Origin of the sequence: Hyphomonas sp. BRH_c22, assembly GCF_000961795.1 — a bacterium.
GTDB lineage: Bacteria > Pseudomonadota > Alphaproteobacteria > Caulobacterales > Hyphomonadaceae > Hyphomonas.
This window is the reverse complement of sequence record NZ_LADU01000031.1, coordinates 1-43,655: the sequence shown is the minus strand read 5'-3', so window position 1 is coordinate 43,655 and position 43,655 is coordinate 1. Positions and strand designations below refer to the sequence as shown.

Here is a 43,655-nt window from a genome sequence, read left to right as displayed (position 1 = left end):
AAGGAGAGGCCCGATGGGCAAGGCAAAGTTTGAACGCAACAAGCCGCACGTGAACATCGGCACGATTGGACACGTTGACCACGGCAAGACGACGCTGACGGCGGCGATTTCGATGGTTCTTGCGGAAGCAAGCGGCGGCGAAGCGAAGTCCTATGCGGACATCGACTCTGCGCCGGAAGAAAAGGCGCGCGGCATCACGATCAACACGGCGCACGTCGAGTATGAGACGGCCAACCGCCACTATGCGCACGTCGACTGCCCCGGCCACGCTGACTATGTGAAGAACATGATCACCGGTGCGGCGCAGATGGACGGCGCGATCCTGGTTGTGAACGCCGCTGACGGCCCGATGCCGCAGACGCGCGAGCACATCCTGCTGGCCAAGCAGGTTGGCGTTCCGGCCATGGTTGTCTTCCTGAACAAGGTTGACCAGGTCGATGATGCCGAGCTTCTGGAACTGGTCGAGATGGAAGTGCGTGAACTTCTGTCCTCGTACGACTTCCCGGGCGACGAGATTCCGATCATCGCGGGCTCCGCGCTGGCCGCTGTCGAGGGCCGTAATCCTGAAATCGGCAAGGACAAGGTGCTCGAGCTGATGCAGGCTGTGGATGACTATATCCCGACGCCTGAGCGTCCGCTGGACAAGCCCTTCCTGATGCCGGTCGAAGACGTGTTCTCGATCTCGGGCCGCGGCACGGTTGTGACCGGCCGTATCGAGCAGGGCATCATCAAGGTGGGTGAGGAAATCGAGATTGTCGGCATCCGTCCGACCGTCAAGACGACCTGTACCGGCGTTGAAATGTTCCGCAAGCTGCTCGACCAGGGCCAGGCTGGCGACAATATCGGTGCGCTGCTTCGCGGTGTTGACCGTGAAGGCGTCGAGCGCGGCCAGGTTCTCTGCAAGCCGGGTTCGATCACGCCGCACACGACGTTCGAAGCCGAAGCCTACATCCTGACCAAGGAAGAGGGTGGCCGTCACACGCCGTTCTTCACCAATTACCGTCCGCAGTTCTACTTCCGCACGACCGACGTGACGGGTGTTGTGACCCTGCCGGCCGACAAGGAAATGGTCCTTCCGGGCGACAATGTGAAAATGGATGTCGAGCTGATCCAGCCGATCGCCATGGACCAGGGCCTGCGCTTCGCCATCCGTGAAGGCGGCCGCACCGTCGGCGCCGGCGTCGTCTCGTCCATCAAGAAGTAGGCTGGACACAGCAACACAAAGACAAAGGCCGCTTCCGGAAGGAAGCGGCCTTTTCCGTTGGGGGCGGACGCGAGGGTACAGCCTTGTGACTTCGAAAAGATCTGAGGCGGCAGTTTCGTGCGCGCGTTTCAGACCGTGTCGTCCACGCCTGCCGATTGTCGTGCCGTTTCGCCGCGCCTGCGTTCTGCGAGCTGCAGGAGATTGTCCTCATGGTCGCCACGATCAATGCGGTAGTATCCGACTGCGATGATCATGCACGTCCACAATAGAAGCAGTGTCGGCGCATAATACGCGCCCAGTTGCCAAAGTGTCTCCGGCGAGACTTCGTCCACCGTAGCGCCTTGCGGAAACGAGACGAAAGACAGGATGAGGCCTGCGGAAAATGCGCCGAGGCCCTGGGTCGCCTTGCGGGTGAAGGTAACCGCAGCGAAGAATACGCCTTCTGACCGGCGACCCGTCCGCAGCTCGCTTTGCTCCACGAGGTCTGCGATCATCGAGTACAGCACCGCCTGGAGCGCGATTATCAGGGCGACGTCGATTGTGTTGATCGTGGCGACGATGGGGTAGAGCAGCGGGTCGCCATTCTCCGGCATAAGGCCGAACAGGCGCAGGATGATCGGGGCAGGGGCCATCGTGAAAGCAACGACGCCGAGCCAGATGACGCCTCGCTTCTTGCCGAACCGCTTCACGATCATGGGCGCAATCAGCAGGCCGATCAGTGCCGATATGAAAACCAGCAAGGTCCACAGGAATATCTGCGAGCCGGAAAAGCCCCAGAAATAGGTCAGCATGAGGAAGGCGAGCGCAGCGGAGAGGCCGGACGCCACGGCACCGAACAGCGTGGCGACAAACAAGGCAAAGAAGGACCGGTCACCCAGCGTCTCGAACACTTCCCTGAAGATCGTGCCCAGACCGATCTTTCGCTTCGGGGGAGGCGCGTGGAAGTGCTTTATCTGCGAATGCGTGCCGAGCGCGGAAATCATGATGGCGAGGAAGATCAGGATGGATGAGATGATGCCATAGGTCGCGTAGCCGTCGCGGTTGAGGGTGCCGACCGGGTACTTGTCGGTCGCGACCAGCAGGACTCCGAACATCAGCACACTCATGAGGTTGCCGCCGGTCCAGCCAAAATAGAGCCGCCAGGCTTGCAGCTTTGTGCGCTCGTCATAGTCCTGCGAAAGTTCCGGCATCAGCGAGGAGCTGGGCGTTTCGTAGAATGTGATGAATGTGCGGATCAGAATGGCCAGCAACAGCAGGTACCAGAACATCTGGCCGTCGCTCAGTTCGGGCGGATTCCAGAGCAGGAAATAGCTGATCGATACCGGGATGGCGGAGGCATACATAAAGGGATGCCGCCGCCCCCATCGTGACCGCCAATTGTCCGAGAGGTAACCGACGACCGGGTCGCTGATCGCGTCCACCACCAGCGCAATGAAGATGGCGAGGCCGACAAGGCCCGGCTCAACCCCCACAACCGTGCCGTAGAAGAGGAGCAGGAAATAGCCGAAACCGGCATCCTTTACGCCATAGGCGACTGAGCCAAAGCCATAGGCGATCCGGGTTGGCAGGGATGTGCGGTGCGGCGTTGCAGGGTCCATCGTGGCAATACTGTAACCCGCCCGGTACGGGAGTCACGCGCAATCGGACCGGCTTGTCGCAACGTAAATCTGGCTATTCCAGCGGCTGTCTGGCCGCTTCGGCAAGACGCCGCTGGGTGGCGAGACTGGCGCTCGGGCCCGGTTTGGTGAGGATGTCTGCGCGTGAAAGCGGTGAGCCATTGCTGCCGATAGGTGCCAGGGGCTTCAGCGGCAGGCCGGTTGCCTTTTCCACCAGAAGCACCGGTTCATTACCGGGACCGTAGACGTGGGTATTGCCCCATTGGTGGAGTGCGAGGAGGACGGGGTAAAGGGTCTCGCCCTTGTCAGTGAGGACATAGGCATAGCGGGTGCCGTTAGCGCCGACATCTTCGCGCATGAGGATCCCTTCCTCAAGCAGACGTTCCAGCCGCTCGCTCAGCACATTCCGGGCGATGCCGGTATTGCGCATGATCTCGCTGAATCGGGTTGCGCCATAGAAGGCCTCGCGAATGATCAGCCAGGTCCAGTTGTCACCGAAAATGTTGAGAACGCCCGCGATCGGGCAGGTATGCGTGTGCCGTTTGGCCATGTCCGTTCTCCTGTCCGCGGCAGAATATTTAGGTTGCGTTTCGAAACCATTACGATATTGGTAGTTTATTGCAACCAATATGCGCAGTGAGGAATATGCCATGGCGCCCAAGCAGGCCTGCCTCGTGATTGGCGCCGGGGATGACACGGGCGGGGCCATCGGCCGCGCCTTTGCGCGTGAGGGCATGGTCTCATGCCTGGTGCGCCGGTCAACGCATGCCGACGCGCTGGAAGCGTTGGCGCAAAGCATTCGTAATGAGGGGAACGCAGCGGTGGCGCTTCCGGCGGATGCGCGGGACGAGGACGCGATGATAGCGCTGATCGACAGAATCGAATCGGAGATCGCGCCAATCGAGGTCGCCGTGTTCAATATTGGCGCCAACGTCCAGTTCCCGATCACCGAGACCACGGCGCGGGTGTATCGCAAAGTGTGGGAGATGGCCTGTTTCGCCGGATTCCTGATGGGGCGCGAAGTCGCAAAGCGCATGCTGGAGCGCGGTCACGGGACAATCATCTTCACGGGCGCGACGGCGAGCACGCGCGGACGTGAGCGTCTGGCCGCCTTCGCAGGTGCCAAGCACGCTCTCAGGGCATTGGCCCAGTCAATGGCCCGCGAGCTGGGGCCGCAGAATATCCACGTCGCGCACACGATTATCGATGGCGCGATCGATTCGAACTTCATTCGCGAAATGGTGCCGGACGTGGACGCGAAACGCGACGCAGACGCCATCCTCAATCCCGACCATATCGCACAGAATTATGTGATGCTGCACAAACAGCCGCGCACCGCCTGGACGCATGAACTGGACCTGCGCCCATGGAAGGAAACCTGGTAGGAGCCTTAACCATGACAAAGACCATCGATTTCATATTCGACTTCGGCAGTCCCAATGCGTATCTCTCGCACCAGCTGCTGCCGGGCATTGCGGCCCGAACGGGCGCAACCGTGAACTACATTCCCTGCCTGCTGGGGGGCATATTCAAGGCCACGGGCAACCAGGCGCCCATGGTCGCCTTCGGCAACGTGAAGGGAAAGCTGGCCTATGAGCAGCTGGAAATGGCGCGTTTCATAAAGCAGCACAAGGCGGACCGGTTCCGGCTCAATCCGCATTTTCCCGTCAATACGCTGATCCTGATGCGGGGGGCGGTCGCCGCGGAGATGAACGGCCAGTTGGTCGCCTATACCGCGGCGGGCCTGAAGCATATGTGGGAAGACGGCCTGAAGATGGATGATCCGGCCGTCTTTGCTGCGGCAATGACCGATTCCGGCTTCGATGGGGCCGCCCTGCTGGCGCAAACGCAGGATCCGGCGGTCAAAGAGCGGCTCGTCGCGAATACGAATGCCGCTGTTGCGCGGGGTGCATTCGGTATTCCGACCTTCTTTGTGGGCGATGAAATGTTCTTTGGTAAAGACAGGCTTATGCAGGTCGAAGCAGAAGTGCTTGCACAAACCTGAATGGGGCACGATTGACCCGCGAAACCGCCGGTCTAAACACGCCCATGCGCGGGGGGATTTCTGCGCGCAGGGCGGCGGGCCAAACCGACGCAGCCATTGTCTGCAAATTCCCCGTTTCACCTGTTGACGCCGGTGATTCCTTCCCATAGAAGCACCACTTCGCCGGGATGGCCGCGCTTGGATTAGCGAACGCTCCCTCGAAACTGACAATTTAACCCCACCCAACCCGGGCGCTCGATGCTGACGAGCCATCGCCCTGGGCTTAAGTGTTTTGTGCGGACGGACGAGAACGATGGAACGACAAAATATCCGGATCAGGCTGAAAGCCTTCGATCACCGCGCCCTCGACATGTCGGCGAAAGAGATCGTGAACACAGCAAAGCGCACGGGCGCTGAAGTCAAGGGGCCCATCCCGCTTCCAACCCGTATCGAGCGTTTCACCGTGAACCGCTCTCCGCACGTCGACAAGAAATCGCGCGAGCAATTCGAGATCCGTACGCACAAGCGTATCCTCGACATCGTGGATCCGACCCCGCAAACGGTCGATGCCCTGATGAAACTCGACCTGTCGTCGGGCGTTGGCATTGAAATCAAGCTTGAGGGAGCGCGCTAATGGCTCTTCCAGCCCCCCGTTCCGGCGTGCTGGCCCGCAAGCTGGGCATGACACGTGTCTTTGACGAAGACGGCCGCCACATTCCCGTGACGGTTCTGTCGCTTGACGGCTGCCAGGTCGTTGGCGTGCGCACCGAAGACGAGCGCTCTGTCACAACCAAGAAGGGTGGCGAAGTCACCCGCACTGACGGCTACAAGGCTGTCATCCTTGGTGCTGGCGAAAAGAAAGCCAAGCGCACGAACAAGGCCCTGCGCGGCCAGTTCGCGAAAGCCGGCGTGGCGCCGAAAGCCAAGCTGAAGGAATTCCGCGTTTCGGGCGATCTGCCTGAGGTTGGCGCTGAAGTTCTGGCTGACCACTTCGTGCCAGGCCAGAAGGTCGACGTTGCCAGCTACGCAATTGGTAAAGGTTTCGCCGGTGCGATGAAGCGCTGGAACTTCGGCGGCATGCGCGCCACTCATGGTGTGTCGATCTCTCACCGCGCCCATGGTTCGACAGGTATGAACCAGGATCCGGGCCGCGTGTTCAAGAACAAGAAAATGGCCGGCCACCTCGGTACCGACCGTATCACCACCCAGAACCTGACGGTTGTGCGCACCGATGTTGAGCGCGGCCTGATCCTCGTGAAGGGCGCCGTGTCCGGTCATGATGGTTCGTTCGTGGAAATCCGCGATGCCGTGAAGAAAGCCCTGCCGGCCGATGCGCCGAAGGCTGGCTCCTTCAAGTCGGCTAACGCTCCTGCCCAGACAGAGGGTGCTGAATAATGGAACTCGCCGTCAAAACCCTCGCTGGCAAAGCTGCCGGCAATATTACGCTCGATGACGCGATCTTCGGGATCGAGGACATCCGCAAGGACCTCCTTCACCGCACGGTCCGCTGGCAGCTCGCCAAGCGTCAGGCCGGCACGCACAAGACCCAGTCGCGGTCCGAAGTGTCCGTTACGACCAAGAAATTCATCCGCCAGAAAGGTTCGGGCGGCGCTCGCCACGGTTCGCGAAACGCCCCGATCTTTGTCGGTGGTGGCGTCGCACACGGCCCACGCGTTCGCAGCCATGCGCATGATCTTCCCAAGAAGGTTCGCAAGCTGGCTCTTGCGCACGCGCTGTCGTCCAAAATCGTGGCCAACTCCTTCATGGTGATTGACGCGGCGACGCTGAAAGAAGCCAAGACGAAGGACCTGGCCGCCCATTTCGCTGGTCTCGGCATCGAGAATGCCCTGATCATCTCGGGCATCACGGTTGACGAGAACTTCGCCAAGGCCGCGCGCAACATCCCGAACGTGGATGTGCTCCCGGTCGCCGGCCTGAACGTGTATGACATCTTGCGCCGCAAGACGCTGGTCATCACGAAGGAAGCAGCTGAAGGCATTCAGGCTCGCTTTGACGGCACGCTGGCTCAACCCGCAATCGCAGCAGAGGCTGAATAGTCATGGCTGATCCGAAGCAACATCACTACGATATCATCCGTCGTCCGATCATCACCGAGAAATCGACGCTGGTCGCTGAAGAGAACAAGATCGTCTTCGAGGTGTCCATGGACTCCGACAAGAAGTCGATCAAAGAGGCTGTCGAGGCCCTGTTCAAGGTTGAGGTCACCAAGGTCAACACGCTGCTCCAGAAGGGCAAAACAAAGCGCTTCAAGGGCCATCTTGGTCGTCGCAATGACATCAAGAAGGCCATTGTCACGCTCGCCGAAGGCCAATCTGTCGACATTTCGACAGGCCTGTAGGGGAAGGACGTAGAAAATGGCACTCAAGACATTCAATCCAACTTCCCCAGGCCGTCGCCAGCTCGTTCTGGTTGATCGCTCGGACCTGCACAAGGGCAAGCCCGTCAAGGCGCTGACCGAAGGCCTGTCCAAGAAGGGTGGTCGCAACAACCGCGGTCGTATCACGGCCCGCCGTATCGGTGGTGGCGCCAAGAAGCTTTACCGCAAGGTCGACTTCAAGCGTACCCGCTGGGACATGCCGGCTGTTGTCGAGCGCCTCGAGTATGACCCGAACCGCACGGCATTCATCGCGCTGATCAAGTATGAAGACGGCCTCCTGTCCTACATCATCGCGCCACAGCGCCTTGAAGTCGGTGACACGGTCGTGACGTCGGCAACGGCTGACATCAAGCCGGGCAACACGCTGCCGCTGAAGAACATCCCGGTCGGTACGATCATCCACAATATCGAACTGAAGCCTCAAAAAGGCGCTCAGATGATCCGTTCGGCTGGCACATATGCCCAGCTGGTTGGCCGTGACGGTGGTTATGCCCAGATCAAGCTGACGTCTGGCGAGCTTCGCATGGTGCTCGACACCTGCCTTGCAACAATCGGTGCGGTTTCGAACCCGGACAACATGAACCAGGTTCTCTCGAAGGCCGGCCGCAAGCGCCACATGGGCAAGCGCCCGTCTGTCCGCGGCGTGGTCATGAACCCGGTCGACCACCCGCACGGTGGTGGTGAAGGCAAGTCGTCCGGCGGTCGTCACCCAGTGACGCCATGGGGCAAGAAAACCCGCGGTCCGAAGACCCGTTCAAACAAAGCGACGGATCGCCTGATCATCCGCCGCCGTAACGCGAAACGCTAGAGGAGCCGCGAGACATGTCACGTTCTGTCTGGAAAGGCCCATTTGTCGACGGCTATCTGCTGAAGAAAGCCGAAGAGGCTCGCGCCTCCGAGAAGCGCTCGGTCATCAAGACCTGGTCGCGTCGTTCGACAATCCTGCCAAATTTCATCGGCCTGAATTTCCAGGTCCACAATGGCAACAAGTTCATTCCGGTCACTGTCTCTGAAGAGATGGTCGGCCACAAGTTTGGCGAGTTCGCTCCGACCCGTACGTATCACGGCCACGGCGCTGACAAGAAAGCGAAGCGGAAGTAGTCATGGGAAAGACCAAGAATCCTCCGAAGCAGGCCAGCAACGAGTCGCGCGCCGTTTTGCGCATGTACCGTTCGAGCCCGCAGAAGCTGAACCTGCTCGCGCAGCAGATCCGCGGCATGCCGGTCGAGCGCGCGCTTGCTGAACTGCAGTTTTCGCCAAAGCGCCCTGCCAAGGATGTTCGCAAGCTGCTGCAGAGCGCGATCGCCAATGCTGAGAACAATCACGGTCTCGACATCGACAGCCTTGTCGTTGCCGAAGCTCACGTCGGCAAGAACATGGTGATGAAGCGCATCCGGGCCCGCGCCCGCGGCCGCGCCGCACGCGTGCTCAAGCCGTTTGCGCAAGTTACCATTGTCCTTCGTGACACAAGCATGGAAGCGGAGGCCGCCTGATGGGTCAGAAAGTCAATCCAATCGGTTTTCGTCTGGGTATCAACCGGACAGCTGACAGCCGCTGGTATGCAGACAGCGCCGATTTCGGCCGCCTGCTGCACGAGGACCTTGCGATCCGCAAGTCGATCCGCGCCAAGCTGAAACAAGCCGGCATTTCGAAGATCATCATCGAGCGTCCGCACAAGAAGTGCCTGATCACCATCCACACGGCCCGTCCGGGCCTGGTGATCGGCAAGAAGGGCGGCGACATCGAAGTCCTGCGCAAGGAACTTGCGAAGATGACGACGGATGAAGTCCGCGTGAACCTCGTCGAGATCCGCAAGCCGGAAATCGATGCCACGCTGATCGCTGACGATATCGCACGCCAGCTCGAGCGCCGGGCATCGTTCCGCCGCACGATGAAGCGTTCGATCCAGTCCGCTATGCGCCTTGGCGCTGAAGGTATCCGCATCATGGTTTCGGGCCGCCTCGGCGGCGCAGAGATCGCGCGGACCGAGCAGTATGCAGAAGGCTCCGTGCCGCTGCACACGCTGCGCGCCGATATCGATTACGGCACAGCTGAAGCCCTGACTACCTACGGCATCATCGGCATCAAGGTCTGGGTCTACAAGGGTGAGATCATGGAACATGATCCGATGGCCCAGGACAAGCGCCTTGAGTCTTCGGGCCAGTCACGTGCCCGTGCCAACGCCAACCAACGCGGACCGGCCACCGGTGCGCAAGCCGCCGGAGCGTAAGAGATGCGTCAGCCGAAGCGAACCAAATTCAGGAAGGCCTTCAAGGGCCGGATCAATGGCACTGCCAAGGGCGGCTTTACGCTGGCCTTCGGTCAGTTCGGCCTCAAGGCGCTTGAGCCTGAGCGCGTCACGGCGCGCCAGATCGAAGCCACACGTCGTGCCGTCACGCGCTACATGAAGCGCCAGGGCAAGGTATGGATCCGCGTATTCCCGGATGTGCCTGTGTCGGCAAAGCCGATCGAGGTCCGGATGGGTAAAGGCAAGGGCTCGGTCGACCGTTGGGTCGCCCGCGTCTCGCCAGGCCGCATCATGTTCGAGATCGACGGTGTGCCGGAAGATGTTGCCCGCGAAGCCCTGCGCCTTGGCGCAGCCAAGCTTCCGATCAAGACCAAAGTCGTCAAGCGGATTGAGGGGATCTGATCATGAAAGCCTCTGATGTGAGAAACAAAAGCGCCGACCAGCTCAAGGACGAGTTGATCAAGCTGAAGAAAGAACAGTTCAACCTGCGTTTCCAGTCGGCCACCGGCCAGCTGGAGAAAACAGCCCGAGCCAAGGAAGTTCGCCGCGATATCGCTCGCGTCAAAACGATCCTTCGCGAAAAGGCTGTGGCAGGTCAGGCCTAGGAGAGAGAACATGCCTAAACGTATTATGGAAGGTGTCGTTGTCTCGACGAAGCAGGACAAGACAGCCATCGTTCGCGTCGAACGTACCTTCACCCACCCGGTGATGAAGAAGATCGTTCGCCGTTCGAAGAAGTACCACGCCCACGACGAAGCCAATGTGGCTGTCGAGGGACAGACCGTAACCATCCAGGAATGCCCACCGCATTCCAAGCTGAAGCGTTGGGAACTCGTTTCCGGCGAAGGGAGTGACGCATGATCCAGATGCAATCAAATCTCCGCGTCGCCGATAATTCCGGCGCTCGCCGGGTCCAGTGCATCAAGGTGCTGGGCGGTGCCGGTCGCCGTTACGCTTCCGTGGGCGACGTCATTGTCGTGTCCATCAAGGAAGCGATCCCGACTGGCCGCGTGAAGAAGGGTGACGTCCGCAAGGCTGTCGTCGTTCGCGTCGCGAAAGACATCAATCGCGCAGACGGTTCGACCATCCGGTTCGACTCCAATGCTGCCGTGCTCATCAACAATAATGGTGAGCCAATCGGAACCCGCGTTTTTGGCCCGGTCCCGCGTGAACTTCGCGGCAAGAACCAGGTCAAGATCGCCAATATGGCGCCGGAGGTTTTGTAGTCATGGCTGCGAAGATCAAAAAGGGCGACACCGTCATCGTGATCGCAGGACGCGACAAGGGTACGAAAGGCGAAGTGCTTAAAGTGCTTGTCGACGAAAACCGTGTTGTCGTCCGCGGCGTGAATGTCGTGAAGCGCCACCAGAAGCCAACACAGATGGACCCCGGCGGCATCAAGAATTTTGAAGCCCCGATTCAGGTCTCCAATGTTGCACACGTTGACCCGCGCGACGGCAAGGCCGTTCGCGTCGGCTTCAAGACAGACGAGCATGGCCGCAAAACGCGGTTTGCCAAGCGTTCAGGGGAATCCATCGATGTCTAAGGCATACGAACCCCGTCTCAAGACGAAGTACCGCGATGAGATCCGGGGCAAACTGCAGGAGCAGTTCAACTATACGAACCCAATGCAGGTTCCGAAACTCGACAAGGTCGTGATCAATATGGGTGTGGGCGAAGCCGTCTCCGACTCCAAGAAGATCAAGGCGGCCCTGGCCGAACTCGAAGCCATTGCGGGTCAGAAGCCTGTTGCCACGAAAGCGCGCAAGTCGATTGCCGGTTTCAAGCTTCGTGAAGGCATGCTGATCGGCTGCAAGGTTACGCTTCGCCGTGACCGGATGTTCGAATTCCTTGACCGCCTGACCAACATTGCGCTTCCGCGCGTGAAGGACTTCCGCGGCCTCAACGGCAAGAGCTTCGATGGCATGGGCAACTACGCCATGGGCCTCAAAGAACACATCGTTTTCCCGGAGATCGCTTACGATCAGGTGGAAGAGATTCGCGGTATGGACATCATCGTCTGCACCACCGCCTCAACCAACGAAGAAGCCAAGGCACTCCTCGCCGAGTGTGGCTTCCCGTTCCGGAACTAGCGCCAGGAGATCTGCTGATATGGCAAAGAAGAGCGCAATCGAGAAGAACAAGCGGCGCCAAAAGCTTGTCGCACGCTATGCGGACAAGCGCGCCGAACTGAAGGCTATCGCGATGGACGAGAACCTGTCGCTTGAGGAGCGTTTCAAAGCACGCCTCAAGCTGGCTGAGCTTCCTCGGAACTCTGCGCCAAGCCGCGTTCGCAATCGCTGCGAGGTCACCGGGCGTCCGCGCGGTTACTATCGCAAACTGAAAATGTCGCGGATCGCGCTCAGGGACCTCGGTTCCACAGGCATGATCCCCGGTCTCGTGAAATCCAGCTGGTAAGGAGGGAGAGCAAATGAACCTGTCTGATCCCCTCGGTGATATGCTGACACGCATCCGGAACGCCCAGATGCGCGGCATGTCGAAAGTTGTCACCCCGGCGTCGAAGATCCGCGCCCGCGTCCTGGATGTCCTCATTGATGAGGGTTACATCCGTGGTTACGTGGAAGTGGAGAAAGACGGCCACAAGAACCTTGAAGTCGAGCTAAAGTATTACGAAGGCCAGCCGGTCATTTCGGAGATCAAGCGTATCTCCAAGCCGGGTCGCCGCGTGTACTCTTCGGTCTCTGACATTCCGCTCGTGCGCAATGGTCTGGGCATTTCCATCCTGTCTACTTCGCAGGGTGTGATGTCGGACAATGCCGCACGGACGAAGAATGTCGGTGGCGAAGTGCTCTGTCGGGTATTCTAGGAGAGCGCTGATGTCACGTATTGGAAAACTCGCAATCCCGGTCCCGAATGGCACGACGGTTTCCGTCAATGGCCAGACGATCACGGCAAAAGGCCCCAAGGGCGAAATGTCTTTCACCGTTGCGGAAGTCATCACACCGAAGTTCGAGAACAACGAGCTTTCCGTGATGCCTCGCGCAGATCTGGTGAAGGCTGCAGAAGACAGGATCGCTGCCGAAAAGGCACGGGGTCGTCGTCTGCCGACATTCGCCGAGGCGCTCGACTCGACGGCCCGCACCCAGTGGGGCACCGCTCGCGCGCGCGCTTCGAACATGGTGCAAGGCGTGTCGGAAGGCTTCACGAAGTCGCTCGAACTCGTCGGCGTTGGTTATCGTGCCCAGATGCAGGGCAGCGACCTCAAGCTCGCACTCGGCTTCTCGCATGATGTGATCTACAAGGCGCCACACGGCATCTCGCTCGCTTCCTCGAAGCCGACCGAGGTGGTTATCACGGGCGCTGACAAACAGGCCGTTGGCCAGGTTGCAGCTGAAATCCGCAAGTATCGTCCGCCTGAGCCGTACAAGGGCAAGGGTATCCGCTACGTTGGCGAATATGTCCGCCGCAAGGAAGGCAAGAAGAAGTAAGCCGATGAAAAGTTCACGCGAAAAAATGCAGCGCCGCGCCCAGCGCGTCCGTGCCAAGCTCCGGAAGGTCGCCGAAGGGCGTCCACGCCTGTCGGTTGCCCGCAGCCACAAGAACATTTCTGCCCAGATAATCGACGACGAAAAAGGCGTTACGCTCGCTTCGGCATCGACCCTGGAAAAGGATGTCCTGGGCAAGGCCAAGACCGGCGCAGATTCTGCTGCGGCGGCTCTGGTTGGCAAGACGCTCGCCGAGCGCGCCAAGCAGGCCGGTATCGAGGACGTCGTGTTTGACCGCGGCGGCTACATGTTCCACGGCCGGGTGAAAGCCCTGGCAGACGCCGCCCGTGAGGGCGGCCTCAAATTCTAAGGAGACGCCGTCATGGCTGAAGAAAGAGGAAGAGGCCGCCGTCGCGATCGTGAGGAAGAAGTTTCCGAGATCGTCGACAAGCTGGTCGGCATCAACCGCGTCGCCAAGACGGTGAAGGGCGGCAAGAACTTCGGTTTTGCTGCACTCGTCGTCGTAGGCGATCAGAAGGGCCGCGCAGGCTTCGGCAAGGGCAAGGCCCGCGAAGTGCCGGAAGCGATCCGCAAGGCAACCGAAGAAGCCAAGCGCAACATGGTGCGCGTGCCGCTTCGTGAGGGCCGCACGCTTCATCACGATGGCAAGGGCCGTCATGGCGCTGGCAAGGTCGTGCTGCGCGCAGCGCCTCCCGGAACGGGCGTCATCGCCGGTGGTCCGATGCGCGCCGTGATGGAAGTGCTCGGCGTCCAGGACGTTGTCGGCAAGTCGATCGGTTCGTCGAACCCTTACAACATGGTTCGCGCCACGTTTGACGCACTCAAAGAACAAGCCAGCCCACGCTCCGTCGCTTCCAAGCGCGGTCTCAAGGTTCAGGATGTTGTCGGTCGCCGTACCGATGGCGCGTCCGAAGCCGGCATGGCTGATATCGTAAGCTAGAAGGACAGGCGACATGGCGAAGAAAATGCTCACCGTCCGTCAAACGGGCAGCCCGATCGGCCGCGATCCCAGCCAGCGCCAGACGCTGATGGGTCTCGGCCTGAACAAGGTTGGCCGCACGAAGGAACTCGAAGATACTGCGCCTGTGCGTGGTATGATCCGCAAAGTGGCCCACTTGGTCGAGGTGGTTGGCGAGTAACGCGATTGTCGCGCACTGGCAGCTCTCTCACAGAATAGAATATCGGAAGATAAAGCGATGAAACTCAACGATTTGTCCCCAGCAGAGGGCTCGACAAAGAACCGCATGCGCGTTGGTCGCGGCGTGGGTTCGGGCAAGGGCAAGACAGCCGGCCGCGGTGTCAAGGGCCAGAAGGCACGTTCCGGCGTCGCCGTGAACGGCTTCGAAGGCGGCCAGATGCCGATCTACATGCGCTTGCCAAAGCGCGGCTTCACGGCTCGCAATTCCAAGTCGCATGCCTGGGTCAACCTGGGCCGCCTTGGCAAAGCCATCGAAGACGGCAAGCTCGACGCCAAGAACGTCACAGAGGAATCGCTGGTTGCAGCGGGCCTCGTGAACAAGCTTGGCGACGGTGTGCGCCTGCTCGCCAAGGGCGATGCGCCGAAAAAGGTCAACATTACAGTGACGGGTGCTTCCAAAGCTGCGATTGAAGCGATCGAAAAAGCCGGCGGCACAGTGACGGTGACCGGAACCAGGAAAGACACAGCTGAAGTTTAATCGGCGGTTTTTTCCGGATACCCCTTCACAAACACAGTTTCGCCGCCGATTTTGGCGGCGAACGCTTTTTCAGGGAGGCTGAACGGCCGATGGCGAACGCTGCAGAACAAATGGCCCGCAATGTGAACTTTGCGAGCTTCGCGAAGGCCAAGGATCTCCAGAGCCGAATCCTGTTTACGCTGGCGATTCTTGTCCTCTATCGCCTCGGCACGTTCATTCCGATTCCCGGTCTCGATCCGTCCCAATACGCCAGCCTGTTTGCCAGCCAGTCGAGCGGCATTCTCGGTTCGATGAACCTGTTTGCCGGCGGCGCCGTTGAGCGGATGGGCATCTTCGCGCTGAACGTGATGCCTTACATCACCGCTTCGATCATCATCCAGATGATGACGTCGGCGTCGCCCACGCTTGAGAAACTCAAGAAAGAGGGCGAATCGGGCCGCAAGCAGATCAACCAGTATACCCGTTACCTCACCCTTGCCTTTGCGCTTGTGCAATCCTTCGCGATTGCGGGTGGCCTCTCTGCCGTGCGGATCGAGGGTATCGCGCCCTGGTTCTTCATCCTGACCGGCGTTGTGACGCTGACAGGCGGCACCATGCTGCTGATGTGGATGGGTGAGCAGATCACGGCGCGCGGTATCGGTAACGGCATCTCGCTGATCATTTTTGCAGGCATCGTGGCCGAACTCCCGCGGGCGATTTTCAACCTCATCACGCAGGCGCGCACGACATCGGTCAACATCGTCTTCGTTGTCGCGATTGCGGCCATGGTCATCGCGCTCGTCATGTTCATTGTGTTCATGGAGCGCTCCCAGCGGCGGTTGCTGATCCAGTATCCCAAGCGACAGCAGGCCCATGGCTTTGCCCAGGGCCAACGCAGCTTCCTGCCGCTGAAGATCAACACATCCGGCGTTATTCCGCCGATCTTCGCCTCCGCCCTGCTGATGCTGCCAATGACGGCCATTGGCTTCCTGGGTGGAAATGCGGCTGATGCGGGCGGCAGCGGGCTTCTCGGTATCCTGGCGACCCACTTCTCGCCCGGCTCGTGGACCTACATCATCACGCAAGCCGTGCTGATTGCCTTTTTCTGCTTCTTCTACACGTCGATCATGTTCAATCCGGACGAAACCGCAGACAACCTGCGCAAGTATGGCGGGTTCATCCCGGGCATTCGTCCAGGCTCGAACACGGCGGCCTATATCGACTATGTCCTGACGCGCCTGACCACGATTGGCGCCCTGTACCTCGTCTTCGTCTGTATTCTTCCCGAGCTCCTGCGTCGTTATTTCCCAGAAATTCCGTTCTATATCGGTGGCACCTCGCTTCTGATCGTGGTTTCTGTAACCATGGATACAGTTACGCAAATACAGTCACATTTGATCGCCCACCAGTACGAGGGCATGATCAAGAAGTCGAAGCTCGGGGGCCGGAAGAAATGAATTTGATACTGTTCGGGCCGCCAGCGGCCGGGAAGGGTACGCAAGCCAAACGTCTGGTGGAGGAGCGCGGCTTCGTGCAGTTTTCCACGGGCGACATGCTTCGCGCAGCGCGGGCCTCGGGTTCGGAACTGGGCCAGCAGGTTGCCAAGATCATGGACGAGGGAAGCCTTGTCTCCGACGAGATCGTGATTGCGCTGATTGACGAGCAGCTGGAAGTGCAGGCCGGTGCGCCGGGCTTCATCTTTGACGGCTTCCCCCGCACGGTGGGCCAGGCGGAAGCGCTCGATCAACTGCTTGAATCCCGCGGCACTGCCGTGGATATCGTGATCCGCATGCTGGTTGACGACGACAAGCTGCTCAGCCGGGTCACCAAACGGTTCGAAGAGCAGGGGCGCAAGGACGACAATCCGGAGACGTTTGCCCGTCGGCTCGAGAAATATTACGAAGATACAGCGCCATTGCTGCCGATTTATGCCGAACGGGGCATTCTGGTTGAGATCGACGGAATGGGCGCCATTGACACGGTCGCGTCAGAAATAGACGCGGCCCTGAAACAGACCGCCTAAAGCTGGGATTCCGCTGTTGACGCGGGAATTTGCGGGGTTATAAGCCTCTTCTCTTAGCTTAAGGCTTAATCGCCAGTGCGCGACGGGGCGAAATCCGCCCCCTTGCGCTCTTTATGTTTGAAACAGTCGCTTCAGGAGTAACGGCTTTGGCCCGTATTGCAGGCGTTAACATCCCGACCAACAAGCGCGTTGAAATCGCGCTCCGTTACATTCACGGTATTGGTCCGGCGATGGCACGCGAAATCATCGAAAAAGTAGGCGTCGAGCCTGCACGCCGCGTCGCAGACCTGTCGGACGCTGAAGTCATCCGCATCCGCGAAACCATTGACGCCGACTATATGGTCGAAGGCGACCTTCGCCGCGACACGTCGATGAATATCAAGCGCCTGATGGATCTTGGTTGCTACCGTGGCCTGCGTCACCGCCGCAAGCTGCCGGTTCGCGGCCAGCGGACCCACACCAATGCGCGTACCCGCAAGGGTCCAGCCAAGCCGATCGCCGGCAAGAAGAAATAATAGGATCAGACCAAGATGGCCCGCGATACAACCACACGAGTCCGCCGCAGAGAGCGCAAGAACATCACGTCGGGTGTTGTTCACGTGAACTCGAGCTTCAACAATACGATGGTCACGATCACCGACGCGCAGGGAAATGCAATTTCCTGGTCGTCTTCGGGCGTCGTCGGCTTCAAGGGTTCGCGCAAATCGACACCTTATGCGGCCCAGATGGCTGCTGAGGATGCGGCGAAGAAAGCCCAGGAGCACGGCCTCCAGACGGTTGAAGTGAACGTGCGCGGTCCGGGTTCGGGCCGGGAGAGCGCGCTGCGTGCGCTTCAGGCCGTTGGTCTGACGGTGACGTCGATCAATGACACCACACCGATCCCCCACAATGGATGCCGCCCGCCGAAGCGTCGCCGCGTCTAATTAAACCACTCCAGCGGCGCACTTTGCGCCGCTTGCCGCTTTCAAGGATAGTCGCCCATGGCTGACAAAGAACTGATCTCCGTCAACGACCGCAACTGGAAAGAGCTCATCCGTCCGAACCGTCCCGTGGTTCAGGCTGGATATGACACCAAGCGCAAGGCCAAACTGGTCATCGAACCGCTTGAGCGCGGCTACGGCACGACGCTCGGTAACGCATTGCGCCGCGTGCTCCTTTCATCGCTGCAGGGCGCAGCGATCATTGGCGTTCAGATTGACGGTGTTGTCCATGAGTTCTCGGCAATTCCGGGCGTTCGTGAAGACGTTACGACGATCGTTCTGAACCTGAAGCAGGTCGCCATCTTCATGGAATCCGATACGCCGAAGCGCATGGTGCTGAAGGCGAAAGGCCCGGGCGAAGTCAAGGCCGGCCAGATCGAAACGTCTGCTGACAGCAAGATCCTGAACCCCGATCACGTCATCTGTACGCTGGACGAGGGCGCAGAAGTGCGCATGGAATTCACGATTGCCACCGGCAAGGGCTATGTTCCTGCCGACGCACTGCGTCCGGAGGATGCTCCAATCGGCTATATTCCGATTGACGCGATCTACAGCCCTGTCCGCCGCGTTGGCTACCAGGTTGAAGACACACGCGAAGGCACCGTGCTGGACTATGACAAGCTGACCCTGGACATCGAGACCGACGGTTCTGTCACGCCGGAAGATTCCGTGGCCTATGCCGCGCGCATCCTTCAGGACCAGTTGCAGCTGTTCATCAATTTCGAAGAGCCGACCCTCGAAGTTGGCCAGCAGCCGGAAGAAACCGATCTCGGCTTCAATCCCGTCCTCCTCAAGAAGGTCGACGAGCTGGAACTGTCCGTGCGTTCGGCCAACTGCCTGAAGAACGACAATATCGTCTATATCGGCGACCTCATCCAGAAATCGGAAGCAGAGATGCTGCGTACGCCGAACTTCGGCCGCAAGTCACTGAACGAGATCAAGGAAGTCCTCGCCGGCATGGGCCTTCACCTCGGCATGGAAGTGCCCGATTGGCCGCCTGAAGACATCGAAGGCCTTGCCAAGAAATACGACGACCATCTATAGGACCCGATTAATCTGATTACGGGGGCCTGATCACCTCCAGAGGATACGACAATGCGCCACGGACTAGCTCACCGCAAACTGAACAAGACGACTTCGCACCGCAAGGCGATGTTCGCGAACATGGCGGCCAGCCTGATCACGCACGAGCAGATCACGACGACCCTGCCCAAGGCCAAGGAAATGGCGCCCCTTATGGACAAGCTGATCACGCTTGCCAAGAAGGGTGACCTTGCGGCCCGCCGCCAGGCCATCGCGAAAGTGCGCGACGAAGACGCTGTGCGCAAACTGTTCGACGTGATGGGCGACCGTTACAAGGACCGTAACGGCGGCTACACCCGCGTGATGAAAGCTGGCTTCCGTCATGGCGACAACGCGCCGATCGCCGTGCTTGAACTGGTCGACCGTGACGAGAGCGCCAAGGGCGCTGCTGACAAGGCCCGCCACGAGGCCGAGCTGGAAGCAATGGACGAATAGTCCTCTTCGAGAACCGAGATTTGAAGCGCCCCCGGACGGAAACGTTCGGGGGTTTTTCTTTATGGGCCTTGCTTGACAGCGATCCTGCTCCGGCGTTATACGCCGCTCCCTCGCGGTGAGGCCTCTGAAAAGGGATCGCCCGCCCAATTGGAAGAGAACTGAGATGAAGCTGAGTTGTACACACACGACCAGCTCCTCGTGGCTACGGGGAGCGCTGTCAGCGTCCCCGCGCATTGGCCGGTGACATCTGACCTCGCATTGAAACTTTAAATCCGCCGACGCTGCAGACCTGTCTTAGCGACCGCGATTTGAAAGGAGGTGGATCATGGGCATGCCCATGACCCTGATGCATGTGCGTCCGAAAGGGCGCGCCGCAGTCCAGACACCGCTGCTCGGCTTCCTGGCCGGGCCGCAAGCCGGCATTATCGCCGAGGCGTGGCCAGCCCCGCATAGCGGGTTCCTGACCCTGCCAACGGCCCGCCGTCATGCGGCGGCGATCCTGCTCGCCAGCCGGGCAGACTGCCGCCGCCTGGACGTGGTCCACGCTGTCGAGCGGGGCCGGGACCGCGACGTCGCTCGCCTCCTGGTAGGCGGCGAGGCGCCGGGCGGCCTGATGAAGGCGCTCGGGCGGTTGGGCGAAGTGCTGTGGGAGACGGGCGACTATGACCGTTTCCTCAGCCTGTTCGCCGAAGATGATGCAGGCCGCGTGCTGCGGCACATGCAAGTCATCGCCGCCGACCGGCTCGAACTGATCGGCACGCTGCCTGCGGCGCTCCGTCAGGCGGGGATCGTCGGGCGGATGCCATCCTCCACCGCTGCGGTCGAGGATCTGGCCGAAGCCTTCCGGCTCGCCCTGCGCATTCATGGCACAGGCGAGGCGGCGGCGATCGCACAGCGATGGAACCGTGCCGGTGATGCGCTGGCCCTGTTCGACATGGCTGCCGAGGCGCTTCAGCCGGTGCAGTTCGGGCAGATCCTGCCTGCACCGCGGCTGCCGGACGTGTTCGTCCCGGTGCGTGACCGCAAGGCACTGATCAGCGTGGCGCTGGAGTTCCGCAACTGCCTGCGGGACTTTACCGGTGACCTTGCCGCCGGACGCATGGCCGTCCTCACTGTCCGTGACGGCAGCGAGCTGGTCGCTGTCGCCCTGCGGCAGGACCCCGCCGGGTGGCGCCTTGCAGAGGCGAAAGGCCGCCAGAACGCGGACGTCTCCGATGAAGCGCTGCGCCGCCTCATCGCCATGCTCGAACTGGCCGGTGTCCGCATCGGCGAGTCCACTTGGGCGCTTGCCCGCCGCCTGCACGACCATGTGTGCCAGCGGTGCGGTCCGGCCTATACGGGCCTGCGTGAAACCTGGCGTGACCGGCTCATGCTGGGAACCTTGTGGGACTGAGGTGTCTGCGGAAAGCCCCTTCTCCAGCCGGAGGAGGGGCTTTTTCATCTGGTTGGTGTTCGGGATGTCCGCCCACTTGCGCAGCAGCATGGCAAGACGAACCGCTGATTTCAGGCTCTAGTTCGTCCGGAGCCGCGAACCTCCGGAATTCAGCCGGATGCCACTCATGCCGCGTTTTGCGCCTTGCGAGCTCAGTACGAGACGCTGTTCGCGGCGATCAAGCTGCACCCTGAAGATCGAAAGATAGTCCAGCCCCAGAACCATCACGGGCTCGTCGGCAAGACCGAGATGGGCGAAGATGGCGGGATCTGCCACGAGAAGGTCTGGTCCCAGAACCCGGTGGCGGCCAAGGCTGAACCGGCGGGCTGTTGCCACGCGAATTGCCACGCCCTCTCCCGTAATTCCGAGGAGTTCCCGGGTTTTTTCCTCATTGGGCTTGGCGCCCGCATCGTCAGCGAACCGGCTGTTCACGTAGGAAATGCTGGAGCCGGTATCAATCAGGGCGAGACCCGTTTTGCCATTGAGTTTTACTTCAGCAAACCACAGGCCGTTCACCTGCCGCATGGGCAAACGGCTGGGCGTCAGCGTCGTGCTGGTATCGGGGCGGCCATCGTAAACCAGGATACGTCCGGCGTCGAAATCAAAGTCGATAACGTCCCCGGCGAGTGCATTTGCGGGTACGATATTGTGGACACCCATAACTTCGATCCGCCGGTTCAGGGCTGCATTCACCTGGCCCATGCGCACATTGCCGGCTGCCAGGCTGTCGACGCGTACCAGGGGGAAGATTTCGGCGCCCTCCAGTCCGAGCACATTGATCTTGGCGTCACCGGGCATCGGAACACCGGCTGCATTCGCGGTCGCAAGATCGATCATGGCGTGCGTCGCCGCCGTATCGACGACACCCGTGGCCTGAGTCGTACCATTGATGCGGAGCTGGACCACCATCTGACCGTACGAATTGACGTCAAAGGGAACAACGAGACGTTCAGCGGCATACGCGGGAATACAATAGAGCAGGGCAAGCAGCATGAAGACGAGACGACGAACCTGTCTCGCCATATGACCTTTTCGGTCCGCTAAGTATCCATGCACAGCGCTTATCACGCTTTCCTCGCCTTTGTTTCTCCAGAATGCCACAGAACAGGCTGGCGACCAAACGGATCGGGCAAGGCCCGCTTTCAAGTTGGCGCGGTTCGCGTATAGTCCTCGGCAAAAGACGTCAGGAGGAAAACAGACATGGCAGACGGACAGGAAGTCGGCGATCGCGCGCAATTCCGCGAAATGCTTGAAGGCACCAAGGAAGACTGGGATATCATTGTCTCGCACTCAAAGGGCTTCAACAAGGGGCTCGCCAAGCGTGTTCTCGACCATCTTCGGCTGCTTGACGGCGACTATGGCGGTTTCCCGGTCGATCGCCTGACCCATTCCCTCCAGACCGCCACGCGCGCGCACCGCGACGGGCGCGACGAGGAATACGTCGTCTGCGCGTTGCTGCACGATATCGGCGATACGCTTGGCAGCTTCAATCATCCCGATGTGGCTGCCGCGATCCTGAAGCCCTTCGTGTCGGAGGCCAACCTGTTCATGGTGGCCAATCATGGCGCCTTCCAGGGCTATTACTTCTTCGAATATATCGGGCTCGACAAGAATATGCGTGAGAAGTTCAAGGACAGCCCGCACTATGAATACTGCGCGCAGTTCTGCCACCTGTATGATCAGGCCGCGTTCGATCCCGACTATGAAAGCGAGCCGCTGGAATTCTTCGAACCCATGGTGGAACGGGTGTTCGCGAAACCGGTAAATTCCATGTATCTCAAGGCGATGCAGGAGTAGGGCCGAAACGGCCTCCCTTTCCGGGAGGCCGTTTTCGTCAGCCCGTGCAGGCGCCCTGGGTTGCGACGCTCGTGCCGTCCGCGTGGGCTTCGCATTTATTCGGATACGTCTTGGCGTTGCAGCCGCAGACTGGCGCATATTCGCGTGTGCAGACCGGTTTGATTTCCGTGCATGTACCGGCCACGTCCGCAGTGTTCACGCAGGCACCATCTTCAAGCTTGCAGAAGAGGCCTTCTTCGCATTGCAGGCCTGCGATGCCGCCACACATCTCGCCGACGGCGCTGATCGCTTGTGGCGGGACAATCTCAGCGGGTGCCTCAGCCGGTGGCGGCGCACTGCAAGCCGCCACGAACATGACAATCGGTAATAGAAGTCTGGTTGCAGTGAACCGCATGGATTCTCCTCGATATAGTGTATGCGGAGAGTCCTGCGGCAAAAACTCGCCTGAAGCAACCACCTAGGCTTTAACACCGCCCGCAACGAGCGCGAACATGTGCTGGCCATGCTCGCCACCACCCTTGAACGCGGGAAGGGTTTTTGACGTGTCGGTGATCTGGTCCCATTTGGCGGCGACTGCTTCGGCCGTAAGGTCATCGCCCTGGCCGACGAACGCGCCTTCGGTTTCGACGATTCGGGCCATCGAGAAAGCACCTGCGCCAGCCGAGAGAATCATGCCGGTAGGCGCGTCGTCCTTGACGAGGTTCATGACGCCCGGTGTGACGTATTCAGGCTTGAGCTGGGCCAGAACGGCTTCCGGCATCAGGCCTTCCGTCATCCGGGTCGCAGCGACCGGGCACACCGAGTTGATCTTGATATTGTTCTTGGCGCCTTCGATCTTGAGCGTATTCATCATGCCGACGAGACCGAGTTTGGCGGCGCCGTAATTGGCCTGGCCGAAATTGCCGTAGAGGCCGGTTGAAGAGGTGGTCACGACGATACGGCCGTAATTCTGCTCTTTCATGATGTCCCAGGCAGCGTGGATCGGCATGAACGAGCCGCGCAGGTGGACGTCGATCACGAGGTCGATGTCAGCCTGGGTCATCTTGGAGAAGGACTTGTCACGCAGGATGCCGGCATTGGCGATCAGGATGTCGATGCGGCCGAACCGGGCCATCGTGTCGTCGATCATCTTTTTGACGCCAGCTTCATCCGCGACGGACGAACCGTTTGCCATGGCTTCGCCGCCCAGCGCCTCGATTTCCTTGACGACGGCCTCGGCAGCGGCCGAGTTGCCGCCCGAGCCATCCATGCTGGCACCCAGATCGTTGATAACGACCTTTGCGCCGCGACGGGCGAGTTCGAGTGCGTGACACCGGCCAAGGCCGCCACCTGCACCCGTAACGATGGCAACGCGGCCGTCAAAGCGGATATCGGACATGGGAGAACTCCTGCATTTATTAGAAATCGGTTTGCCCGGCTTCACACCAGACGTTCACGTAAACGTCAAGCCGCGCCCCTGCGTCATATCTTGCCGAGCCGTTTTCGGCGGGCCAGAGTATCAAAATGAAACGCATGAAAAGGGAGGAACCAACATGCTGGCTTATGTGACCCTCGGAACGAACAACAAGGAGAAGGCGCTGGCTTTCTATGACGCCGTATTGGGCGAAATGGGTGCCAAGAGGTTCTTCGCGAATGACCGCCTGCAATTCTACGGCGTTGGCCCCGGCCAGCCGATGATCGCCATCGGCGACCCCTACGACAAGGAATCAGCCACGTGCGGGAACGGCGTGATGCCGGCCCTGGCCTGCGCGGACAATGCGATCGTCGACAAGGTCTACAACAAGGCCATCGAACTCGGCGCCGTTGACGAAGGCGCTCCGGGCAACAGGATGCCGACCTTCTATGGCGCCTATTTCCGCGACCCGGACGGCAACAAGATCTGCGTCTGCAAGCTGGGCTAAAGCCCGCTTAACCGTGTATCCCCGGGTTGTGGCCCGGGGATATCGATTCCGGCACCCTTCCTAGTCCGGCCGCCTGTCCTCGAGCCGGTCTGCGTAGAACGACCTGATGTCGACGCTGAGCGCCTCCAGCGCGCCCTCGTTCAGATACATCATGTGCCCACCCTGATAGTAGGTCATGGCAACCCGCTCCTGGGGTATGCCATAGCGGGCAAAAGTGATCTCGGCGTCGAAGAACGGCGTGATCATGTCGTAGTATCCGTTTGCGACCATCACCTTCAGCGACGTGTTGCGGCGCATTGCAGTCGTCAGTTGCCGGCCGACATTCAGATAGTGCGGTTCCCAATACTCACCCTCCGGCACGTCTCGGAAATCCCACTGCTCGCCAGCGTCCTCACTCGAGATCATGTAGGCGCGGTCCATCTCGACATTGAGATCGTTCGACAGGTACTGGTTCAGCAGCGCGGAATAGGCCGAGCTGATGGCATAGCTCGACACATCATCGTCGGGTGTCTCGGCAATGTCGTCGGCTTCGTCTCCCATGTACCGTCCATCCAGCCGGCCAATCGCGACGCCCTTGTCACGCAGAAGCTCCTTCTGGAACCGGGGCATCAGGATCCTCAGGTTTGACGTTTCGATATAGTCAGGCGCCAGTCCGGTGAAATAGGCCAGCCTGTCACGAATACGGGTCCGCTCCTGCGCGCTCAGCCGATCGCCTTTCCACAGGGCTGGGCCATACTCGTCGCGGGCAAAAGCACGGGCCTCGTTCAGGAACTGGTCCTGCGGAATGCCCGCGCCTGCCCGTCCGTGATACTGCGCGGCGGCGGCCATGCTGGGCAGGTAGGTTATGTATGAATACACATTGTCGTGGACGGAGGTTGAGCCTTCATAGTCCAGCGCCTGGGAAATCAGGACGAGGCCGTTGAGCGCGATATCGACATCACCTGTGGTAAGCTGGTTGGCGATATAGGCAGCCCGCGTGGTGCCGAAACTTTCACCGATCAGGTATTTGGGAGCGTTCCAGCGCTTGTGCTTGCTGATCCATATGCGGATGAGCTCGGAAATCGAGCCGCCATCCCCTTCTTCATTCCAATAGTCCTTGTTTTCGCCGCTGCCGATAGCCCGGCTGTAGCCGGTGCCTACCGGGTCGATAAAGACGAGGTCGGTCAGGTCCAGGATGCTGAGCGGATTATCAACCATCGTGTAGGGCGCGGCGCCATCGTCTGCATCCGCATCGCTCGCCACCTCGGCGCGCTTCGGCCCGAGCAGGCCGAGATGGAGCCAGACAGATGCCGAGCCCGGGCCGCCATTGAACACGAATGTCACAGGGCGCTGGGCACCGGCATTTTCCTTGATGTAGGAGATCGTAAACAGGCTAGCGGCCGGCTCGCCTTCTGCATTGTTGATATGTGTTTCTCCGGCTTCGACCCTGTAGGAGAGACGCTCGGACCCGAACACGCCCTTGTGCGAGCTCTCAAACAGCACGGGATCGGGCACGAGCTTGGGCGCCTCCTCCTCGGGGGCGTCTGTTGATTTTGAATCGGTTTGGGCAAAGGCAGGCATGGCAACAGCCATGGCCATGGCCAGGACGAGGGCGCGCATTTTCATCAGTGGGGTGTGTCTCCGGAAGCGTGAGCCGCCCGACGGGTCGAGGAACGGATCAAAAGCTTGATTATTATAGCAAAAACCTAGGCTTGGCTTGCGGCCCAGTCAACACGCAGCGAAATGCGGCGGATGGCAGCCCCTGCCTGGAGCGGTCAATGGGTGCGCCTCTCCCCGTTACACTTGTGCGCTTTCCAAGCCGGGCCGTCACGGCTAAGCCATAAAGCTATCAAAACGGGCTCGGGAGCGATTTTGAATGCTGGCAGGTTATGAATGGGGCTGGGACAATGCCCGGGCGCTGATTGGGATTGCCCTGATCTACGGGATCTGCTGGATCGTCTCCGAAAAGCGTGGCCTGTTCCCCTGGAAGATCGTGCTTGGTGCAACGGCGATGCAGTTCGTGTTTGCGCTGATACTGTTCTGGATCACGCCGGTGCGAAACGTGCTGTTGCAGGCAAATGTCGTTGTCGACGGCCTGCAGGATGCAACGCGCGCCGGCACGGGCTTCGTGTTCGGCTATGTCGGCGACAATGTCGCCGCAACGAACATGATCGGCACGGATGCGCCCCCGCTGTTTTTTTTCCAGATATTGCCCATTATCATCGTCGTTGCGGCCCTGTCGGCAATTCTGTGGCACTGGAAGATCCTGCGCTGGGTGACGAATGGCTTTGCCTACATCTTCCAGCGCACGATGGGCCTCGGCGGGGCCACATCGCTTGCGGTCTCGGCCAACGTGTTCATGGGCATGACCGAAGCGCCCGTCCTGATCCGGCCTTACATCAAGGGCATGACGCGGTCTGAACTGCTGATCATGATGACGGCGGGCTTTGCCACGATCGCGGGCTCGGTGCTCGTCGTCTATGGCGCGTTCCTGGACGGGAAGATGGCCAATCCGCTGCCGCAATTGCTGGCCGCATCCCTGATTGCCGCACCCGCAGCGGTGGCCGTGGCGCTGACCATGATCCCGGAAACCACACCGTCGAGCGAGCGGATGCAGGAGCCGGATTTCAAGTATGCCTCGACCATGGATGCGTTTTCCACCGGGGCGACGGACGGCCTGAAGATCGTGTTCAATATAGCCACGATGCTGATCGCGGCGCTGGCACTGCTCTGGATCGTGAATGCCGGGTTCGGCATGCTGCCCAACGTGGCCGGCGCGCCGCTCTCGATCGAGCGCATACTCGGCTGGGTCTTCGCGCCTCTCATGTACATGATTGGCGTGCCTTGGGCCGAAGCGTCCCAGTCAGGCTCGCTGATGGGCGTGAAGACAGTGCTCACCGAGTTTGTGGCGTTCATCCAGTTGGCCGAAATTCCAGTGGACGCGATGGACCCGCGCACGCGCATGATCACCGCCCATGCGATCTGCGGCTTTGCCAATTTCGGCTCCATGGGCATCCTGATTGGCGGGCTTTCAATCATCGAACCGGCACGGCGGGATGATTTCCTGTCGCTGGCCTGGCGCACGCTGCTGGCTGGAACGCTGGCGACCTGCCTGTCCGGCGCGGTTGTCGGGGCACTGCCCTACCAGCTGTTTGCGGGGGCTGGCGGCTGACCTGACGCTCGGGGAGGGCTCGCCTTGCGGCGGGCTTGACCCTAGGTATCCCGTGACGCAAAGCCTTGTTGCAAAATCAAAGGAATTTCCATGCTTCACCGACTGACTGTGACGTCTGCAAGCCTTGTCGCACTGGGTTACTGCCTGTCGGGACAGGCCGCAGCCCAGCAGGACACAGCCGTCTCACTAGAGCCAGTAACCGTGTTTGGCGACAGGTCGCCTGAACAGCCTGGGTCAAATACTTACGCGGATGCTGACGCCATCGCCGAAACCCTCGCCGACCACCCCGCCGAAATCCTGAACACGCTGCCGGGCGTGAATATCCAGATGAATTCCGGGCAGGAGCATCTGATTGCCATCCGCAGCCCTGTGCTGACTGGCGGGGCAGGGCAGGGCAGTTTCCTCATCCTCGAGAATGGCGTGCCGACGCGCTCGCCAGCTTTCGGCAACGTCAACAGCCTGATGGAGCCGCATCATGAAGTGGCAAGTGCCATCGAAGTGGTGCGCGGGCCGGGCAGCGCGAAATATGGCTCGAATGCCGTGCATGGCCTCGTCAACGTGATCCTGGGGCAACCCGGCGATGGCAGCTTTGCCCGCGCGAGTTATGGCACGCTCGGCCGCTACCGCACCGACATGGCGCTGGATGAGGGAAGCCATGTCCGTCTCGGTCTCTCCCTGCAGCACGACACGGGCTGGCGCGATAATACCGGCGTCGACCAGCAGAAACTGTCTGTCGTCGGAGCATATGAGCTTGGACCCTGGGATGTGGCACCATGGCTGTCAGCATCGAACCTCAACCAGGAATCGGCTGGCTTCGTCGTCGGCACCGACAGCTACAAGGATAGCGATCTGGTCACGCAGAACCCGAACCCGGAAGCCTATCGCGACGCCTGGTCGGCGCGGATGGGCGCGCGGGCAGAGCGGACGCTGGGGCCCGGAACGCTGGTGCTGATGCCCTATGCGCACAGCCAGGCAATGATTTTCTCACAGCACTTTCTGCCGAATGGCGGCGTCGAAAAGAATGCTCACACCGGCGGCGGCCTGATGGCGCGTTACGGATGGCAGGCGAGCGACGTGCTGGATGTGCGTGTCGGCGCCGATGTGGATTTGGCGAGTGGCTATTTGAAGGAAATCCAGCCGGAATCGTTCGGCTTTTTCCCGGGCGACACGCGATTCCCGCAAGGGGTCCACTATGACTATACGGTCGACACGACCACGCTGGCCCTGTGGGGCGAAGCGGAATGGAGCCTCGGCAACAATGTCAGCATTCTGGCAGGCCTGCGCGGCGAAACGCACGAATATGATTATGTCACCGATGCCCCGGCCGGCATCAACGGGCGCTTCAATGTGCCGGCAAATCGCACGGATAGCTTTGACCTGCTGACGCCGAAGCTCGGCCTGATCTGGTCGCCGGGCGACGTGAGCTATTACGTGAACTATGCGCGGGGAGAGCGGGCGCCGCAGGTGTCGGACCTCTACCGGTTGCAGAGCCTGCAGGTGGCGGGCGAGGTGGAGACCGAGACGCTGGACAGTGTGGAGATCGGCGCGCGCGGCAGCGCGCCAGGCGGGCGGCTGGTCTTCGATGTTGCTGCCTACTGGATGGACAAGGAAAACTTCTTCTTCCGCGACAGCGATGGCCTCAACGTGCCGGATGGCTCGACGCGCCATGTCGGCGTGGAAGCGGCAGCCGCCTTCCACATCACGGATACGCTGGCGCTCAAGGGCAATGTCGGATGGTCCGACCAGACTTATACATTTGACCGGATTGTCGGCTCGGGCTCCGAAACCATCCGCGATGGCAACCAGATCGACACGGCACCGGAATGGCTGGCCGATACCTCGCTGGACTGGCAGGCAACCGAGGCCATACAGCTGTCTCTGTCCGTCGAGCATGTCGGCGAGTATTTCGCCGATCCGGCCAACACCGCGACCTATCCCGGGCACACTGTGCTTGGTGCCCGCGGGGCCTACACTTTTGCGGATGAGACTGAACTGTTCCTGATCGTGCGCAACCTGACCGACGAAGCCTATGCAGACCGGGCCGACCTCGCCTTTGGCAATGGCCGTTACTTCCCGGGCGAGCCGCTCAATGCGACACTGGGCGTAAGAAAAACATTCTAGGAGGAAACAGGTGAAACTTTATCAGAGCCCCAAGGCCCCCAATCCCGACCGGGTCGTCTATTTCCTGCGGGCAAAAGGCAAGCTCGACGCTGTCGAGCTGATCGACGTTTCGATCATGGACCAGGAGCACAAGACTGCCGAATACCGGGCGCTGTCGCCTTATGCCCAGGTGCCGACGCTGGTGCTGGACGATGGCACGGCGATCACCGAGAGCCGGGCGATCTGCACCTATCTCGAAGGCATCTTCCCCGAACCGAACCTGATGGGTACCGACCCGAAGGAAAAGGCGCTGATCGAGATGTGGGACCGCCGCATCGAACTGATGTTCTTCATCCAGTTTGCGGGATGGTTCCGTAACGCCCACCCGATGATGGCGCCGCTTGAAGTGCCCCAGAGTCCTGAAGCGGCCGCAAAGGGCGAGAAGGCCGCGCGGGCGATGGCGAAGCGCCTCGACGACCACCTTGCGACGCACGAATTCGTCGCCGCCGACCGGTTCTCGATTGCTGACATCACGCTCTATATCGGGGTCGGCTTCTGCCGGGTCATGCAGTGGCAGCCGCAGAAGGAGCATGAGAATCTGGGCCGCTGGTACGATGCGATGACCGCGCGCGGGTTTGCGAAGGGCTAGCCCCCCCGCAAACCCTGTCTTCGGTCAGGCATTCTTGATCGACATGCCGCCATCGACCGGGATGTGCACGCCGTTAAGGAACGAGGCGGCGGGCAGGACCAGAGAGAGTGTCATATTAGCGACCTCTTCCGGGATGCCGTAACGGCGCAGCGGCACGCGGCGCTTGGCGTAGATTTCCTTGTGCTCGTCCGGAATGCCGGACGTGATGCCGGTAATGATCGGGCCGGGGCAGATGCAGTTCACCGTGATGCCCTCACGGCCGAGATCCACGGCAAGGCCGCGTGTCAGCCCGATGACGCCATGCTTTGCGGCGACGTAAGGTGAATTGCCCGGCGTCGCACCAAGGCCCTCGGTCGAAGCGATATTGACGATACGCCCCCAGCCATTCTTGCGCATATAGGGCAGGGCGGCGCGGATGGCGCGCTGGTGCGAGGTCAGCATCACATTGATGCTCGGCCCCCAGCTGTCTTCATAGCTTTCCTCACCCACATCACCGGCCTTCGCAAAACCGGCATTGTTCACGAGAATGTCCATGCCACCGAAATGGGCCGCCGCATTGTCGATCACGCGCTTGATGGCCGCAGCGTCCGAGACGTCGAGCTCCCAGCCCTTCACATTGTCAAAACCTGCGGCCTTGATCTCATCCACCACGACATCGACATCGCCCTGGCGCAGGTCGGTCACGGCGACGTTCGCGCCTTCGCGGGCGAACAGGTGTGCAGTCGCCCGGCCCATGCCGCTGGCGGCGCCGGTGATGAGGGCAGTCTTGCCTTTGATCGAACGGGAAAGTTCCTGATAGGGGGGCTGGCTCATGGTTTCGGCTTTCTGAGTTTGATGGTTCCGGAAAAATTGAGGACAGGACGGCCATTGGCGGTCACCAGTCCGCGCACAAAGGTAAGCGACCGCCCCTGGCGCAGCACTTCGCCGCGCGCTTCGATCAGTTCGCCTTCCAGGGCGCCATCCAGGAATTCAGATGTGAACGCGACAGTGAGCCCATAGACGCCTTCCATGCCGTGATGGGCAATGGCGAACAGGGCATAATCTGCGAAAGTCATCAGGCATCCGCCATGCATCACGCCGCCCGCATTCATGTGCTTGCGTTGGGCGCGGAAGGCCGCAACCTGTCCCTGGTCGTCGGTGCGCATGTAGAACGGACCAGCCGTATCGTGTTCGAACGGTTCCTCCGGCCAGGTCTTCCAGCCCTTGAATTCGCCTTCTGTCACTTCTGTCGCAACCATTTCCGCCTTGTTCCTCCCTTTTGGCTTTGATACCGCACGGTCACCCTTCGACAAGCCTGTCGCAACGGCATATCATAATCGGGACCAATAATTCACGGGAGCAAACTGATGGCCTTTGACGCCGAAATTCGTGCCGCCCTGATCGAGCAGGTTCGCCGGTTCGTGACCGAGAAATGCATACCGATCGAGGCGGAAGTCGGTGACAATGATGCCGTCCCGCAATCCATCGTCGACGAAATGAAGCAGCTCGGCCTGTTCGGCATCGCTGTTCCGGAAGAATATGGCGGTCTCGCGCTGGACATGGAAACCGAGTGTCTTGTGGCGTTCGAACTCGGCCACACATCCCCCGCGTTCCGCTCGGTGGCGGGCACGAATATCGGCATTGGCAGCCAGGCGCTGGTCCTGTTCGGGACCGATGCACAGAAATCGAAATGGCTGCCCGGCATTGCCAGCGGCGACCTGATCGCGAGCTTTGCGCTGACCGAGCCGGAAGCAGGCTCCGATGCCGGCAGCCTGACGACCAAGGCGATCCGCGACGGCGACCATTACGTGCTGAATGGCACCAAGCGCTACATCACCAACGCCAACAAGGCAGACCTGTTCACGGTCATGGCCCGTACCGATCCGTCCACGCCCGGTGCCAAGGGTGTGTCAGCTTTCGTGGTCGAGCGCAACACGCCCGGCGTGTCTGTGGGCCAGCCCGAAAAGAAGATGGGCCAGCAGGGCGCCCACATCTGCGATGTGATCTTCGACAATGCCCGTGTGCCGGCCGAAAACAGGCTGGCTGGCGAAGGCGAAGGCTTCAAGGTGGCGATGAGCGTGCTCGACAAGGGCCGCCTGCACATCTCCGCCGTCGCGACCGGCGTGTCAGAGCGCCTGATCAAGGAAATGGTCAACTATTCGCTGGAGCGTAAACAGTTCGGCAAGCCGATCATGGAGCACCAGCTGATCCAGGCCATGATTGCCGACAGCCAGGCCGAAACCTATGCCGCGCGCTGCATGATCCTCGATGCTGCCCGCCGCCGCGATACGGGCGAGGATGTCACCATGCTCGCGTCCTGCACGAAACTGTTCGCCACGGAGGCGTGCGGCCGCGTCGCGGATCGCGCGGTGCAGGTGTTCGGCGGCGCAGGCTATGTCACCGACTATGGCATCGAGCGCTTCTACCGCGACGTGCGCATCTTCCGCCTCTATGAAGGCACAAGCCAGATCCAGCAGATCATCATCGCCCGGGAACTCGCCCGGGCCGCCAAGGCAGGAAACCTCTAGATGTTCGACCACGATCCCACCGATCCGCACGAAGTCGGCCTCAACGCCGAACGCCTTGAGGCGATCCCCGATTACTTCCGCGAGAATTACATCGACACGGGCAAGCTGCCCTGCATGGCAACGCTCGTGTCGCGCGGCGGCGAGATCGCGCTTGAAGACTATTCCGGCACCACCGAAATGGGCGCAGGCGAGCACATCGGACCGCACACGATTTTCCGCATCTATTCCATGACCAAGCCGATCACGTCGCTGGCAGCAATGATGCTGTTCGAAGAGGGCAAGCTGCGCCTCGACCATGACGTCAGCCGCTACATCCCCGAATTTGCCGACGTGATGGTCTGGGATGCAGGCGACAAGGACACTTTCACCACCCGCAAGCCGGATCGCCCCATGAAGGTGCTGGACCTGTTCACCCACACGTCAGGCATCACCTACGGGTTCATGATGCAGCACCCGGTCGATTTCCTCTACCGGCAGGAGAAAATCGGGCGGCCTGACGAAACCCTTCTGGCCATGTCGAAACGGCTGGCGGCGCTTCCGCTCCAGTGCTCGCCGGGCACGGAATGGTGGTATGGCCATTCAATTGACGTGCTCGGCGCGATTGTCGAGATCGTCTCGGGCATGGAGCTCGACGAATTTTTCCGTCAGCGCATTACCGGCCCGCTCGGCATGCACGATACCGAATTCTGGGTGCCGGAAGAAAAGATCGACCGTCTCATGGCCTGCTACCAGAAGGATGCGGTGACAGGTGTGACCAGTCTCGCAGACGGTGCCGGCAAGGCCTCGAAGCTCTACACGAAACGCCCCACCTTGCTGAATGCGGGTGGCGGCCTGGTCTCCACCTTGCGCGACTATCACCGCTTCGCCCTGATGCTGCTGCGTGGCGGTACGCTGGATGGCCAGCGTCTTGTCAGCCCGAAAACGGTTGAGTTCATGCGCCAGAATCACCTGCCCGGCGGCCGGACGATGCGCGACATGGGCAAGTCCACGTTCACGGAAGTGATGTCTGACGGAGTGGGCTTCGGCCTCGGAGGATCGGTTGTCGTGGATGTCGTGGCCGGCCAGCAGCCCGGCAGCGAAGGCACGTTCAGCTGGGGCGGCCTTGCATCGACCTTCTTCTGGATCGATCCGGAAGAGGAGATCATCGCGATCCAGGCCACACAGTTGATGCCGTCCTCGACCTACCCGATGCGCCAGCAATTCCAGCAACTCGTCTACGCGGCGATCGACTGGTGAGCGAGCCGGGGCATAACGCTGTCCGCGATGCGATCCTGACGCTGACGGCGGAATGCGGCGCCGGCAAGACGATCAGCGCCGAACAGGCCGCCCGTGCGGTGAGCGAGGAAAACTTCCAGCGCGTGCTGAAAGACGTGCGCGCGGAGGCTGTTCGGCTGGCCAAGGCGGGAACCATCACGATCTATCGCAAGGGCAAGCCGGTCGACCCGGATACGTTCAAGGGTGTCTACCGGCTGGGTTTGCCTCAGGGCTGATACGGCGCGCCATACCGGCGCAGCTCAGACTCGACGGTGTCCCCTGAAATTCGCAACACATAGAGGCGGTCATATTCGGCCGCCTCATTGATTTCAGCGCCCGGTTCACCTCCCAGGAGTCCGACCAGATCGGGAGTCGTGTTGGAGTGCCCCACAACGAGTATCCTGCCGCTTTGGGAGTTCAACTCAGCCGCGAAAACAGTCAGGTCTGACGCATCATAGAGATCAACCGGCAAGGACATGAAATCGGCCAGCGGGGCGGCCGTCTCGCGCGTCCGCGCATAATCGGTGGAATAGATGCGCGCGATCCCCGCATCAGCCAGCGTCTCGGCGAGCAACCGGGCGCGTGCGGCGCCTTCCGGCGTCAGCGACGGGTCATCACCCGCCTGCTTTTCCGCGTGCCGGACCAGATAGATCGTCCGGTCCGGTTCAGCTGGAACGGCGCCAGTGCAGGCAGCGAGCAGAAGGGTTGCGGCCACCAGTCCCGTCAGGCTGCGCCGTGTCAGTCTCATGCGACCTGCGGCCGGACAATCGGCTGGTCGAGGGAAAAGGCATAATTGCTTGAGCCGTTTGCGCGCAGGTGCACCAGCCGCTGCCATCCGTCTTCCATGGTGAACCGTTCGCCGCGCGGGGCCCACCACATGACGAATCCCGGGCCCTGGCTGCGGTCAAGCTGCTCCTGCAGGCGGCGCATGCCGGCCGGGTGGGTTTTTCCCGAATAGACGAAGCTGCGCATGTCTTCGAGTGACCGCCATCCAGCCATCGTGCAGACATCAGGCGCTCCCGTGCCTCTCGGATAGGGAAACGCCTGGTAGAGGTCGCGCCAATGGCCGTCCGGCTGCCTCAGCCCGTGCGTATGCCAGTGAACGCCGTCAAAGCTGTCGGCGTCGCCGAAAATACGCGGAAGGATGGAAAGGAACACACGAACGAATTCGTTTTCATACGTGAACTCGCCCGTCGGCCGCGCGCAATTGAAATGGATCAATCGATAGTCCATGCGATATGCCGTCCCCCGGCCTATGAATACATCTGCCGCAAGTTGTCATGGATGCCTTACTCTATCCTTAATCGCATAAAAAATCGTTCAATCACAGGATGATCATTTCCCCTTGAATTCAGCCTTGCGCTTGCCAAGGAATGCCATCACGCCTTCCTTGAAGTCATCAGTGCGGCCAGCCGTCCGCTGGGCAAGGCGTTCGGCGCGCAGCGCGCCATCGAAATCGCCATCGCAGGCGGCCCAGACCAGTTTGCGGGTCATGGCCAGCGCCAGTGTCGGGCCCTCTGCAAGCTGCTGGGCAATCTGCTTTGCCGTCGTCATCAGCTCGGCGTCCTCGACCACGCGATTGACCAGGCCCCAGGCCATGGCCTGTTCCGCCGGCACTTTTTCGCCCAGCAGCGTCATCTCCATCGCCCGGGCCCGTCCGATGGTACGGGCCAGCAGATAGGTCGACCCGCCGTCCGGCACGAGGCCGATGCGCCGGAATGCCTGCAGGAAATAGCCGCTCTTGCCGCAGATCACGAGATCGCCGATCAGCCCCAGCGCGCAGCCAACCCCTGCGGCGGCACCGTTCACGGCCGTGATCACGGGATGGGGATGGTCCTGGACTGCCAGAATGAGGGGGTTGTAATGCGTTTCAAGCGCCCGGCCTGCGTCCGGCTGGGAGCCAGGGTGACTCAGCGCGGTTCCGCTGCCAGGATTGGCGCCGAGATTTGCGCCCGAACAGAAGCCGCGTCCCTTGCCCGTCAGGATCGTGCAGCGGGCCTCGTTGCGCGCCGTTTCGAATGCGTGGAGCAGCTCCTGCGCCGTATCGACTCCGCAGGCGTTCATGGTTGCCGGATCATCGAAGCTGATGATGGCAGTGCTGCCGTCCAGTTCGTACGAAATCTTTTCATAGGCCATATGTGTCGCTCCCGGATATGTTTGCGCGCAATCTAACCAGTCTTGTCCGCATGGGAACGCCTCACGCAGCGGCAATGTATTTCCCTTTGTTAACAGCTGAACGCGAGCTACAGTGTTCACAACACGAACAGGCATGGGAGAATTCGGCATGGCACTCGACAGCGTAACCGGCAGCGGAATGGAATCGGTCCTGACGCGGCAGAAGGCAGCAAACCTGCGTGACGGCATTCCGTCGGCAGCGAAGCGGATTGAATGGATCGACAAGGCCATCGACCTGCTGATCACCCACGGAGACGCTTTCAACGAAGCCATGTGCCAGGATTTCGGTCACCGTTCCAAGGACCAGTCGGGCTTTACCGATATCGTCTCCTCGATCGCCGCACTGAAATTCGCCAAGAAGCATCTTCACAAGTGGATGCAGCCGGAAAAGCGCAAAGTGGAATTTCCGCTGGGCCTGCTCGGGTCCAGGGCCCAGATCCAGTTCCAGCCCAAGGGCGTTATTGGCGTTATCAGCCCCTGGAACTTCCCCGTGAACCTCACGTTCACGCCGCTGGCAGGCGTCTTTGCCGCTGGCAACCGGTGCATGATCAAGCCATCCGAATTCACTGAAGCGACATCGGAACTGATGAAGTCCGTAGTCGCACAATACTATGACGAAGAAGAGGTCGCCGTCATCACTGGCGGTCCGGAGGTCGGCGCGGAATTCACCAAGCTGCCTTTCGACCATATCCTGTTCACCGGCGCGACCTCGGTTGCCAAACACGTCATGCGGGCGGCGGCCGACAACCTCGTTCCGCTCACCCTCGAACTCGGCGGCAAGAGCCCGGTCATCCTTGGCCGCTCGGCCGACATGCAGAAGGCGGCAAACCGCATCATGGCGGGCAAGACGCTGAATGCGGGCCAGATCTGCCTGGCACCGGACTATGCCTTCGTGCCGAAGGAAAAGACGGCGGAGTTCACCGCCGCTGCAACCAGCGCCGTGCAGAAAATGTTCCCGAGCGGCCTGAAGGACAATGACGATTACACCTCCATCGTGAACCAGCGGCACTATGACCGGATCATGGGATACCTCGAGGACGCGCGCGCCAAGGGTGCCGAGGTGATCGAGATCAATCCGACCGGCGACAATTTCTCGCAACAGCCGCACCACAAGATCGCCCCGCACATCATCGTGGATCCGACAGACGACATGCGCGTGATGCAGGACGAAATCTTCGGTCCGATCCTTCCGATCAAATCCTACGGTGAAACAAAGGATGCGATCGCCTATATCAACGCCAATGCACGGCCGCTGGGCCTGTATTATTTCGGCGAAGATTCGGCCGAGCGCGACACGGTGCTGAACAACACCACGTCCGGCGGCGTCACCGTCAATGACGTTATCTTCCATGTGGCACAGGAAGACCTGCCCTTCGGCGGCGTCGGCCCGTCAGGCATGGGCAGCTATCATGGCCGCGAAGGGTTCTACGAGTTCAGCCACAAGAAGTCGGTTTACACGCAGACGGGCAGCGAGATGCTGGCAATGATCAGGCCGCCCTATACGGATGCCTTCCGCAAGCAAATGACGTCCCGGCTGAAACGCTAACGCACTAGGCGTCCGGGGATCACCTGTTCCAGGCCTCCCCAGGCGACTCGTTGCGCGAACATGCAGGCATGTGAATGCTGAGCTCAGTTGAAGGCTTCAAGTCGGTAGTGCTGGACCAGCTCGCCGAAGGCGTCATCGTCGCGGATGCGGATGGCCGGATAATCAGCGTAAACCGTGCTGCAGAGGAGCTTCACGGGCAGGTCAGGCTGGACGTCATGCCGGATGGCTATTCTGATAGTTACGCGCTTCTCACGATGGATGATCTGCCCTATCCGCCCGACGACCTTCCCCTGGTACGGGCCGTTCGAAAGGGCGAATCCGTGGTGGAAGTGCCGTGGAAAATCCGCCGGCCTGACGGGTCCGTCATCATCGCCGTCGGAACCGCCCGTCCCGTGCGCAATGCGGCCGGCGTTCAAATCGGCTCTGTACTGACGATGCGGGACGAAACTCTCCGTGTGCGTGCTGAGCAGGAGTTACTCGAGGCGGTCAGGATAAAGGACGCGCTGCTGTTCGAGGTTCATCACCGCGTGCGCAACAGTCTTCAGATTGTGTCCTCCATTATTGCGTTGCCCTTGAAGCGTGTTCAGGACGAATTGGCGCGCGAGACGCTTGCCCTGACGCAGCAGCGCATAGAAGTGATTTCGACGATCCATCGCAGTCTTTACGAACTCGGCAAGCATGATCAAGTCGATTGCATCGCCTTGCTGCCGGACCTGTGCAAGCAAGTGGTCGAAACCTATTCGGTGCAGGAGGCGATTGGGTTCATTTGCGATACGCGCGGCGAACTGGTGCTGCCGGTCAGCAAGGCGGCGTCCGTGTGCCTTGCCGTGACAGAACTGATCACGAATGCATGCAAACATGCCTTTCAGGGGCGCAGCCCGGGCGTGGTCCGGCTGCTACTGGATGGGGCTACCGATCAGGTGCTGATCCAGGTCGAGGATGACGGCATCGGCATGCCGGTCGTGTCCGGGAAAAACGAACACCGTGGTATCGGCATGATCCTTGTGGATTCGCTAGCCAGGTCACTCGCTGCCGATATCAGGATCGTTTCAGATCCGTCGGGAACGTGCTTTACGATTGCCTTCACAAAGCCTGAGCCGGCTCCGGACCTGTCGCATGCATTGATCGCGAACTGGCGCAGCAAGGACCTCTAAGTCCTGGCTGCGCCGGTCGCGGCAGGGTGTCAGCGCTTCAGGAACGCCGGAACATCATCCCCGAAGCCTTTGACGCGTTCAGGTGCCGGCGCCAGGATCGGATCGTCATCCTTGCGCTTCTGGTCGCGCTGTGGACGTCCGCCGCGTGAACTGCGCTCGCTGCGGGCCGGACGTTCGCTGGCTTCATCCCTGTCAGTCTTCTCGACCTTCTCGACATTCTCGGCTTTTTCAGCCTTGGGTGCGCGCGTGCGCTTGGGCTTTTCAGCCCGTTCCGGCTTGGGCGCTGGCTCAGTGGCAGGTTCTGCTTTTGCAGGCTCTGCTTTTGCCACTTCAGCTTTTGGCGCATCGGATGCCGCCGTGCTGCGCGAACGGCCGCGTTCCGGGCGCTCGCCACGGCTGCGGCTTCGGCTGCTGCCGCTGCTACTGCGATCACCCCGGCCGCCCCGGCTGGAGCGTTCTTCCGGCGGCAGGTTTTCAAGCTCTTCGAGCAGGCCTTCGGGCATGTAGTCCTCGACGTCCTGCTGGATCATCTTCAGAACGAAGCCCCAAGACTTCTCGTCGCTTGGCGAGACGACTGTGAAGCTCTTGCCGCTCCGCCCGGCCCGTCCCGTCCGTCCGATACGGTGGACATAGTCCTCGTCTTTCGGCGGCGGCGAATAGTTGAACACATGGTCGACGTCCGGAATATCGAGGCCGCGTGCGGCCACATCGGATGCCACGAGCAGCTTCAGGTCGCCATCCCGGAAGCGCTGGAGCACTTCGGTGCGGAAGGCCTGCGGCAGGTCACCATGGATCGCGGCCGCATCATGGCCATGCTTCTGGAGCGAGGCTGCAACGACATCGACTTCGACCTTGCGGTTGCAGAATACGATGCCGTTCTTCACGTCGCAGGATTCAATGACGCGGCGAAGGGCCGTGCGCTTGGCTTTCGCGTCGTTGGATGGAATGTGGACAACGTGCTGCGTGATCGTCTTGGCCGCATCCGTCGGCCGCGCCACTTCGATCTTCACAGGGTTGATCTGGAAGCTCTTGGCGAGCCGCTGGATATCGGTCGGGAACGTCGCGGAGAACAGCAGCGTCTGGCGCTTTGGCGGCAGCTTGGCGACGATTTTCTCGATATCGGGAATGAATCCCATGTCGAGCATGCGGTCAGCTTCGTCGATGATCAGGTAATCGACGCCCATCAGCAGCAGCTTGCCGCGTTCGAACTGGTCCATCAGGCGGCCCGGTGTCGCGATCAGAACGTCAACGCCGCGCTGCAGCAGGCCTTCCTGCTCCTTGAAGCTGACGCCGCCGATCAGCAGCGCCATGGTGAGCTTGAGATATTTGCCGTACTTCTCGAAATTCTCGGCCACCTGGGCGGCAAGTTCGCGCGTCGGGCAAAGGATCAGGCAGCGCGGCATGCGGGCCCGGGCCCGGCCACGCGCCAGCCGGTGGATCATCGGCAGCACGAAGGCGGCCGTCTTGCCCGTGCCGGTCTGGGCGATGCCGGTAATGTCACCGCCTGCGAGAATGTGGGGGATGGCTTCCAGCTGGATCGGCGTGGGGATCGTATACCCAGCTTCTTCTACAGCTTTCAGCACGTTCGGCCCAAGGCCGAGATCTGCAAATGTTACGTCGTTCAAAGTGTTTCCAGTCCAAGGATTGTTAATAATACCCGACGCTGCCCGAATGGCAGCTTTGCCGGGCGAATCCTGAGCCCGGAGCGTCTGTTGCGCTGCACATAGTTCAAATTGTGGAAAAGGTGAAGGCTTCTCCGGCAGATTGGTCGAATCAGGGCCGGAAGGGCCGGGGAATCGGGCTTGTGCCTTATCGGCACATCCCCCTGTTCTCCGGGCAAAAAAAGACCCGCCGTTTCCGGCAGGTCCTGTTCGTTTGCCTGCCGCGAGGACCTCAGGCGAGGTTCTTGTTCGCAAAATCCCAGTTGATCAGGCTGTTCAGGAACGCGTCCATATAGTTCGGGCGGCTGTTCTGGTAATCGAGATAATAGGCGTGCTCCCAGACATCCATGGTCAGGATCGGCGTGACACCGGCTTCGGTCAGCGGCGTCTCGGCGTTCGGGGTCTTGGTGATCGCCAGCTTGCCATCCTTCTCCACCAGCCAGGCCCAGCCTGAACCGAACTGGCCGCCGCCGGCCGCCTTGAAGTCCTTGATGAACTGGTCATAGCCGCCGAGATCCCGGTCGATCATTTCTGCGACCTTGCCGGTTGGCTTGCCGCCGCCGCCGGGCTTCATCGAGTGCCAGTAGAATGTGTGGTTCCAGACCTGCGCCGCATTGTTGAACAGTCCGGCTTTCGACTTGTCGCCTGCCGCCTTGTTGATGATCTCTTCCAGCGTCGCGTTCGCCAGGTCAGTGCCTTCGATCAGGCCGTTCAGGTTGGTCACATAGGCCTGATGGTGCTTGCCATGGTGGTAGTTCAGGGTCTCCTCGGAAATGTGCGGGGCGAGGTCGCCACGTCCGTAAGGGAGCTCGGGAAGTGAAAATGCCATGTCAGCGTCCTTTCTTGCATAAGATTGACTGGTGTATCAGCGCGTCATCCCACATATGGGTTCCATGTCAAACGAGACCAGCCCCTTGAGCAAGAGACAATGGAAGGCGATTGACGCCCGTGTGAAGCGCGTTGACGAAGATCGCTGGATATCAAGCCGCTTTGCTCCCGAGATCTACCGCAACGCCCTGATAGCACTTTACGCGCTGGCTTACGAGCTGGCCCGGGTCCGGCTGGCCGTGACCGAGGAAACCCTGGGCGCGATCCGCTTCCAGTGGTGGCGCGACGCCCTGACCGAGATTGCCGAGGAAAAGCCGCCGCGCGCCCATGACGTCTGCCTTGCCATTTACGAAGAGGTTGCCTGCCAGCGCCTCAAGGTTGGCGCCCTGCAGAAACTGGTCGACGGCTACGAAGCCGCCTTCGACGCAGGCGACAGGTCGCGCGAGCCGGAAGCCTGGCTTGCGGCCGTAGCCGCCAGCGTACTCGCCGGGGCGCATGGCTGGGGCACCGAAATCCAGCAGGTCGCACCGGCCTATGCCGCCGCACGGCGCAGCGACACCAAGGCGTTCGGTCCGCACGTCGCGCCCGCACCCAAGCCCATCCGCCCGGCCATCGCCCACTTCCGCCTGCGAAAATTCTACGCCGATGGCCGCGACCCAAACCCGATCACCAAGCGGCTCAGCATCATGAAAGCGATGAACACAGGCCAGGTCTGACGGTCCGGGCGCTGATTGGATTCGGAACCAGTCCGGCGGTTACGCGTTTCTACTGCTGCCAGCTGGAGAAACCTCATGAAGCCTCGCACCGTCGCATCCGCCGCGCTCATCCTGGCCCTTGGCACTGCACTGGGCGCGTGCAGCGGAATCCAGCCGGCCCCTGTCGAGACCGGCTTCGGTCCGGCACCGAACTTGCCGCAACCCGACAACAGTCTCCTGCCCACCGTCAACATCGCCGAAGCCAGGGCGTGGACCGGCGATGCAAAGCCGACCCCGGCAGCCGGGCTGGCCGTCACACAGTTCGCCGCGAACCTCGACCACCCCCGCTGGCTGTACCAGTTGCCGAATGGCGACGTACTGGTCGCGGAAACAAACGGTCCACCACGCCCCGAAGACAGCAAGGGCATTCGCGGATTCTTCATGAAGCGCGTCATGGCAAAGGCCGGCGCAACCGTGCCCAGCGCCAACCGCATCTCGTTGCTTCGCGACGCGGACGCTGACGGGGTCGCCGAAACCCATACGACCTTCCTCAGCGGCCTCAACTCGCCTTTTGGCATGACGCTGGTCGGTGACACGCTCTACATAGCCAATACCGATGGCATCGTCACCGTGCCTTATACCGAAGGCGAAACCGCTATCTCGGCCTCGCCCGAGGTTTTCTTTGCGCTGCCCGCAGGCCCCATCAACCATCATTGGACCAAGAACGTGATCGCCAGCCCGGACGGCACGAAGCTCTATGCCGCTGTCGGGTCCAACAGCAATGTTGCCGAAAACGGCATCGAGGCCGAAGAGGGCCGCGCCGCCATCTGGGAAATCAACATTGCGTCGCGCGAGGGCCGCGTCATGGCCACCGGCCTGCGCAATCCTGTCGGCATGGATATCGATCCGGCCACCGGCACGCTGTTCACGGTCGTCAACGAGCGCGACGAACTCGGCAACAATCTCGTGCCGGACTATCTCACCTCCGTGAAGGATGGCGCCTTCTACGGCTGGCCCTACAGCTATTTTGGCCAGAACGTCGATGAACGCGTCGACCGGCAAAATCCAGACCTCGTCGCCAGCGCCATCGCGCCGGACTATGCGCTTGGCGCCCACACGGCTTCGCTCGGTCTCGACCTCACCAGCGGATCGACCGGCGCCATGGTTACGCGTTTCGGTGATGGCGCCTTCATCGGCCAGCACGGATCGTGGAACCGCAAGCCCCGCAGTGGCTATAAGGTCATCTTCGTGCCCTTCGCCAATGGCCTGCCGTCAGGCGAGCCAACCACCGTGCTTGATGACTTCATGACCAATGATATCGCACACGGCCGCCCTGTCGGCGTCTTGCTGGACCAGTCCGGCGGACTTCTCGTGGCGGATGATGTCGGTAACCGCATCTGGCGGATCACCGCGCAATAAGGCGGCCTATTCCGCCGGCACCAGCGCAGCTTCGCCCGCCAGCCACGTATCGGCATCCTCCAGCGCACGCACGGCCTGCGCCCGCTTCTTGGCACGGCCCTTGTCCTTGCCGCGCAGGCGTTTGCCATCCGGGCCGACTTTCGAATAGTCCGTGATGTCGGGGAACAGGCCGAAGTTCACGTTCATAGGCTGGAAGCTCTGCTTGCCCTGCAAGTGGCCGCCGGTGATGTGCAGCACCAGCGCGCCCAGCGCCGTTGTCGGCGGCGGCGGGGCCAGGGTGCGGCCGAGGCGTT

At 60.8% G+C, this 43,655-nt stretch carries 56 protein-coding genes and 1 pseudogene; 43 read left to right on the top strand and 14 right to left on the bottom strand.

The window, feature by feature from the left end:
- Positions 1-13: 13 nt before the first annotated feature.
- Positions 14-1,204 carry an elongation factor Tu gene (gene tuf, locus VR74_RS04720; RefSeq protein ID WP_045693485.1) on the top strand — a complete coding sequence of 397 codons (1,191 nt, stop codon included), beginning with the start codon at positions 14-16 and terminating at the stop codon, positions 1,202-1,204.
- A 128-nt stretch (positions 1,205-1,332) separates the two neighbouring features.
- Here tuf and VR74_RS04715 read toward each other — a convergent pair whose 3' ends face one another.
- The gene (locus tag VR74_RS04715) at positions 1,333-2,802 is read right to left on the bottom strand and encodes an MFS transporter (RefSeq protein WP_045694819.1); all 1,470 of its coding nucleotides are present in this window, start codon (positions 2,800-2,802) and stop codon (positions 1,333-1,335) included.
- Between the two features lie 73 nt (positions 2,803-2,875).
- Positions 2,876-3,370: a helix-turn-helix domain-containing protein gene (locus VR74_RS04710; protein WP_045694818.1), complete on the bottom strand. Its 495-nt coding sequence runs from the start codon at positions 3,368-3,370 to the stop codon at positions 2,876-2,878.
- Between the two features lie 100 nt (positions 3,371-3,470).
- Here VR74_RS04710 and VR74_RS04705 point away from each other — a divergent pair, with 100 nt between their 5' ends.
- The 30 genes from VR74_RS04705 (at position 3,471) to VR74_RS04560 (ending at position 20,486) form a co-directional block, all read left to right on the top strand.
- Entirely contained in the window at positions 3,471-4,205 is a 735-nt protein-coding gene (locus tag VR74_RS04705) for an SDR family oxidoreductase (protein ID WP_045694823.1), read from the top strand.
- A gap of 11 nt (positions 4,206-4,216) precedes the next feature.
- On the top strand, positions 4,217-4,825 hold the full coding sequence (locus VR74_RS04700; RefSeq protein WP_045694816.1) for a 2-hydroxychromene-2-carboxylate isomerase: 609 nt from the start codon (positions 4,217-4,219) through the stop codon (positions 4,823-4,825).
- A gap of 292 nt (positions 4,826-5,117) precedes the next feature.
- The gene (gene rpsJ / locus VR74_RS04695; protein WP_034738419.1) at positions 5,118-5,438 is read left to right on the top strand and encodes a 30S ribosomal protein S10; all 321 of its coding nucleotides are present in this window, start codon (positions 5,118-5,120) and stop codon (positions 5,436-5,438) included.
- Positions 5,438-6,199 (top strand): 50S ribosomal protein L3, encoded by a 762-nt coding sequence (gene rplC, locus VR74_RS04690; RefSeq protein WP_045694815.1) that lies wholly within the window; start codon positions 5,438-5,440, stop codon positions 6,197-6,199. Before rpsJ ends, rplC begins: the two co-directional genes overlap by 1 nt.
- A complete protein-coding gene (gene rplD / locus VR74_RS04685; protein ID WP_045694813.1) occupies positions 6,199-6,861 on the top strand; it encodes a 50S ribosomal protein L4 in 663 nt (220 codons plus the stop codon). Before rplC ends, rplD begins: the two co-directional genes overlap by 1 nt.
- A gap of 2 nt (positions 6,862-6,863) precedes the next feature.
- Positions 6,864-7,163, top strand: coding sequence for a 50S ribosomal protein L23 (locus tag VR74_RS04680; protein WP_045694812.1), 300 nt, complete (start codon positions 6,864-6,866; stop codon positions 7,161-7,163).
- Positions 7,164-7,179: 16 nt separating this feature from the next.
- Positions 7,180-8,010 (top strand): 50S ribosomal protein L2, encoded by an 831-nt coding sequence (gene rplB, locus VR74_RS04675; RefSeq protein WP_045694810.1) that lies wholly within the window; start codon positions 7,180-7,182, stop codon positions 8,008-8,010.
- Positions 8,011-8,024: 14 nt separating this feature from the next.
- The gene (gene rpsS / locus VR74_RS04670; RefSeq protein ID WP_045694808.1) at positions 8,025-8,303 is read left to right on the top strand and encodes a 30S ribosomal protein S19; all 279 of its coding nucleotides are present in this window, start codon (positions 8,025-8,027) and stop codon (positions 8,301-8,303) included.
- A gap of 2 nt (positions 8,304-8,305) precedes the next feature.
- Positions 8,306-8,695, top strand: coding sequence for a 50S ribosomal protein L22 (rplV, locus tag VR74_RS04665; protein ID WP_045694807.1), 390 nt, complete (start codon positions 8,306-8,308; stop codon positions 8,693-8,695).
- Positions 8,695-9,432, top strand: a complete 738-nt coding sequence (rpsC, locus tag VR74_RS04660) for a 30S ribosomal protein S3 (RefSeq protein ID WP_045694805.1) — start codon at positions 8,695-8,697, stop codon at positions 9,430-9,432. Before rplV ends, rpsC begins: the two co-directional genes overlap by 1 nt.
- A gap of 3 nt (positions 9,433-9,435) precedes the next feature.
- Positions 9,436-9,852, top strand: a complete 417-nt coding sequence (gene rplP / locus VR74_RS04655) for a 50S ribosomal protein L16 (RefSeq protein ID WP_045694804.1) — start codon at positions 9,436-9,438, stop codon at positions 9,850-9,852.
- A 2-nt stretch (positions 9,853-9,854) separates the two neighbouring features.
- On the top strand, positions 9,855-10,055 hold the full coding sequence (gene rpmC / locus VR74_RS04650; protein WP_045694802.1) for a 50S ribosomal protein L29: 201 nt from the start codon (positions 9,855-9,857) through the stop codon (positions 10,053-10,055).
- A 10-nt stretch (positions 10,056-10,065) separates the two neighbouring features.
- Complete coding sequence (gene rpsQ, locus VR74_RS04645; RefSeq protein WP_045694801.1) at positions 10,066-10,311, top strand: 30S ribosomal protein S17; 246 nt, start codon at positions 10,066-10,068, stop codon at positions 10,309-10,311.
- The gene (rplN, locus tag VR74_RS04640) at positions 10,308-10,676 is read left to right on the top strand and encodes a 50S ribosomal protein L14 (RefSeq protein ID WP_034738431.1); all 369 of its coding nucleotides are present in this window, start codon (positions 10,308-10,310) and stop codon (positions 10,674-10,676) included. The genes rpsQ and rplN overlap by 4 nt, the downstream gene beginning before the upstream one ends.
- A 2-nt stretch (positions 10,677-10,678) precedes the next feature.
- On the top strand, positions 10,679-10,996 hold the full coding sequence (gene rplX, locus VR74_RS04635; RefSeq protein WP_045694799.1) for a 50S ribosomal protein L24: 318 nt from the start codon (positions 10,679-10,681) through the stop codon (positions 10,994-10,996).
- Positions 10,989-11,543: a 50S ribosomal protein L5 gene (rplE, locus tag VR74_RS04630; protein WP_045694798.1), complete on the top strand. Its 555-nt coding sequence runs from the start codon at positions 10,989-10,991 to the stop codon at positions 11,541-11,543. Before rplX ends, rplE begins: the two co-directional genes overlap by 8 nt.
- A 19-nt stretch (positions 11,544-11,562) precedes the next feature.
- Entirely contained in the window at positions 11,563-11,868 is a 306-nt protein-coding gene (gene rpsN / locus VR74_RS04625) for a 30S ribosomal protein S14 (protein WP_045694796.1), read from the top strand.
- Between the two features lie 13 nt (positions 11,869-11,881).
- Positions 11,882-12,277 carry a 30S ribosomal protein S8 gene (gene rpsH / locus VR74_RS04620; RefSeq protein WP_045694795.1) on the top strand — a complete coding sequence of 132 codons (396 nt, stop codon included), beginning with the start codon at positions 11,882-11,884 and terminating at the stop codon, positions 12,275-12,277.
- 10 nt (positions 12,278-12,287) lie between these two features.
- Positions 12,288-12,899: a 50S ribosomal protein L6 gene (gene rplF, locus VR74_RS04615; protein ID WP_045694793.1), complete on the top strand. Its 612-nt coding sequence runs from the start codon at positions 12,288-12,290 to the stop codon at positions 12,897-12,899.
- A 4-nt stretch (positions 12,900-12,903) separates the two neighbouring features.
- Complete coding sequence (gene rplR, locus VR74_RS04610; protein ID WP_045694791.1) at positions 12,904-13,266, top strand: 50S ribosomal protein L18; 363 nt, start codon at positions 12,904-12,906, stop codon at positions 13,264-13,266.
- A 12-nt stretch (positions 13,267-13,278) separates the two neighbouring features.
- Entirely contained in the window at positions 13,279-13,857 is a 579-nt protein-coding gene (gene rpsE / locus VR74_RS04605; protein WP_045694790.1) for a 30S ribosomal protein S5, read from the top strand.
- Between the two features lie 13 nt (positions 13,858-13,870).
- Positions 13,871-14,056: a 50S ribosomal protein L30 gene (gene rpmD / locus VR74_RS04600; protein WP_045694788.1), complete on the top strand. Its 186-nt coding sequence runs from the start codon at positions 13,871-13,873 to the stop codon at positions 14,054-14,056.
- Between the two features lie 57 nt (positions 14,057-14,113).
- Positions 14,114-14,593, top strand: coding sequence for a 50S ribosomal protein L15 (rplO, locus tag VR74_RS04595; protein ID WP_045694787.1), 480 nt, complete (start codon positions 14,114-14,116; stop codon positions 14,591-14,593).
- Between the two features lie 89 nt (positions 14,594-14,682).
- Positions 14,683-16,029, top strand: coding sequence for a preprotein translocase subunit SecY (gene secY, locus VR74_RS04590; protein ID WP_045694785.1), 1,347 nt, complete (start codon positions 14,683-14,685; stop codon positions 16,027-16,029).
- Positions 16,026-16,595, top strand: coding sequence for an adenylate kinase (locus VR74_RS04585; protein ID WP_045694783.1), 570 nt, complete (start codon positions 16,026-16,028; stop codon positions 16,593-16,595). The genes secY and VR74_RS04585 overlap by 4 nt, the downstream gene beginning before the upstream one ends.
- A 146-nt stretch (positions 16,596-16,741) precedes the next feature.
- Positions 16,742-17,110 (top strand): 30S ribosomal protein S13, encoded by a 369-nt coding sequence (gene rpsM, locus VR74_RS04580; RefSeq protein WP_045694782.1) that lies wholly within the window; start codon positions 16,742-16,744, stop codon positions 17,108-17,110.
- Between the two features lie 15 nt (positions 17,111-17,125).
- Entirely contained in the window at positions 17,126-17,518 is a 393-nt protein-coding gene (rpsK, locus tag VR74_RS04575) for a 30S ribosomal protein S11 (RefSeq protein WP_034738444.1), read from the top strand.
- A gap of 57 nt (positions 17,519-17,575) precedes the next feature.
- Entirely contained in the window at positions 17,576-18,619 is a 1,044-nt protein-coding gene (locus VR74_RS04570; RefSeq protein ID WP_045694778.1) for a DNA-directed RNA polymerase subunit alpha, read from the top strand.
- 51 nt (positions 18,620-18,670) lie between these two features.
- Positions 18,671-19,093 carry a 50S ribosomal protein L17 gene (gene rplQ, locus VR74_RS04565; protein ID WP_045694776.1) on the top strand — a complete coding sequence of 141 codons (423 nt, stop codon included), beginning with the start codon at positions 18,671-18,673 and terminating at the stop codon, positions 19,091-19,093.
- Positions 19,094-19,418: 325 nt separating this feature from the next.
- Complete coding sequence (locus tag VR74_RS04560) at positions 19,419-20,486, top strand: hypothetical protein (protein WP_045694775.1); 1,068 nt, start codon at positions 19,419-19,421, stop codon at positions 20,484-20,486.
- Between the two features lie 117 nt (positions 20,487-20,603).
- On the opposite strand, the gene VR74_RS04555 is transcribed toward VR74_RS04560, so the two are convergent.
- Positions 20,604-21,548, bottom strand: coding sequence for a pepsin/retropepsin-like aspartic protease family protein (locus tag VR74_RS04555; protein WP_299949604.1), 945 nt, complete (start codon positions 21,546-21,548; stop codon positions 20,604-20,606).
- Between the two features lie 177 nt (positions 21,549-21,725).
- Between VR74_RS04555 and VR74_RS04550 the strand changes: the two genes are divergently transcribed.
- On the top strand, positions 21,726-22,322 hold the full coding sequence (locus VR74_RS04550; RefSeq protein WP_045694772.1) for an HD domain-containing protein: 597 nt from the start codon (positions 21,726-21,728) through the stop codon (positions 22,320-22,322).
- Positions 22,323-22,359: 37 nt separating this feature from the next.
- Here the strand turns inward: VR74_RS04550 and VR74_RS04545 are convergent, their stop codons facing one another.
- On the bottom strand, positions 22,360-22,716 hold the full coding sequence (locus VR74_RS04545) for a Kazal domain-containing protein (protein WP_299949602.1): 357 nt from the start codon (positions 22,714-22,716) through the stop codon (positions 22,360-22,362).
- Positions 22,717-22,779: 63 nt separating this feature from the next.
- The gene (locus VR74_RS04540; RefSeq protein ID WP_045694770.1) at positions 22,780-23,700 is read right to left on the bottom strand and encodes an SDR family NAD(P)-dependent oxidoreductase; all 921 of its coding nucleotides are present in this window, start codon (positions 23,698-23,700) and stop codon (positions 22,780-22,782) included.
- Between the two features lie 154 nt (positions 23,701-23,854).
- Here VR74_RS04540 and VR74_RS04535 point away from each other — a divergent pair, with 154 nt between their 5' ends.
- Entirely contained in the window at positions 23,855-24,223 is a 369-nt protein-coding gene (locus VR74_RS04535; protein ID WP_045694768.1) for a VOC family protein, read from the top strand.
- Positions 24,224-24,283: 60 nt separating this feature from the next.
- Here the strand turns inward: VR74_RS04535 and VR74_RS04530 are convergent, their stop codons facing one another.
- On the bottom strand, positions 24,284-25,828 hold the full coding sequence (locus VR74_RS04530; protein ID WP_045694767.1) for a peptidase S10: 1,545 nt from the start codon (positions 25,826-25,828) through the stop codon (positions 24,284-24,286).
- A gap of 250 nt (positions 25,829-26,078) precedes the next feature.
- On the opposite strand from VR74_RS04530, the gene VR74_RS04525 reads away from it, so the two are divergent.
- From VR74_RS04525 to VR74_RS04515, 3 genes are all read left to right on the top strand, one after another.
- Entirely contained in the window at positions 26,079-27,374 is a 1,296-nt protein-coding gene (locus tag VR74_RS04525; RefSeq protein WP_045694766.1) for a nucleoside transporter C-terminal domain-containing protein, read from the top strand.
- Between the two features lie 90 nt (positions 27,375-27,464).
- On the top strand, positions 27,465-29,495 hold the full coding sequence (locus tag VR74_RS04520; RefSeq protein ID WP_045694764.1) for a TonB-dependent receptor: 2,031 nt from the start codon (positions 27,465-27,467) through the stop codon (positions 29,493-29,495).
- A gap of 10 nt (positions 29,496-29,505) precedes the next feature.
- Complete coding sequence (locus VR74_RS04515; RefSeq protein WP_045694763.1) at positions 29,506-30,123, top strand: glutathione S-transferase family protein; 618 nt, start codon at positions 29,506-29,508, stop codon at positions 30,121-30,123.
- A 24-nt stretch (positions 30,124-30,147) separates the two neighbouring features.
- On the opposite strand, the gene VR74_RS04510 is transcribed toward VR74_RS04515, so the two are convergent.
- Together VR74_RS04510 and VR74_RS04505 are read right to left on the bottom strand one after the other, a co-directional pair.
- The gene (locus VR74_RS04510; RefSeq protein ID WP_045694761.1) at positions 30,148-30,936 is read right to left on the bottom strand and encodes an SDR family NAD(P)-dependent oxidoreductase; all 789 of its coding nucleotides are present in this window, start codon (positions 30,934-30,936) and stop codon (positions 30,148-30,150) included.
- Positions 30,933-31,361 (bottom strand): PaaI family thioesterase, encoded by a 429-nt coding sequence (locus tag VR74_RS04505; protein ID WP_045694759.1) that lies wholly within the window; start codon positions 31,359-31,361, stop codon positions 30,933-30,935. The genes VR74_RS04510 and VR74_RS04505 overlap by 4 nt, the downstream gene beginning before the upstream one ends.
- Positions 31,362-31,469: 108 nt before the next feature.
- On the opposite strand from VR74_RS04505, the gene VR74_RS04500 reads away from it, so the two are divergent.
- Genes VR74_RS04500 through VR74_RS04490 form a run of 3 tightly spaced genes read left to right on the top strand, consistent with a single transcriptional unit; the run spans position 31,470 to position 34,120 of the window.
- Positions 31,470-32,630, top strand: coding sequence for an acyl-CoA dehydrogenase family protein (locus VR74_RS04500; RefSeq protein ID WP_045694758.1), 1,161 nt, complete (start codon positions 31,470-31,472; stop codon positions 32,628-32,630).
- On the top strand, positions 32,631-33,866 hold the full coding sequence (locus tag VR74_RS04495; protein WP_045694756.1) for a serine hydrolase domain-containing protein: 1,236 nt from the start codon (positions 32,631-32,633) through the stop codon (positions 33,864-33,866).
- Positions 33,863-34,120, top strand: coding sequence for a DUF3253 domain-containing protein (locus tag VR74_RS04490; RefSeq protein WP_299949600.1), 258 nt, complete (start codon positions 33,863-33,865; stop codon positions 34,118-34,120). Before VR74_RS04495 ends, VR74_RS04490 begins: the two co-directional genes overlap by 4 nt.
- On the opposite strand, the gene VR74_RS04485 is transcribed toward VR74_RS04490, so the two are convergent.
- The 3 genes from VR74_RS04485 to VR74_RS04475 form a co-directional block, all read right to left on the bottom strand.
- Positions 34,111-34,632 carry a phosphoglycerate mutase family protein gene (locus VR74_RS04485; RefSeq protein WP_045694753.1) on the bottom strand — a complete coding sequence of 174 codons (522 nt, stop codon included), beginning with the start codon at positions 34,630-34,632 and terminating at the stop codon, positions 34,111-34,113. The two genes, VR74_RS04490 and VR74_RS04485, sit on opposite strands and share 10 nt — an antisense overlap.
- The gene (locus tag VR74_RS04480) at positions 34,629-35,117 is read right to left on the bottom strand and encodes a DUF3291 domain-containing protein (protein ID WP_045694752.1); all 489 of its coding nucleotides are present in this window, start codon (positions 35,115-35,117) and stop codon (positions 34,629-34,631) included. The genes VR74_RS04485 and VR74_RS04480 overlap by 4 nt, the downstream gene beginning before the upstream one ends.
- A 102-nt stretch (positions 35,118-35,219) precedes the next feature.
- Positions 35,220-36,020 (bottom strand): enoyl-CoA hydratase/isomerase, encoded by an 801-nt coding sequence (locus tag VR74_RS04475; protein ID WP_045694750.1) that lies wholly within the window; start codon positions 36,018-36,020, stop codon positions 35,220-35,222.
- A 148-nt stretch (positions 36,021-36,168) separates the two neighbouring features.
- Here VR74_RS04475 and VR74_RS04470 point away from each other — a divergent pair, with 148 nt between their 5' ends.
- Positions 36,169-37,605, top strand: coding sequence for a coniferyl aldehyde dehydrogenase (locus VR74_RS04470; RefSeq protein WP_045694749.1), 1,437 nt, complete (start codon positions 36,169-36,171; stop codon positions 37,603-37,605).
- A 74-nt stretch (positions 37,606-37,679) separates the two neighbouring features.
- On the top strand, positions 37,680-38,759 hold the full coding sequence (locus VR74_RS04465) for a histidine kinase dimerization/phosphoacceptor domain -containing protein (protein ID WP_045694747.1): 1,080 nt from the start codon (positions 37,680-37,682) through the stop codon (positions 38,757-38,759).
- 29 nt (positions 38,760-38,788) lie between these two features.
- On the opposite strand, the gene VR74_RS04460 is transcribed toward VR74_RS04465, so the two are convergent.
- The gene (locus VR74_RS04460; RefSeq protein ID WP_045694745.1) at positions 38,789-40,384 is read right to left on the bottom strand and encodes a DEAD/DEAH box helicase; all 1,596 of its coding nucleotides are present in this window, start codon (positions 40,382-40,384) and stop codon (positions 38,789-38,791) included.
- Between the two features lie 268 nt (positions 40,385-40,652).
- Positions 40,653-41,249 (bottom strand): superoxide dismutase, encoded by a 597-nt coding sequence (locus VR74_RS04455; RefSeq protein WP_045694744.1) that lies wholly within the window; start codon positions 41,247-41,249, stop codon positions 40,653-40,655.
- A gap of 85 nt (positions 41,250-41,334) precedes the next feature.
- Between VR74_RS04455 and VR74_RS20510 the strand changes: the two genes are divergently transcribed.
- Positions 41,335-41,964 carry a squalene/phytoene synthase family protein gene (locus VR74_RS20510; protein ID WP_299949598.1) on the top strand — a complete coding sequence of 210 codons (630 nt, stop codon included), beginning with the start codon at positions 41,335-41,337 and terminating at the stop codon, positions 41,962-41,964.
- Between the two features lie 75 nt (positions 41,965-42,039).
- Complete coding sequence (locus tag VR74_RS04445) at positions 42,040-43,362, top strand: sorbosone dehydrogenase family protein (RefSeq protein WP_299949596.1); 1,323 nt, start codon at positions 42,040-42,042, stop codon at positions 43,360-43,362.
- A 6-nt stretch (positions 43,363-43,368) separates the two neighbouring features.
- Here VR74_RS04445 and VR74_RS04440 read toward each other — a convergent pair.
- Positions 43,369-43,655: pseudogene (locus VR74_RS04440) on the bottom strand (FADH(2)-oxidizing methylenetetrahydrofolate--tRNA-(uracil(54)-C(5))-methyltransferase TrmFO); the annotation flags it as partial.

Bases quoted from the DNA above. Each gene is read 5' to 3' on its own strand.
- rplE (WP_045694798.1), top strand. From the start codon at position 10,989: ATGTCTAAGGCATACGAACCCCGTCTCAAGACGAAGTACCGCGATGAG.
- rplP (WP_045694804.1), top strand. From the start codon at position 9,436: ATGCGTCAGCCGAAGCGAACCAAATTCAGGAAGGCCTTCAAGGGCCGG.
- rplN (WP_034738431.1), top strand. From the start codon at position 10,308: ATGATCCAGATGCAATCAAATCTCCGCGTCGCCGATAATTCCGGCGCT.
- VR74_RS04570 (WP_045694778.1), top strand. From the start codon at position 17,576: ATGGCTGACAAAGAACTGATCTCCGTCAACGACCGCAACTGGAAAGAG.
- VR74_RS04520 (WP_045694764.1), top strand. From the start codon at position 27,465: ATGCTTCACCGACTGACTGTGACGTCTGCAAGCCTTGTCGCACTGGGT.
- rpmC (WP_045694802.1), top strand. From the start codon at position 9,855: ATGAAAGCCTCTGATGTGAGAAACAAAAGCGCCGACCAGCTCAAGGAC.
- secY (WP_045694785.1), top strand. From the start codon at position 14,683: ATGGCGAACGCTGCAGAACAAATGGCCCGCAATGTGAACTTTGCGAGC.
- VR74_RS04510 (WP_045694761.1), bottom strand. From the start codon at position 30,936: ATGAGCCAGCCCCCCTATCAGGAACTTTCCCGTTCGATCAAAGGCAAG.
- VR74_RS04705 (WP_045694823.1), top strand. From the start codon at position 3,471: ATGGCGCCCAAGCAGGCCTGCCTCGTGATTGGCGCCGGGGATGACACG.
- rplQ (WP_045694776.1), top strand. From the start codon at position 18,671: ATGCGCCACGGACTAGCTCACCGCAAACTGAACAAGACGACTTCGCAC.
- VR74_RS04480 (WP_045694752.1), bottom strand. From the start codon at position 35,117: ATGGACTATCGATTGATCCATTTCAATTGCGCGCGGCCGACGGGCGAG.
- rpsS (WP_045694808.1), top strand. From the start codon at position 8,025: ATGTCACGTTCTGTCTGGAAAGGCCCATTTGTCGACGGCTATCTGCTG.
- rplO (WP_045694787.1), top strand. From the start codon at position 14,114: ATGAAACTCAACGATTTGTCCCCAGCAGAGGGCTCGACAAAGAACCGC.
- rplD (WP_045694813.1), top strand. From the start codon at position 6,199: ATGGAACTCGCCGTCAAAACCCTCGCTGGCAAAGCTGCCGGCAATATT.
- rpsK (WP_034738444.1), top strand. From the start codon at position 17,126: ATGGCCCGCGATACAACCACACGAGTCCGCCGCAGAGAGCGCAAGAAC.
- VR74_RS04530 (WP_045694767.1), bottom strand. From the start codon at position 25,828: ATGAAAATGCGCGCCCTCGTCCTGGCCATGGCCATGGCTGTTGCCATG.
- tuf (WP_045693485.1), top strand. From the start codon at position 14: ATGGGCAAGGCAAAGTTTGAACGCAACAAGCCGCACGTGAACATCGGC.
- rpsH (WP_045694795.1), top strand. From the start codon at position 11,882: ATGAACCTGTCTGATCCCCTCGGTGATATGCTGACACGCATCCGGAAC.
- VR74_RS04715 (WP_045694819.1), bottom strand. From the start codon at position 2,802: ATGGACCCTGCAACGCCGCACCGCACATCCCTGCCAACCCGGATCGCC.
- rpmD (WP_045694788.1), top strand. From the start codon at position 13,871: ATGGCGAAGAAAATGCTCACCGTCCGTCAAACGGGCAGCCCGATCGGC.
- VR74_RS04535 (WP_045694768.1), top strand. From the start codon at position 23,855: ATGCTGGCTTATGTGACCCTCGGAACGAACAACAAGGAGAAGGCGCTG.
- VR74_RS04555 (WP_299949604.1), bottom strand. From the start codon at position 21,548: ATGGCGAGACAGGTTCGTCGTCTCGTCTTCATGCTGCTTGCCCTGCTC.
- VR74_RS04495 (WP_045694756.1), top strand. From the start codon at position 32,631: ATGTTCGACCACGATCCCACCGATCCGCACGAAGTCGGCCTCAACGCC.
- rplC (WP_045694815.1), top strand. From the start codon at position 5,438: ATGGCTCTTCCAGCCCCCCGTTCCGGCGTGCTGGCCCGCAAGCTGGGC.
- VR74_RS04500 (WP_045694758.1), top strand. From the start codon at position 31,470: ATGGCCTTTGACGCCGAAATTCGTGCCGCCCTGATCGAGCAGGTTCGC.
- VR74_RS04560 (WP_045694775.1), top strand. From the start codon at position 19,419: ATGGGCATGCCCATGACCCTGATGCATGTGCGTCCGAAAGGGCGCGCC.
- VR74_RS04710 (WP_045694818.1), bottom strand. From the start codon at position 3,370: ATGGCCAAACGGCACACGCATACCTGCCCGATCGCGGGCGTTCTCAAC.
- VR74_RS04505 (WP_045694759.1), bottom strand. From the start codon at position 31,361: ATGGTTGCGACAGAAGTGACAGAAGGCGAATTCAAGGGCTGGAAGACC.
- rplX (WP_045694799.1), top strand. From the start codon at position 10,679: ATGGCTGCGAAGATCAAAAAGGGCGACACCGTCATCGTGATCGCAGGA.
- VR74_RS04525 (WP_045694766.1), top strand. From the start codon at position 26,079: ATGCTGGCAGGTTATGAATGGGGCTGGGACAATGCCCGGGCGCTGATT.
- VR74_RS04475 (WP_045694750.1), bottom strand. From the start codon at position 36,020: ATGGCCTATGAAAAGATTTCGTACGAACTGGACGGCAGCACTGCCATC.
- rplB (WP_045694810.1), top strand. From the start codon at position 7,180: ATGGCACTCAAGACATTCAATCCAACTTCCCCAGGCCGTCGCCAGCTC.
- VR74_RS04680 (WP_045694812.1), top strand. From the start codon at position 6,864: ATGGCTGATCCGAAGCAACATCACTACGATATCATCCGTCGTCCGATC.
- VR74_RS04700 (WP_045694816.1), top strand. From the start codon at position 4,217: ATGACAAAGACCATCGATTTCATATTCGACTTCGGCAGTCCCAATGCG.
- VR74_RS04465 (WP_045694747.1), top strand. From the start codon at position 37,680: ATGCTGAGCTCAGTTGAAGGCTTCAAGTCGGTAGTGCTGGACCAGCTC.
- VR74_RS04455 (WP_045694744.1), bottom strand. From the start codon at position 41,249: ATGGCATTTTCACTTCCCGAGCTCCCTTACGGACGTGGCGACCTCGCC.
- VR74_RS04540 (WP_045694770.1), bottom strand. From the start codon at position 23,700: ATGTCCGATATCCGCTTTGACGGCCGCGTTGCCATCGTTACGGGTGCA.
- rpsN (WP_045694796.1), top strand. From the start codon at position 11,563: ATGGCAAAGAAGAGCGCAATCGAGAAGAACAAGCGGCGCCAAAAGCTT.
- rpsQ (WP_045694801.1), top strand. From the start codon at position 10,066: ATGCCTAAACGTATTATGGAAGGTGTCGTTGTCTCGACGAAGCAGGAC.
- rplV (WP_045694807.1), top strand. From the start codon at position 8,306: ATGGGAAAGACCAAGAATCCTCCGAAGCAGGCCAGCAACGAGTCGCGC.
- VR74_RS04545 (WP_299949602.1), bottom strand. From the start codon at position 22,716: ATGCGGTTCACTGCAACCAGACTTCTATTACCGATTGTCATGTTCGTG.
- VR74_RS04485 (WP_045694753.1), bottom strand. From the start codon at position 34,632: ATGAGACTGACACGGCGCAGCCTGACGGGACTGGTGGCCGCAACCCTT.
- VR74_RS04585 (WP_045694783.1), top strand. From the start codon at position 16,026: ATGAATTTGATACTGTTCGGGCCGCCAGCGGCCGGGAAGGGTACGCAA.
- rplR (WP_045694791.1), top strand. From the start codon at position 12,904: ATGAAAAGTTCACGCGAAAAAATGCAGCGCCGCGCCCAGCGCGTCCGT.
- rplF (WP_045694793.1), top strand. From the start codon at position 12,288: ATGTCACGTATTGGAAAACTCGCAATCCCGGTCCCGAATGGCACGACG.
- rpsJ (WP_034738419.1), top strand. From the start codon at position 5,118: ATGGAACGACAAAATATCCGGATCAGGCTGAAAGCCTTCGATCACCGC.
- rpsE (WP_045694790.1), top strand. From the start codon at position 13,279: ATGGCTGAAGAAAGAGGAAGAGGCCGCCGTCGCGATCGTGAGGAAGAA.
- VR74_RS04470 (WP_045694749.1), top strand. From the start codon at position 36,169: ATGGCACTCGACAGCGTAACCGGCAGCGGAATGGAATCGGTCCTGACG.
- rpsC (WP_045694805.1), top strand. From the start codon at position 8,695: ATGGGTCAGAAAGTCAATCCAATCGGTTTTCGTCTGGGTATCAACCGG.
- VR74_RS04445 (WP_299949596.1), top strand. From the start codon at position 42,040: ATGAAGCCTCGCACCGTCGCATCCGCCGCGCTCATCCTGGCCCTTGGC.
- VR74_RS04550 (WP_045694772.1), top strand. From the start codon at position 21,726: ATGGCAGACGGACAGGAAGTCGGCGATCGCGCGCAATTCCGCGAAATG.